A 56,066-nucleotide genomic window follows, 5' to 3' on the forward strand; every position below is an offset into this window, starting at 1 on the left:
GGCGTCCTCGTGGTGGTCCTCGCCGGTGGCGCCTACGGCGCCGGGCTTTTGATGAACCACTCGGACGTGCCCAAGGGCACCACCGTGCTCGGCGTCGACATCGGCGGCGGCACGCGTGACGAGGCGGTCAAGAAGCTCGACGACGCGTTCGGCAACCGTACGGACAAGGCGCTGAAGCTGTCGGTCGACGGCGCAACGGTCTCGCTCAAGCCCGACCAGGCCGGGCTCCAGTTCGACAGCACGGCAACGGTCGCCGCCGCCGCGAAGAGCGACTACAACCCGGTCTCGGTGATCGGCGCGCTGTTCGGCCAGGAGCGCGTCGTCGAACCTGACATGCCGGTCGACGAAGAGAAGCTCCAGGCGGCCCTGGAGAACGCCGCGGGCGGCTCCGGTTCGGTGAGCGACGGCACGGTCAAGTTCGTGGCGGGCAAGGCCGTCGCCGTGTACGGCAAGGCGGGCAAGGGCATCGACGTCGCCTCCTCGACGAAGGCCGTCGAGGACGCCTACCGGGCACAGGTGGAGACCGACACGATCACCCCGGTGAAGGTCGCCACCAAGACCCGTCAGCCGACGGTCTCGAACGCCGAGGTCGACCGGATGATGACGAAGTTCGCGAAGCCCGCGATGTCCGCGAACGTCACGGTCCGTACGGACGCCGTGCACACCATCTCCTTCAGCCCGCAGAACTCCATCTGGAAGTTCCTGAGCGTGCAGGCGGTGAACGGCAAGCTCGTCCAGCACTACGACCTCAACGTGCTCAAGCAGCTGTACGGCGGCGCCTTCGACGGAGTCACGATCACCAAGGGCGACGGCAGCAAGAAGCCGGTGAGCCCGCAGGACGTGGCCTCGGCCCTCGGCCAGGCCCTACTCGGCAAGACGCCCACGGACCGCATCGTGACCATCTCGACAAACCCGAACTAGCGGAGGAATCAGCCACTCCGAAAGATTCAGCCCCTCCGGCGTAGATTCAGCCCCTCCGGCGTTTGAGGAGCGGGGTCTGGGGCGGAGCCCCAGGTCGGGACGGGCAGGGGCGGAGGGGGCGAAAACCCGTTGCCCGTTGCCCCCCGTTGCCCGGGCGAAGGGGCGGGGCATGTGTCCTCGACGAAGCGAGGAACGGGGCGGGCGTTGGGCCGAGGGCGGCCGGCCGCCCGCGTGGCCCGCGCCGCGCCCCGCCGGGCGTGGCGCCGCCCCCCATGGCACGCCAAGTGATCCGCTGGCCCACGCCAAGTGATCCGCACCGTATGACATCTGTCATCCGCGACTGAGGACACACCGCACTGCCCTCGCCACCCCCTCCGCCGCCACGATGGATCACATGACAACGACTGCGGCGACCACCACCACGGTGGTCGGGTTCGAATCGGTGACCAAGAGCTACGGGAGCGTCCGGGCCGTGGACGGGCTGACGCTCGACCTGCACCCCGGCGAGACCGTCGCCCTGCTGGGTCCCAACGGCGCGGGCAAGTCGACCACGCTGGACCTGCTCCTCGGCCTCAAGCACGCCGACACCGGCACCGTCCGGGTCTTCGGCATGAGCCCCCGCGAGGCGATCACCGCCGGCCGGGTGGGCGCCATGCTGCAGAGCGGCGGCCTGATGGACGAGGTCACGGTCGGCGAGCTGGTGAAGCTGGCCTGCGCTCTGCACCCCAGGCCGTACCGCGCCACCGACGTGCTCGCCCGCGCCGGCATCTCCCAGATCGCCGACCGCAAGGTCAACAAGCTCTCCGGCGGCCAGGAACAGCGCGTCCGCTTCGCCCTCGCCACCGCCGGCGACAGCGACCTCATCGTCCTCGACGAGCCCACCACCGGCATGGACGTCTCCGCCCGCCAGGCCTTCTGGGCCACCATGCGCGAACGGGCCGACCAGGGGCGTACGGTCCTGTTCGCCACGCACTACCTCGAAGAGGCCGACGCCATAGCGGACCGGGTGCTCGTCCTGCACCGAGGACGATTGCTGGCCGACGGCACCGCCGCCGAGATCAAGGCGAAGGCCGGCGCCCGCCGCATCGCCTTCGACCTTCAGGGCCCGATCGACGAGGCCTCGCTGCGCGCCCTGCCATTCCTGACCTCGATCGACATATCGGGCCACACGATCCGCATCCAGTCCTCCGACGCCGACGCGACCGTGCACGCGCTGTACGGGCTCGGTGTCTGCCCCCGCAATCTCGAAGTGGCCGGGCTCGGGCTCGAGCAGGCCTTCGTCGCCATCACGGCCGCAGAGGAGGCGAAGCAGAAGTGAACAGCCTCATCAAGCTCGAGATCACCCGCGCCCTGCGCAACCGCAAGTTCCTGTTCTTCTCGGTGATCTACCCCTCGGCCCTGTTCCTGCTGATCGCCGGCAGCGCCGACAGTACGACGAAGGTGGACGGCACCGGGCTCACCCTCCCCACCTTCTTCATGGTCTCGATGGCCTCCTTCGGCGCCCTCACCGCCGTCCTGATGGGCAACAGCGAGCGCATCGCGAAGGAGCGGGAGAGCGGCTGGGTACGGCAGTTGCGGCTCACCACGCTGCCGGGCCGCGGCTATGTGTTCGCGAAGACGGCGAGCGCGGCCGTGATCAGCCTGCCGTCGATCGTGATCGTCTTCGTGGTCGCGGCGGCCGTGAAGAACGTACGGCTGGACGCCTGGCAGTGGCTCGCGCTCACCGGCGCGATCTGGGCCGGCAGCCTCGTCTTCGCCGCGCTCGGGGTGGCCATCGGCTATCTGGCCAGCGGCGACGCCGTCCGTCCGATCACGATGATCGTCTACTTCGGCCTGTCGATCCTCGGCGGCCTGTGGATGCCGACCACGACCTTCCCGGGCTGGCTGCAGAACATAGCGAAGTGGCTGCCCACGCACGCGTACGCTGCCCTGGGGCAGGCCATCGAACTGGGAAACGCCCCGCATGCGAAGGACCTCGCCATCCTCGCCGTCTCCTTTGCCCTCTTCGCGGGCGGCGCGGCATGGCTGTACCGGAAGGACACGCTGAAGGCGTGAGCAGCGTCGGCATCGGGCAGCGCCCGCAAAATCCCAAGCAGAAGATGGTCAAGGCCCTGTGGACGGGCATCTGGCTCGTCTATCTGAGCGCGCCCGTCAGCGACCTGGTGCACGGCGGGCACAGCACCGGTGTCGTCGTGCTCGGCTGGCTCGGCCTGGTGGCCTTCGTCGCCTGGTACGGCGTACTGCTCTTCCGCACGGGCCGCGGTGAGACCAACGCCCTGGTCCTCGGTTCGCTGGCGGTCCTCGCGACCCAGGCGGCCGTCCTCTCCCTCACCCTGGGAAGGGAATGGCTGGTCCTGTTCGTGTACGTCGCGATCGCGTCCGGCGCCGCGCTCCCGCTGCGGATGGCGCGCCTGACCATCCCGGCCGTGGCCGCCGTGCTGATCGCGATCGCCCTGGTCGTCTCGGGCGGCAAGGCGTATCTGGCGGGACTCCTCATCCCGGCGTTCCTCGGCGGGTTCGCGATGACCGGTGTACGCGAGCTGGTCCGGACGACCATCGCGCTGCGCGAGGCCCGCGCGACGGTCGCCCAACTCGCGGCGAACGAAGAGCGGCTGCGGCTGGCCAGGGACCTGCACGATCTCCTCGGCCACTCGCTCTCCCTGATCACGCTCAAGAGCGAGCTGGCCGGGCGGATGCTCCCCGACCATCCCGACAAGGCGGCCCAGCAGGTCGCCGACATCGAGCAGGTCAGCCGCCAGGCACTGGTCGACGTGCGCGAGGCGGTCACCGGTTATCGGCGGCCCCGGCTGGCCTGCGAACTCGCGGGCACGCAGGTCGCGTTGACCGCGGCGGGGGTCACCGCGGAGCTGCCGGCCGAACCGGACCTCAGTGACGTCCCCGAGGAGAGCGAGTCCGCGTTGGCCTGGGCGCTGCGCGAGGCGGTCACGAATGTCGTACGGCACAGCGGGGCGCGGCGCTGCGCGGTGGAGCTCGTCCGACGCCAGACGCTGGACGGGCCGGTGCTCGAACTGTCCGTGCAGGACGACGGCTCGGGCGGCTCCGGCGGCACCCCGGGCAATGGCCTGACCGGGCTGACCGAACGCCTGGAGAAGGCGGGCGGATCGCTGGAGGCCGGTCGCGTCCGGCGCGGATTCAGATTGGTCGCGCGAGTGCCTCTGACCGCCGCCGAGGCCCCTGTGGACGCCGCGGACGACGCCGTAGGATCCGGTGCATGAGCCGCATGATCAAGGTCCTGCTCGCCGAGGACCAGTCGATGGTCCGAGAGGCGCTGGCCGCCCTGCTGGGCCTGGAACCGGACATCGACGTCGTCGCCCAAGTGGCGCGCGGGGACGAGGTGCTGGCGGCGGCCCGCGCCCACGACGTCGACGTGGCGCTGCTCGACATAGAGATGCCCGGCAAGACCGGTATCGAGGCGGCGGCCGAGCTGCACCGGGAACTTCCCGGCATCAAGCTGCTCATTCTCACGACCTTCGGCCGACCCGGCTATCTGCGCAGCGCCATGGAGTCCGGGGCCGACGCCTTCCTGGTCAAGGACGCGCCGGCGGCCCAACTCGCCGAAGCGGTACGCAAGGTACTGGCCGGGGAGCGGGTCATCGACCCCACGCTCGCGGCCGCCGCGCTCGCCGGCGGCGCCAATCCCCTCACCGACCGCGAACGCGAGATCCTGCGCGCGGCGGCCGACGGCTCCACCAACGCGGAGCTGGCCAGGGCCCTCCACCTCTCCCAGGGCACCGTCCGCAACTACCTCTCCACGGCCATCCAAAAGCTGGCGGTCCGCAACCGCACGGAGGCGGTAAGAACGGCCCGCGAGAAGGGCTGGCTGTAGAAATTTCACCTCGCGGTCAGTTGAGCATCGCCCGTGCTGCGTGGGCCTGTTGGCGTACGCGGTCGGCGGCCGGTTCGTCGACGGCGGCCACCACGTCGGCGTACGCCTCGAGTTCGGCGGCGCCCGTGAGGAAGTCGCCGCGCTGCACGAGCAGTTGGGCACGCTCGTAGCGCAGCCGGGCCGGATGCGAGGGCAGCAGCAGGGACAGCTCCACGGCCCACAGGGACACGTCAGAGCGCTCCGGGCGGGCGGTCGCCCAGGCGCGGATGTTGTTCAGGACGCGCAGGACGACGTCGAGCGGGTCGGCGGGGGAGAGCATCGACGGGTCGAGCGGCGCGCCGGTCGCCCCCGCGACGAGCAGCTCCGCGTCGGAGCCGGTCAGGACGCGTCCGCCGTCGAAGGGATCGGCGAGTACCTGCTGCTGTGTCGTCCCGAAGCCGACGACGAAATGCCCCGGCAGGGCGACCCCGTACACATGCGCGCCGGCCCGCCGCGCGACCTCCATCCACACCACGGACAGCAGGATCGGCAGCCCGCGTCGCCGCCGCAGCACCTCGTGCAGCAGCGAGGACTCAAGCCGCTGGTAGTCGGCCGGCGAGCCACGGAAGCCGTAGCGCCCGCCGAGCAGTTCACCGAGCGCGGCCGCCCAGGACCGGGGGCCGCCGGGCCGGAAGGGCAGCCGGCCCGCCAGCCGGTCCAGCTCGATCTGCGCCGCGTCCATCCCGGCCTCGTCCAGCGTCCCGTCCGCCGTCGCCCCCACCAGCAGACACAGCAGCGCCAGATCGGGCCGCTCGGCCCGCGCCTCCTCCGCGAACCGCCGCCGCACCTCGGCGCTCCGCTCCGGCCCCGGTGACTGAGGAGAACACATATCCGCCTCGCACCCCTTCACACCACTCGCCCCGACACGACCCCACGCAAACCGCTCCCCACGTCACGGCCACCCCGCTCACCCGGCCGGGCGCGCCTTCTCCTTTGCGCACCCGCGCCCCACCCGTGCCCGCCCCGCAGCCCGCCGCAAGCGTCCGCGCCCTGTGCAATGGGCTCACCTTGCCGAAATTGCGAACCGGTGCGGAGGATCGACCGCGTGCCGCGCTCGCTCTGGCGGGGCTGCGCGCCGGGGCGGAGGTAGTCCCGCGCGTAGGCCCCTTGCGTGGTGGGCTCGCCGGGTCCGGGTTGCGCGCCGGTATGGCGGATCGGCCGCGTGCCGCGCCCACTCCGGCCGGTCCGCTCACCGAACCGGAGCCCGACCCGCGCGTCAGCGCCCTGTGTGCCGGGCGCATCCTGGCCGGCTTGCTCGCCGGCTCGGAGCCCGGCCTGCGCGTCCGCGCTCTCCGTGCCGGGCGCACGCTCGCCGCCCTGCTCGCCGGCCCGGAGCCCGGCCTGCGCGTCCGCGGCCTCCGTGCCGGGCGCATCCTGGCCGGCTTGCTCGCCGGCTCGGAGCTCGTTGGCCCGGAGCCCGGCCTCTGCGCCCGCGCTCTCCGTGCCGGGTGCACGCTCGCCACCCTGCTCGCCGGCCCGGAGCCCGGCCTGCGCGTCCGCGTCCCGTGTGCCGGGCTTGCCTTGCTCGGCCTGCGAACCGTCCCGGAGGCCGCCCCGCGTGCCGCCGCGCTCCGCGCCACCATGGCCGCGCCCGCGGCCGTGTGTGCCGCCCTCGGCGGACGCCCCGGCGGTGGTCTCCTCGGCGCCCCCGCCCGCCGCGTAGGCGTCCGGCGTCCGCCGGTAGTGGTGGTACGCGTGATGCTGGGTGAAGCCCATGCCGGTGTACAGCGCTCGTGCCGCTGTGTTGTCCGACTCCACCTGGAGCCAGGCTGCCGAGGCGCCCTCGTCCAGGGCGCGCTGGGCCAGGGCAGCTATGACGGTGCCGGCGAGGCCCTGGCGGCGGTGGGCCGGGGCGACCTCGACGGCGGCGAAACCGGCCCAGCGGCCGTCGATCGCGCACCGGCCGATCGCGGCCGGAGCCTCCCCCTCCACACCCGGCACCGTCGCGAACCACACCGAGGGCCCGCTGCCCAGGACCTCCAGCGCCACGTCGCTCAGCCCCTTGCGCTGATAACGGCCGAGCCACGCGTCGTCCGCCTCGCGGGAGAGCACCACCCCGGGCGCCTCCCGGTCCGCGAGGGGCGCGAGCGGGCCGACCCACAGGCCGGCCGTCACCTCACGCGTCCAGCCCCGCTCCTCCAGCTCCGCGCACAGCAGCTCCTGCGTGCCCTCGGCCCCGGTGGCGGTCTGGATGTACGCGGGCAGGCCACGGGCCGCGTACCAGTCCCGTACGCGGGTCAGCGCCTCGTCCAGCGGCACGCCGGGCTCGCCGAGCGGCAGCACGGAGTTGGCGCGCCGGGTGAACCCGGAGGCCGCCCGCAGCTCCCACTCCCCGAGCCGCTCGCTCTCCACCGGCCGCCAGGCCCGCGCGGCGACCCGCGCCAGCTCCTCGTACGAGGCCGCCGGGCCCCGCCGGCGTGCCGGAGCGGACGGCACGACCTTGCCCGCGACCAGCGTGGATTCCGCGATCCGGACACGCTCACCGGTCCGTCGTGTGATCAGCAGCACACCGTCGTCCCATGATGTGAGAACACCCACCGTGTCGGTGAACTTCTCCCCCGTGTCTCCATCGTCGCTCAAGCGACGCACAGAGACGCGTTTGCCCACGTCAGCAGTGGTGATACGGACCTCGAGGCGGCCGGAGGCAGAGATTTCCACAGGTCAGTTCACCCCTCCTGTTCGGATCGTGCCCAAGAACGGAGATACTAGAGGCGGGCATCGACGACGCCGCGCTCCCGCGCGCCAGGCGGCGGAGCCTACGGAGGCCCGCCAGCGCCCTATCGAGGAGGAACGACAGCGTGACCTACGTCATCGCGCAGCCTTGTGTCGACGTCAAGGACAAGGCGTGCATCGAGGAGTGCCCGGTCGACTGCATCTACGAGGGCTCCCGGTCCTTGTACATCCACCCGGACGAATGCGTCGACTGTGGAGCCTGTGAGCCGGTGTGCCCGGTCGAGGCGATCTTCTACGAGGACGACACTCCCGAAGAGTGGAAGGACTACTACAAGGCGAACGTCGAGTTCTTCGATGAGCTCGGCTCGCCCGGCGGCGCCAGCAAGCTCGGCCTGATCGAGCGCGACCACCCCTTCATCGCAGCGCTGCCGCCGCAGAACCAGTAAGCGGCCCGCACACGCGCCGCCTCGGTCCCGTACGGCCGGATCTCCTTGATCGCCGTACGGGACCGAGGCGTTTGCCGTATCGGCGAGTACCAGCGAGCCGTAGCGGCGAGTACCACAGAGACGTACTCCGTACGGGTCGTACGTACGAGAAAGTGAGCCCGATCCCGTGTCCGCAGTCTCCGACCGGCTTCCCACCTTCCCCTGGGACAAGCTGGAGCCCTACAAGGCGACGGCCGCCGCTCACCCGGGCGGCATCGTCGACCTGTCCGTCGGCACCCCGGTCGACCCGGTGCCCGAGCTGATCCAGAAAGCTCTGGTCGCCGCGGCGGACTCACCCGGCTATCCCACCGTGTGGGGCACGCCCGAGCTGCGGGACGCGCTCACGGGCTGGGTGCGGCGACGGCTCGGCGCACAGGAGGTCACCCACCACCACGTGCTGCCCATCGTCGGCTCCAAGGAGCTGGTGGCCTGGCTGCCGACGCAGCTGGGCCTCGGCCCCGGGGACAAGGTCGCCTACCCGCGCCTGGCGTACCCGACGTACGAGGTCGGCGCGCGCCTCGCCCGAGCGGAGCACGTGGTCTACGACGATCCCACGGACCTTGACCCCACGGGCGTGAAGCTCCTCTGGCTCAACTCGCCCTCGAACCCGACCGGCCGGGTCCTCTCCGCCGAGGAACTCACCCGGATCGTCGCCTGGGCCCGCGAGCACGGCATCCTGGTCTTCTCCGACGAGTGCTACATCGAGCTGGGCTGGGAGGCCGACCCGGTCTCGGTGCTGCATCCGGACGTCTGCGGGGGCTCGTACGAGGGGATCGTCTCGGTCCACTCGCTCTCCAAGCGCTCGAACCTGGCCGGCTACCGCGCCGCGTTCCTCGCCGGTGACCCCGCCGTCCTCGGTGATCTCCTTCAGATCCGCAAGCACGGCGGCATGATGACGTCCGCGCCGACCCAGGCCGCGGTGGTCGCCGCCCTGTCGGACGACGCCCACGTCCGCGAACAGCGCGAGCGCTACGCCGCCCGCCGCACCGCCCTGCGCGACGCCCTCCTGGGCCACGGCTTTCGCATCGAACACAGCGAGGCCAGCCTCTACCTCTGGGTCACCCGCGACGAGTCCTGCTGGGACACCGTGGCCCACCTGGCCGCCCTGGGCATCCTCGTCGCCCCCGGGGACTTCTACGGCGAGGCGGGCAAAGACTTCGTACGAGTCGCCCTGACAGCGACGGACGAACGCGTGTCAGCGGCAGTGGAACGCCTGGCCAGGTAGCTGACTGGTACGGCTGTGCCGGGCGCCGTGACATCAGGGCCCAGCTCCCGCAGGGGGCAAGCGAAACGGGGGTCCAGGGACAACTCCCTGGACCCCCGTCTCCGTACAGCCGGGCGGGCTAGCCGAGCGGCAGACCCTGAATCGGCAGCTGACCGGTCGGAAGCCCACCACCGGTCGCCGTCTTCGCGGTGTCACCGAGCAGGCCACCAGCCTGCCCCGCCGCGCCCCCGGCCGCCTTCTGCGCGGCCGGCGTCGCCGTCTTGGCGACCTTCCCACCGGTCTTGCCCGCGGCGGGCACAGTCTTCTTGACCGCCTTGCTGCCGGTGTCGCCCGCAAGCCCGGTGACCTTCTGAGCCGCTCCGTCGACGGTGCTGCCGACGTTCGCCCCGTCCAGGGCGGTCAGCCCACCGAGGTTGGGGGTGGCCGGCAGTTCGGCCGCCGCGCTGGCGGAGCCGGCCGCGCCGACCCCGGCTGCCGCTCCCGCTGCGACGAGCAGCGCGGCACGGGCGATCCGGCGGGTCAGGGGGAGGGACATGATGCTCCTTAGACGGGAGAGAACGTGGAAGTGTCCAACCGCGCCCGGCACCGGCCGACTGGCTGTCGACCGACCGAAGCTGATCGTTCCGGGCTCGGACGCAGTGACTACCGCTCGAAGCCCGCGAAAGTTGCGGTGGCCCGACGTAAAGAGTTGGCAATGCGTCGCATTATCGGCTGCGGATAAAAACGGGCAAACAACGCCCGGTCGGAAAGTGTGCCGAATCCTTACGGCCCTTTGTTTTCAAGGGATTCGGCGGACAGGAGAGTGAGCGGGCGAAAACCTGCGCACATCGTCGACGCGCCGCGATCAGGGCCCCCTGAATGGGTGAGGGTCCGAACTACTGCCCAGTGATGATTCGGACCTCGGCGGCGGACTTCCGCGCGGCCGGGCCCGTCTTCGACCCCGCGGTGCGCCACTGGCTGTCGGTGCTCCCGGCGGTCCACTCGCGGTCGGCGTACGACACCCGTTCGATATGCAGCGCGGCCGAGTTGGCCACGGCCCAGTGCGCCAGCTCCCAGCCGCGGCGGCGTGCACCGGTCCCGGCGGAGTCCTTGCGGACGGGCACGGTCACGGTCCGCCCGCCGTCGGTCGAGGAGACCGGGGCCGAGGCGGCGGCGGACGGCGAGGCGGAGGCGCCCGCGGCGGCGACGTCGGCGCCCGCCTCCTGCAGCACATCGCGCCCGAAGTCCCGTACGAGCGCGGCGCGCACCGAGTCCGCGCCGCCGACCGGGGTGGCGTCCGGTCGCCCCTCACAGGTCAGCGTGGCCGCCGCAACGCCGGTCAGGGCCCCGGCGAGCAGCGTGGCGTCCGACTCGTGCTTGGCGTACGCCTGCGGATAGCCGCTGCGCTGCACGCGCTGCGCGGCGACGGTGAGCGGCAGCCGCGCATAGTCCGGCACCTTGGCCAGGTGCTCGTAGAAGACACCCGCCGCGTACGTCGGGTCCATGATCTGCCTGGTCGTGCCCCAGCCCTGCGAGGGCCGCTGCTGGAACAGGCCAAGGGAGTCCCGGTCGCCGTGCTGGATGTTGCGCAGCCCCGACTCCTGGAGCGCCGTCGCGAGGGCGATGGTCACGGCGCGCTCGGGCATGCCCCGGGAGGTGCCGACCGCCGAGATCGTCGCCGCGTTCACCGCCTGCTCCGGTGTGAACTCGTACGACGCCCCGTCGCCCTTGCCCGAGACGACCTTGCATCTCGGTGCGCCCGTGCCTCCCGTGAGGTACTGCACGGTGAGATAGCCCGCGAGCGCGAGCAGGACCACGAGGGCCGCCCCGAAACGCAGGAGGCGGCCGCGGCGGACGGAAGTGGGGGACGGCTCTGGCACGACGTACAAGGTACTTGAGGCCTCTGTCGGTGCTCTGTGGGGCTGTGGACAACCGGAATCCGGACCGGGGCGACCGGCCTCGACCGGGCCGGGCGGCCCGGGACGCTAGGGTCGACGGCATGGCCGACACACCGCTTGACCTCACCTTGGACGCTGCCGAGCTCACCGCGCGGCTCATCGACTTCCCCTCCGAGAGCGGCAATGAGAAGCCGCTCGCGGACGCCGTCGAGGCCGCCCTGCGCGCCCTGCCGCATCTGACGGTCGACCGGTACGGCAACAACGTCGTGGCCCGTACGAACCTGGGCCGCGCCGAGCGCGTCATCCTCGCCGGCCACATCGACACGGTCCCCATCGCGGGCAACGTCCCCTCCCGCCTCGACGAGGACGGCGTGCTGTGGGGCTGCGGCACCTGCGACATGAAGTCGGGCGTCGCGGTCCAGCTCCGTGTCGCGGCCACGGTCCCCGCCCCCAACCGCGACCTCACTTTCGTCTTCTACGACAACGAAGAGGTCGCGGCACACCTGAACGGGCTGAAGCATGTGTCCGAGGCCCACCCAGAGTGGCTGGAGGGCGACTTCGCGGTCCTTCTGGAGCCCTCGGACGGGCAGGTCGAGGGCGGCTGCCAGGGCACGTTGCGGGTGCTGCTGAAGACGAAGGGCGAGCGCGCCCACTCCGCCCGCGGCTGGATGGGCTCGAACGCGATCCACGCGGCGGCCCCGATCCTGGCCAGGCTGGCCGAGTACAAGCCGCGCTACCCCGTCATCGACGGCCTTGAGTACCGCGAGGGCCTGAACGCGGTGGGCATCACGGGCGGTGTCGCCGGCAACGTCATCCCCGACGAGTGCGTCGTCGCCGTCAACTTCCGCTACGCGCCCGACCGCAGCGAGGAGGAGGCCGTCGCCCATGTCCGCGAGGTCTTCGCCGACTGCGGCGTTGAGGAGTTCGTCATCGACGACCACGGCGGTGCCGCGCTCCCCGGGCTCTCCCACCCGGCGGCCGCCGCCTTCATCGAGGCGGTCGGAGGCACCCCGCAGCCCAAGTACGGCTGGACGGACGTCTCCCGATTCAGCGGGCTCGGCATCCCGGCGGTCAACTACGGCCCCGGCAACCCCCACTTGGCGCACAAGCGTGACGAACGGGTCGAAACGGCCAAGATCCTCGCGGGTGAGGAGCGCCTGCGGGCCTGGCTGACCGCCTGAGCCGTACCCGATGGCGGTTCATGGCGGACACGCTCGCGTCCCCCCGCCGTAACCGGGGGAGATCTACGCTGGGGCGGAACGACCGCGAGCGGAGGGAGCGGACATGCCTACTGGCAACCCCGAGGGCAAGAAGCGGCCACCGGAGGAGCAGCGGCTGGGACCGGTGCTGCGCAGGCGGGGCCAGGTGCAGGCGAGCACCACGGATCAGCGGCTGCTGGACGCGGGCGGTCCTTCCGACTGGGTGCACACCGACCCCTGGCGGGTGCTGCGCATCCAGTCCGAGTTCATCGAAGGTTTCGGCACGCTGGCCGAACTCCCGCCCGCCATCAGCGTGTTCGGCTCCGCCCGTACGCCGGTGGACTCGCCCGAGTACGCGGCGGGAGTCGCCCTCGGCCGCGGCCTGGTCGAGGCCGGCTTCGCCGTGATCACCGGCGGTGGGCCCGGCGCCATGGAAGCCGCCAACAAGGGCGCCTGCGAGGCCAAGGGCATCTCCGTCGGCCTGGGCATCGAGCTGCCCTTCGAGCAGGGGCTCAACCCGTACGTCGACATCGGCCTCAACTTCCGGTACTTCTTCGTCCGCAAGATGATGTTCGTCAAGTACGCGCAGGGGTTCGTGGTCCTGCCCGGCGGCCTCGGCACCCTCGACGAACTCTTCGAGGCGTTGACCCTGGTCCAGACCCAGAAGGTCACCCGCTTCCCGATCGTGCTCTTCGGCACCGAGTACTGGGGCGGCCTCGTCGACTGGCTCAGGAACACCCTCATCGCCCAGGGCAAGGCCTCCGAGAAGGATCTGCTCCTCTTCCACCTGACGGACGAGGTGGAGGAGGCGGTGGCCCTGGTGTCCAAGGAGGCGGGCAGGTAGAAGGTGTTTCAGCCCGTCCGGCGTTTGAGGACGAGCGCGAAGCGCGATACGGGGGCCTGGGGGGCTCCGCCCCAGGGACGGGAAGGGTAGGGGCGGCGGGGGCGAAAACCGCCTTACGCCAGCCCCCGCCGGGCCACAGCCGGCGGACGGTGCCCGGCGATGGTGGCCACCATGTCCAGCACCTGCCGGGTCTCCGCGACCTCGTGGACGCGATACACCTGCGCCCCCAGCCACGCGGAGACCGCGGTCGTCGCCAGCGTCCCCACCACTCGCTCCTTCACCGGCTTGTCCAACGTCTCCCCGACAAAGTCCTTGTTCGAGAGGGAGACAAGCACCGGCCAGCCCGTCTCGACCATCTCCCCCAGCCGCCGAGTCGCCTCAAGACTGTGCCGGGTGTTCTTCCCGAAGTCGTGCCCGGGGTCGATCAACACGGACTCACGCGGGACGCCCAGCGACACCGCACGCTCCGCCAGGCCGACGGTCACGCTCAAAATGTCCGCCATGACATCGCCGTACGTGATCCGGTGCGGGCGCGTACGCGGCTCCGCCCCACCGGCATGGGTGCACACCAGCCCCACCCCGTACCGCGCCGCAACCTCCGCCAGCCGCGGATCGACCCCGCCCCACGCGTCGTTGAGCAGATCGGCGCCGGCCTCGCACACCTCCTCCCCGACATCGTGCCGCCAGGTGTCGACGCTGATGATCACGTCGGGGTGGCGGCGCCGCACCTCGGCGACGAAACCGACCGTCCGCCGCGCCTCCTCCTCGGCGGACACCTCTTCCCCCGGCCCGGCCTTGACCCCACCGATGTCGATGATGGCGGCACCCTCCGACACCGCCTGCTCCACGCGCGCGAGGGCCGGCTCGTCGCGGAAGGTGGCCCCCTGGTCGTAGAAGGAGTCCGGGGTCCGGTTCACGATCGCCATGATCACCGGCTCGTGCGGGTCGAATTCACGCCTGCCCAGCCTGAGCATCCCCTATGACCTCTCCCAGTAAGTCCCGCCGATAAGCCGCCTGCGACCTTAACTGTCAGACTCGCATGGCACGATCGGACCCTGACACTTTCAGCTTCAGCATTTCCGCGCCGGCGCACCGCGTCGGCACCAGAGCGTGGGGACCTCAGCGATGTTCATGTTCTTGTTCCTGGTCGTCGCGCTCGCCGTCGTGGTCGCCGCGGTGACACTGTCCGTGGTGGGCGGCGGCGAGAGCGCCCCCCTTCCCGAGGCCGGCCCCGAGCGGCTGGCGGACCCGCTGCCCTACGACCGGCCGGTGAACCGCGGTGACGTGGAGGCGTTGCGCTTCCCCGTCGCTCTACGCGGCTACCGCATGGCGGAGGTCGACGACGCCCTGGGCCGTCTCGGCGCCGAGATCTCCGAGCGGGACGCCCGGATCGCCGACCTGGAGTCCGCGCTCGTCGGCGCCCGCGCGAGCGCGGCCACCTCGCTGCGCAAGCACCCCGAGGGGGAGGATCACCAGTGACCGACGCACTCCTGGGCCCCGACGGCGCGCTGCGCTGTCCCTGGGCCCTGTCGAGCGAGGACTACGTGGCGTACCACGACGAGGAGTGGGGCCGCCCGGTCCACGGCGACGACGCGCTGTATGAGCGGCTGTGCCTTGAGGCCTTCCAGTCCGGCCTGTCCTGGATCACCATCCTGCGCCGCCGCCCCGGTTTCCGCGCCGCCTTCGCCGGCTTCGAGATCGCCAAGGTCGCGATCTACACGGACGCCGACAAGGAGCGTCTGCTCGCCGATCCGGGCATCATCCGCAACCGCGCCAAGATCGAGGCGACGGTGGCCAACGCGCGCGTGCTGGCCGACTGGGCGCCGGGCGAGCTGGACGACCTGATCTGGTCCTTCGCCCCGGACCCGGCCTCCCGCCCGGTCCCGAAGCGCCTCTCCGACGTCCCCGCCGTCACCGACGAGTCGACAGCCCTCTCCAAGGCGCTGAAAAAGCGTGGCATCCGCTTCGTGGGCCCGACAACGGCGTACGCCTTGATGCAGGCGTGCGGGTTGGTGGACGACCACTTGGCGGACTGCGTGGCCAGGAGCGCCCCGTAAGGCGCGCGGGGCTGTGACACCGTGCGGCTGCGCCGCGTGAGCGAGACCAGCCCCCACCGGCCCGCAGCGCTGTGACATCTTTCGGCTGCGCCGCGTTGGCGAGACCAGCCGCACCGGCCCGCGGCGCCCCGCGAACCGTCACCGCCCCAAGTACTTCGGCTTCTCCTTGTTCACAAACGCCTGCACAGCGATCGTGTGGTCCTCCGAGGCGCCGGCCCGGACCTGCAGCTCGTCCTCCTTCTCCAGGGACTCGTCCAGCGAGTGGGAGAGGGCGTAGGCGAGCGACTCCTTCAGCGCGGCGTACGCCAAGGTCGGCCCCCCGGCCAAGGCGCGGGCCACCTTCTCCGCCTCGCCGCGCAGCTCGGCGGCCGGCACGACACGGTTCGCGATCCCCAGCTCGTACGCCTCCTGGGCGGAAACACTGCGAGGAAAGAGCAGCAGATCGGCGGCGCGACCGGGCCCGACGACCCGGGGCAGCGTCCAGGAGATCCCGGAGTCGGCGGTGAGCGCGACCCCGGCGAACGACGTGTTGAAGGCGGCCGTGTCGGCGACGAGACGGTAATCGGCGGCGAGGGCGAAACCGAAGCCGGCCCCGGCCGCGACGCCGTTCACCGCGGCGACCACGGGCTTCGCGGCGCCCGTCAGGGCCCGCACGATGGGGTTGTAGTGCTCGCGCACGGTGCTCATGGTCTGCCCCGAACCCGACTTCTTGTCGGCGGCCAGCAGCCCGATGTGCTCCTTGAGGTCCTGCCCGACGCAGAAGGCCCGGTCTCCGGCGGCCGTCAGCAGGATCGCCCGTACGCCCTCGTCCGCCGCGGCCGCCAGCGCCGCGTCACGGAAGGCGACCTTGGTCTCGATGTTCATCGCGTTCATCGCCTCGGGGCGGTTCAGCGTGATCGTCGCGAGTCCGTCACTCACCTCGTAGAGCACGGTGTCGGCCATGGTGGTCCCCTCCGGTGTCGCGGCTCCGTCGTACCGGTCGGTACGGGCTGTGTCCGATGACAGCATGGCGGAGATCACCGGCGGTGGCGCGGACCGGACATGTGACCTGCGTCAAAGAATTCCGAGCCGTGGAAGTCCATGCGGCGGCGCAGTATCGCAGTCACATCGCCGAATTGAGTGGTTTTGCTCAAGCGCGTTGCCCAAGCGATGCCGACTGATGTTGGTCATCGGGTCCTGAGATGCGGGATAATGGCCTGGAAGCAATGTGTTCGATGCCGGTGACGTGTGTCCTATGAGAGGACGTGCGTGCCCTCCAAGGGGCCGTCGGCGACGATGAGCTGGTTTCAGGAAGGGGAACGAGCATGGCGGCCATGAAGCCGCGGACGGGCGATGGCCCGCTCGAGGTGACCAAGGAGGGGCGGGGCATCGTCATGCGCGTTCCGCTCGAAGGCGGCGGTCGGCTCGTCGTCGAGCTGACCCCTGACGAGGCCGACGCGCTCGGCGATGCCCTCAAGAAGGTCGTCGGCTGACGCGGAACGCGACTAGACCCTTTTCAGCTGCCCTGGCATCGTACGCGGTGCCGGGGCAGCTGGTTTTCAGCGGCGAACGTCGCTATAACACCTGGTCAGCGAGGTGGTCCGATGACCTGGCTCACCGCTTGACCGCGCACAGCAGCCCGTCGCCCACCGGCAGCAGCGAGGGCACCAGATCCTGGCTCTCGCGCACCGCGCGCAGCAGCTCACGCAGCCGGCCGACCTCGGCGGGCTGCGGTCCCGAGTCCACTGTGCGGCCGTCCGCGAAGACGCCCTCGAAGGCGACGAGCCCGCCCGGCCGCAGCAGGCGCAACGATTCAGCGAGATAGTCCAGGCACTCCAGACGATCGCCGTCGCAGAAGACGAGGTCGTAGCCGGAGTCCGCGAGCCGGGGCAGCACATCGAGGGCGCGGCCGGGGATGAACCGGGCCCGGTTGCTGGCGAATCCGGCGGCCCGGAAGGCCTGGCGGGCGAACTGCTGGCGCTCCGGCTCCGGGTCCACGGTGGTCAGTACCCCGTCCGGCCGCATGCCGTGCAGCAGATGAATTCCGGATACGCCGGTCCCGGTCCCGATCTCCGCCACCGCTTTCGCCTCCACGGTGGCGGCGAGCAACCGCAGCGCCGCGCCCGTGCCGGGCGACACCGAGCGCAGGCCTGCCTCACGGGCCCGGTCCCGGGCCCAGCGCAGCGCCTCGTCCTCGGCGACAAAGGCGTCGGCGAACGCCCAGCTCGTCTGCCGGTTGCCGGTAATGACCCTCTCCTGTCCCCGTGGTTGCCTGGGCGTGACTGTATCCGTTGGTGCCGGGAACCCGCAGATGGGACCGGGCGTTTAGAGGGGTGGGGAAACGGACCGGGGGAAAGCTGATGGATCAGTACGTGGAGCAGGGCGCGGTGCGGGATGCCGGGCAGGTGCTGACGCAGCCATATGAGCACGTATCAAATTCTCGTAAAACCGCTTATCCGGAGCTAACGGGCGAGGTGGCTATGGTAGGGGCTCCACTGGACACCACCAGAGCCGACAGGGGAGGTGCGGCTGCGCCTGTGGATCGAGGAGGGGTGCTGCGGCGCCTGCTCAGATCGGCGGGTGAGCCGAAATCCGTGACTGACATCGCTGACAAGTTCCACGCTGCCGCTCCCGCGCAGACCGCGACGTTCACCACCGACGCGGAGTCGCAGGCGTGGACTCCGCCCACCTGGGAGGAGGTCGTCAGCACGCACAGCGGCCGGGTCTACCGTCTCGCCTATCGCCTGACGGGCAACCAGCACGACGCAGAGGACCTCACACAGGAAGTCTTCGTCCGCGTCTTCCGCTCGTTGTCCACGTACACGCCCGGCACCTTCGAGGGCTGGCTGCACCGCATCACGACGAACCTCTTCCTGGACATGGTGCGCCGCAAGCAGCGCATCCGCTTCGACGCCCTCGGCGACGACGCGGCCGAGCGCCTGCCCAGCCGCGAGCCGTCCCCGCAGCAGGTCTTCAACGACGCACACTTCGACGCGGACGTCCAGCAGGCGCTGGACACCCTCGCGCCCGAGTTCCGCGCCGCCGTCGTCCTGTGCGACATCGAAGGACTGTCGTACGAGGAGATCGCCGCGACCCTCGGTGTCAAGCTCGGCACGGTCCGCTCCCGGATCCACCGCGGCCGCTCCCAGCTGCGCAAGGCCCTTGCCCACCGGTCTCCCGAGGCCCGCGCCGAGCGCCGCTCGTTCGTGCCCCGTGTGCCCGTGCTGGGAGGAGGGGGCGCGACCGCGTGAGTGGATCCCGTCCTACGCCCGCTGAGCAGCACCTCGGCGACCGACTCTCCGCCCTGGTGGACGGAGAGCTCGGTCATGAGTCGCGCGAGCGCGTCCTGGCCCACCTTGCCACCTGTGCGAAGTGCAAGGCCGAGGCGGACGCCCAGCGCCGGCTGAAGAACGTATTCGCGAAAGCGGCCCCTCCGCCGCCCTCCGAGAGCTTCCTGGCCCGTCTCCAGGGGCTGCCCGGGGGAGGTGACTCCGACGGCGGTGGCTCGCCGCTCGGCGGGGGAGGATTCGGCGGAAGACTTCCCGGGGCGGACCGGACCTCCGGCGTCGCCGGGATTTTCGGTGTGAGGGGTGAGCCCTTCGGTTACGTCCCCACCGGACCGCACGGCGATGTGCTGCCCGCCTCCTCGGGGCGGGGCTTCCGCATCCATGACGTCAGCCGTCACGAGGCCGAGCGGTCGGCCTCCCGCGGGCTGCGGTTCGCCTTCGCCGCCGCCGGTGCGGTGTCGCTGGCCGCGGTCGCGCTCGGCGGGGTGTCGACCGGCGTGCCGGCTGACACGGCGGACGCGCGCGGGGGTTCCGGCGCCGGAAGCAATGTGACGCCGATGCGTTCGCCCGGCACGGGGGCCTCGACGGCTCCCGAGTCGGGGCGTCGCCGGTCCGTCGGGCCACTGCTCGCGCAGGGGCAGCCGGCGCTGGGTGAGAACCGCGTGGCGCCGACCGAGGCGTCCGCGCCGCTGCTGCCCGGAGTCCCCGCTCCGGCGGACGGCGGCCAGGACGTCATGCACACGCTGACGACACCCGTGGTGGCCGGTGCCGCCGCGATGTCCCCGCTCATACGCCAGCTCACCGATTCCGAGCCGGTCACGCTGACCTCGTGGTCCAGGGCCCCAGACGTCACGACGCCGGGTCTGCTCGCCGCCCCCGCCGCCACCCCGTCCCCGTCTTCCTCCCTGTCCCCCACCTCCCGTACCGTCCGCTGACCCGGCCTCTGCGCAGCGGCCCGTGAACCTGGTTGAATCCAGGGTGGGCCGCGTCCGAGGGAGGGATCCCGGACGCGGAGTCGACAAATCCGCGGTGACCGTAGGCGAGTTGTGCCGCGGGCCCGGTGTGGGGAGAGCATGAACGAGGGGAAGCCCACGAAGCCGAAGTGGTGGAGCCGGCCCCGGCTCCAGGGCGCGGCGCCAGACACCACCACGGATCACCTCCCGGTGGGGGCCGCGGCCGATCCGGGGACGCCGAAGGCGGGTCCCGCTGACGCGGGGCCGTCTCTCGAGGGCCACGACGGCGATCCCGGCGGCGATGACGAGCTGCACCGTCCCGCGCGGAGCGGCGCTCCGCGCGGTGACATCGGCTCCGACACCGACGCGCGCCTCGTCCGTGATGGCGAGGGTGACTTCGAGCTGGGCCGTCCTGGGGGGAGCGGTGACCCGGCGGTTGGCGGCGACGGGCGCCTCGTCCGTGATGGCCAGGGTGACTTCGAGCTGGGCCGTCCCGGTGGGAGCGGCTCCGGCATCGGCGCGTACGTCGAGCGCGATGACCCTGACAGCGACGGTGACTTCGAGCTGGAACGCCCCGCTTCCGTCCAGCGGGAGGCTGAGGCGGACGGTAGCTCTTTCGGCGCGGTCCACCCGGTCACCGGGTCCACGCCTGTTGCCGAGGCGGCGTCTGGCGGGGCTTTGGATGATCGGGTTTCGGTACTCGGCGTGGTCCAGCCGGTGGCTGGTCACGTTCCTGTTGCCGAGGCGGCGTCTGGCGGGGCTTTGGATGATCGGGTTCCGGCACCCGGCGTGGTCCAGCCGGTGACCGGGTCCATGACTGTTGCCGAGGCGGCATCCGGTGCGGCCATGGAGGATCGGGTTCCGGCACCCTCCGCCGACCAGACAGAGCGAGCCAAGCCCTTGCACGACCCCGACCCCTACGGCACCCCGCCCTACGGGCAGCCCGGACCCTGGGCGCCCGCCCCGCCGGTCCAGCACCCGGCGACGACGTCCACACGCGAGGCGCACGCCGCAGCGGGGACACCCGCCTATGAGGCGCACGCCCCGGCGGGGACACCGGCCCAAGGGACGCGCGTCCCGGCCGGGACAGCGGTCCACGAGGCGCACGCCGCGACGGGGGCGCCGGCTCACGGTACGCAGCTCCCGCCGGGCGTACCCGCCCACGCCCCCTCCGCGCCCCTGACGTCCGCCGACCCCGGCACGGCTTCGGCGCACGCTCGCGCCCCCGTTCCCCCCGCTCAAGACGACCAGATACCCCCGGCCCCGCCCGGCGGCAGCCCCGCCCCGGCCCCGTACGCGGGAGGCGCCCACAACGCCCCCGTACCGAACCCACGGGCCGCCACCCCCTGGCAGAACTACGACCCCTGGGCCGCCCCCGGCCCGCTCCAGCAGAACGGCGCCGCCGTGGTGAGCGTCGTCCAGCGGCGCAAGCGGGCGAAGAAGACGCTGGTGCTCGGGGCTGTGGTGCTCGCGCTTGTCTCCGGGGGCCTGGGCGGTGCTGTGGGGGCGTATCTGCAACGAAACGGGGGGATGGGGGACGTCGAGCTGCCGCAGGCGGCGAAGGAGGCGCCGGGGCGGGCTCCGGCCAGCGTGGCCGGGATCGCCGCGCACGCGCTGCCCAGCGTCGTCACCCTGCACGTGCGCGGCTCGGGAGAGGAGGGCACAGGTACCGGCTTCGTGCTCGACCGCCAGGGCCACATCCTCACCAACAACCATGTGATCGAACCGGCCGGCAGCGGCGGCGAGATATCCGTGACGTTCAGCGGCGGCCAGAGCGCCGACGCCGAGGTCGTCGGGCACGACAGCGGGTACGACCTCGCCGTGGTCAAGGTCTCCGGCGTCAGCGGGCTCGACCCCATGCCGCTCGGCAACTCCGACAACGTCCAGGTCGGCGACCCCGTCGTCGCCATCGGCGCGCCCTTCGACCTGGCCAACACGGTCACCTCCGGCATCATCAGCGCCAAGGAGCGACCCATCACGGCGGGCGGGGACAAGGGCGACGGAAGCGACGTCTCCTACGTCGACGCCCTGCAGACCGACGCGCCCATCAACCCCGGCAACTCCGGCGGCCCCCTCCTCGACTCCAAGGCCCGCGTCATCGGCGTCAACAGCGCCATCCGTTCCGCCGACAGCGGCTCGGACCTGGAGAGTGGTCAGGCCGGTTCCATCGGGCTCGGCTTCGCCATTCCCATCAACCAGGGCAAGCGCGTCGCCGAGGAGCTCATCAACACCGGCAAGGCCACCCACCCCGTGATCGGTGTCACGCTCGACATGAACTACACGGGCGACGGCGCCCGCGTCGGCACGAAGAGCAACGGCGGCGGTCCCCCGGTCACCGCGGGCGGCCCCGGCGCCGAAGCGGGCGTCAAGGCGGGCGACATCATCACCGAGGTCGACGGCCGGCGTGTCCACTCCGGCGAGGAACTCATCGTGAAGACCCGCGCCCACCGCCCCGGCGACCGCCTTCGGCTGACCCTCACGCGGGGCGGCACGGAGAAGAAGGTCATCCTGGTCCTCGGCTCCGCCGACGGCGACTGAGGCCGCCGACCGGGACCGAGCCCGTCGACCGACCGGGACCGAGCCCGTCGACCGACCGGGACCGAGCCAGCCTGTCGGCCGACCGAGAGCGAGCCAGCCTGTCGGCCGACCGAGAGCGAGCCTGTCGACAGCACCCGGCGGCGACTGGCATGAACTTCACAGCTGGGCGCAATGTGCCAGCTCCGCACGGCAAACATCGCGGAAAACCGGCCGTGTACATGAACTCGCAAGCCCCGGGACAGTTCCGGACGGACAGGATGGACGGGTACCGTGGACCCGGCCCGGACCACGGACGACCTGCCGAGGGCCGAGGACCGCGGACATCGCAAGGAGCATCAGGTGTTCAATGACATAGGACCGCTGGAGCTGGTGACGCTCGTCGTCCTTGCCGTGCTCGTCTTCGGTCCGGAGAAGCTCCCGAAGATGATCCAGGACGTCACGCGCACCATTCGTAAGATCCGTGAGTTCTCGGAGAGCGCCAAGGCGGACATTCGCGAGGAACTCGGCCCGGAGTTCAAGGACTTCGAGTTCGAGGACCTCAACCCCAAGACGTTCATCCGCAAGCAGCTGGACAACGACGAGCTGGGCCTCAAGGAGATCCGTAACGGATTCGACGTGAAGAAGGAGATGGCCGAGGTCACGGACGCGGTTCACAGCCGCGAGTCCGACACCTCGTCGTCCTCCTCCACCGGCGGGTCCGGCGGGTCCGTCGACATGACGAAGAAGCGCGAGAAGCTCGACCCGGACGAGCGCCCGCCCTACGATGCCGACGCCACCTGAGCGGTAGGCCCCCGTATGGCGTGGCGGACGTCCACCTGAGCGGTAGGCCGCACGGTGGCGTGGCGGACGTCCACCTGAGCGGTAGCCCCCGGTATCCCGTGGCGGACGTCCACCTGAGCCGTTGGCCCCGGTATGCCGTGGCGGACGTCACCTGATCCGTCCCGACGCCCGCGTACCCGCACTTCAGACGTACGCCGCGCGGCCTGAATCCGGCGCGCGCACGACCCACGCGCCGGGCGGTTTCCCTGCTGCTCGGAGTGGTGTGGCTATGCTGCCCAGTTGTTGTGCGGACCGATAAGGACGCCCGAGGGGGGCGGGCCGCCCGGTTCGACGAGAGCTAGGAGGCGTCCGGCAGATGGAGACGACAAGTCGGGTAGGCGCGCAGGCGCCGGCCGCGGAGGGCGGACGACAGGTCCCCTCCGCCCGGGGCACGGTCGACGGCTACCTGCTGGCGCCCTTCCCGTGGTACGGCCTCGACGAGGCCTTCACGGGACCGCGCTGGCTGATGCAGGTCGGTACCTCGGCGGACGGTGCCGTCGAGCACGGTTCGATCGGACACGGCGACGAACCGACGGTGCGCAGTGAGTCGACCGAGGACAAGGAGCGGTTCGCGGTCGTGGTCACCGTCGCCGCCAGCCCCGTACGCCGCAGCGCGGACGGCACGGGGCTCCTGGAGGCCACCTCGGTGTCCTCCGCGGCCTGGCTGGCCGGTGTGGGGCTGCTGTCCTTCACCTGGCCCGGCCAGATGGACCACACCCTGCGCGACGACTGGCTGGACCAGCAGACCGAGACCGCGTGGGTGCTGGCCGACGATCTGGACGGCCCCGACTGGTCCACGCTGTCCCTTCCCGTGGACGGCGTGCCCACGTCCTTCCACTACCGCGAGTCCGAGTTCGGCTGGGTTCTCGCCGGGTCCACCCAGGAGGGCGTCCACGTGGGCGCGTACGGGCGGGGGATGAGTGCGTATGGGCTGGGGTTCGCCATGATCAAGGACATCGGCGCGTACGCCTAGCCGGCGGGGTGTACGGGGAAGGGGGCGCCGTCTTGCTCGACGGCGCCCCCTTCCCCGTATGGGATCCGGGGTGTTGCGGACCGCTTGTGGCTGCGGGGCCGCTGTGGTTGCTCGCGCAGTTCCCCGCGCCCCTGACGGGCACGGGGAACTGCCCCAGGAATCTAGAACTTGTTGCGCGGGGTGATGCCGAGGGACATCCCGGACAGGCCCCGTGCGCGGCCGCCCAGCTTGCCCGCGATGGCGCGGAGGGCCGAGCCTGCCGGGGAGTCCGGGTCGGTGAGGACGACCGGCTTGCCCTCGTCGCCGCCCTCGCGGAGGCGGACGTCGATGGGGATGGAGCCGAGGACCGGGACGGTGGCGCCCGTCGTGCGGGTCAGGCCGTCGGCGACCGTCTGGCCGCCGCCCGTGCCGAAGATGTCGACCATCTCGCCGCAGTGCGGGCAGGGAAGACCCGACATGTTCTCCACCACGCCGACGATCTTCTGGTGGGTCTGGACCGCGATCGAGCCCGCGCGCTCGGCGACCTCCGCCGCTGCCTGCTGTGGGGTGGTGACCACCAGGATCTCCGCGTTCGGGACCAGCTGCGCCACCGAGATCGCGATGTCGCCCGTGCCGGGGGGCAAATCAAGCAGCAAGACATCCAGGTCGCCCCAGAACACGTCCGCCAGGAACTGCTGGAGGGCGCGGTGGAGCATCGGGCCACGCCAGACCACCGGCGCGTTGCCCGGGGTGAACATGCCGATCGAGATGACCTTCACGCCGTTCGCGGACGGCGGCATGATCATGTTCTCGACCTGGGTCGGACGGCCGTCCGCGCCGAGCATGCGGGGCACCGAGTGGCCGTAGATGTCGGCGTCGACGACACCGACCTTGAGGCCGTCGGCCGCCATCGCCGCCGCCAGGTTCACCGTCACCGATGATTTGCCGACGCCGCCCTTGCCGGAGGCGACCGCATATACCCGGGTCAGGGAGCCCGGCTTGGCGAAGGGGATCTCGCGCTCGGCCTGGCCGCCGCGCAGTGCGGACGCCAGTTCCTTGCGCTGCTCGTCGCTCATCACGTCCAGGGTCACGTCGACGCGGGTGACGCCCTCGACTGCCGAGACCGCCTCCGTCACGTTCTTCGTGATGGTCTCGCGCATCGGGCAGCCGGAGACGGTGAGATACACGGTGACCGCGACCGCGCCATCCGCACCGATCTCCACCGATTTGACCATCCCCAGCTCGGTGATGGGTCGCTGGATCTCGGGGTCGTTCACCGTCGCCAGTGCTTCGCGCACCGCGTCATCCGTAGCCATAAGGACGATGGTACGGCGACAGGCCGGGGGGCCGGAAAGCCCCGTCACCGGTCGTCTACGTCACGTCCGTGCGATCGTTCCGCCGGGAATACGACATGGCCGCCGACGCGCCGCTCCTCCAGCTCCTTGATCACGTCCTGAAGTTCGGAGCGGATCCAGTCCCGGGTGGCGACCTCGCCGAGGCCCATGCGCAGCGAGGCGATCTCCCGGGTGAGGTACTCGGTGTCCGCGATGGACCGCTCGTTCTGCTTGCGGTCCTGTTCGAGGTTGACCCGGTCGCGGTCGTCCTGCCGGTTCTGCGCGAGCAGGATCAGCGGGGCGGCATAGGAGGCCTGCAGCGACAGCATCAGGGTCAGGAAGATGAAGGGATAGCTGTCCCAGCGCAGGTCACGCGGCGCGAAGACGTTCCACAGCACCCACGCGATGATGACGACCGTCATCCAGACGATGAACCGCCCGGTGCCCAGGAACCGCGCGATCCGCTCCGACAGCCGTCCGAACGCCTCCGGGTCCCACTCGGGCACCAGTCGCCGCCGCGGCGGCATCGGCTGGTCGAGCCGGGTGCGCGGCCGGGAGGTGGCGGTGGCCCCGGAGGCCACCCGATCGCGGCTCTCGCGCTCAGGTGCCATGGGGCGCCCCCTCTTCGAGGTGGAACTCCGTCTCGCGCCAGTCCTCGGGCAGCATGTGATCCAGTACGTCGTCCACGGTGACCGCGCCGAGCAGGGAGCCGCTCTCGTCGACGACGGGCGCCGCGACCATGTCGTACGTCGCGAAGAACCCGGCCACGACGGGCAGTGGGGCCTCCGGGTCCAGCGGCTGGAGGTCGTCGTCGACGAGCGAGCCGACCAGTGTGAAGGGCGGGTCGCGAAGCAGGCGCTGGAAGTGCACCGCGCCGAGGTACTTGCCGGTCGGTGTCTCGTCCGGCGGGCGGCAGACGTACACCTGGGCGGCGAGCGCGGGGGAGAGGTCCGGGTTGCGGACCCGGGCGAGCGCGTCGGCGACCGTGGCGTCGGGCCGCAGCACGATGGGCTCCGTCGTCATCAGACCGCCCGCGGTCCGCTCCGCGTACGCCATCAGCCGCCGCACGTCCGCCGCGTCGCTGGGCCGCATCAGCCTCAGCAGCCGCTCCACGTCCTCGGCGGGCAGTTCGGCGAGCAGGTCGGCCGCGTCATCCGGGTCCATCGCCTCCAGGACGTCGGCCGCGCGCTCCTCCTTGAGCTTGCCGAGGATCTCGATCTGGTCGTCCTCGGGAAGCTCTTCGAGGACGTCGGCGAGGCGGTCGTCGTCCAGCGCGGCGGCCACCTCCCCGCGCCGTTTCGGTGACAGGTGGTGCAGGACGTTCGCGAGGTCGGCCGGGCGCAGCTGCTCGAAGGTGGCGAGCAGGCTCTCGGCGCCCTGTCCGTGCTCCTCCAGGGAGAACCCGGTGACGGCGGACCACTCGACGGTCAGCGTCTCGCCCTTGGTGCGCCGGAAGGCCCCGCTGCGGCCCTTGCGCACGAAGACGCGGTCGATCTCCCAGTCCCGCCGGGCCGGCAGTTGCTGGATCGACACGTCGAGCACGGTCACCTCCTCGCCGGTCTCCCCGAGGCGTACGCGCCGGTCGAGCAGCTCGCCGAAGACGAGCCGTTCGGTGGGCCGTTGTTCGAAGCGCCGCACGTTGAGGACGCCGGTGGTGATGACCTGGCCGGACTCGATGCCCGTCACCCGGGTCATGGGCAGGAAGATACGGCGGCGGGTGGACAGTTCGACGACGAGGCCGAGCAGCCGGGGCGGCCGCCGTCCGACGCGGAGCATGGCGACGAGATCCCGCACGCGGCCCACCTGATCGCCGTTCGGATCGAAGACGGCGACACCTGCGAGATGCGAGACGAAGATCCGCGGGGCGCCTGCGGCCATGCCCGCGCCTCCTTCTTTTTCTCTCCCTACGACTGCGACTCCGTACGACTGCCACTGTCGGGAGTCCGTACGCGCGTTCTGTCCTGCCCTGTCCGCTCAGGTGGGCTTCAGGCTAGCCCGTCCCGGTCGGATACGCCCTGGTGGGCGGTCCGGACGGACTGCCTCCGGCGGGCGCCCGCGGCACCGGTACGCTGCCGTACGCCGCCCGGACCTCCGCACGAAAGGCGCCCCAGCTGTGACTGCAATTCCCCAGGGCCGTACTCGCAGGGCCGCACTGGTGAGCGCGATGTGCGTACTGGTCGTGACGGGGACGGGTCTGACGGGGTGCGGCAGTGAGGATCCGGACGCGGGCACGAACGGGGTGGGCAAGCTGCCCGCCGCCACGATCCAGGCGAAGACGAGGAAGGCGGCCGGGGCCGCGGACACCGTACGGCTCTCCGGAACCGTCGTGTCCAACGGGACCACGTACACGCTCGACATGCGCCTGAAGTCCGACGGCGGCACCGGCTCGGTCACCTCCAAGGGGGCGACCTTCCGGCTGCTGCGGGTCGGCGATCACCTCTTCCTGAAGGCCGACGCCGAGTTCTGGAGCCAGCAGGGCGGCAAGGCCTCGGGCGACACGTCCGCGGCCAGGAAGCTCGACGGCATGTATGTGAAGGTCCCGGCCGGCGACCCCGCCTACAAGCGCTTCAGCGGCTTCACCGACAAGGACGTCCTCCTCGACGGGCTGCTCACCCTGCACGGCACCCTCGCCACCGACGGCCACCACGAGCAGTCCGGCGTCCGCACCATCCGCATCACCGGCGACAAGGGTTCCGGCGGCTCCCTCGACGTCTCCCTGAAGGGGACCCCGTACCCGCTCAGCCTGGTCCGCGCGGGCAATGCCGGCACCCTCCGCCTGACCGACTGGGGCAAGGACTTCGCCCTGGAGGAACCCTCCAAGAAGGAAACGGTGGACTACGGGCAGCAACTGCCCACGTCCTAGCGGCGCTTGCGCCTCTTCAGCAGGAGGCGGGGCAGGGCCGCCGGGATCGGCCGGCGGGTGGTCGCCGGGGTCGGCAGCGGCGGCTGGGCGAGAGAGCCGTCGGGCAGCTCGGCGGTGGTGCCGGACGGCTCCAGGCGCAGCACCCGGCACTCGCGGGCCCAGCGCTGCGGCATGGCCTCACCGTCGGGGGCGTTCAGCCGCTTGCCCTTGAGCTCGCCGACGGCCGCCTCCCACTCCGGGGAGGTGGGGGTCAGCTCGACGACCTTCGCGGACCAGGAGATCAGGCGTCCGCCCTTGTCCTTGCTGCGTACGGTGACGACCGCGTCGCCTCCGTCGGCCAGGCCCGGCAGCGGCTGCTCGCCCGGCCCGTCGCCGACCAGACAGGCCGCGCCGTCGTGCCACACGTGCCACAGGGCGCGGGAGGGCGCCCCGTGTCCAGGGGCGTCGAGCGCCGGCACGCCGCCGCCCCGCACCCAGATCAGCCCGGACTTCTTGGTGGCCTCCTCGACGAGGGCCTGGTCGAGCAGCTCTTCGGTCATGGGGCCAAGACTATCCAGCTCGCTTCTACAGCCAGCCGTTGCGCTTCAGGGTGCGGTGGATGCCGAGGCAGAGGACGACCGTGATGCCCATGATCACCGGGTATCCGTATCGCCAGTGCAGCTCGGGCATATGCTTGAAGTTCATGCCGTACACGCCACAGACCATCGTCGGTACGGCGATGATCGCGGCCCAGGACGTGATCTTGCGCATGTCCTCGTTCTGCGCGACGGAGGCCTGGGCCAGGTTGGCCTGGAGGATCGAGTTGAGCAGCTCGTCGAAGCCGAGGACCTGCTCCTGCACCCGGGCGAGGTGGTCGGCGACGTCCCGGAAGTACTTCTGGATGTCGGGGTCGATCAGCCGCATGGGCCGCTCGCTCAGCAGCTGCATGGGGCGCAGCAGCGGCGACACCGCGCGCTTGAACTCCAGTACCTCGCGCTTGAGTTGGTAGATCTGCCCGGCGTCCGTACCGCGCGGAGTGCCCTTGCGGCCCGGCGAGAACACCTCGGTCTCGACCTCGTCGATGTCGTCCTGCACGGCGTCCGCGACCGCGATGTAGCCGTCGACGACATGGTCGGCGATCGCGTGCAGCACGGCGGAGGGCCCCTTGGAGAGCAGCTCGGGGTCGTCCTGGAGGCGGTGCCGCAGTGCCCGCAGCGAGCCCTGGCCGCCGTGCCGGACGGTGATGAAGAAGTCCCGTCCGGTGAAGCACATGACCTCGCCGGTCTCGACGATCTCGCTGGTGGCCGTCAGCCGGTCGTGCTCGACGTAGTGGATGGTCTTGAAGACGGTGAAGAGGGAATCGTCGTAGCGCTCCAGCTTGGGGCGCTGGTGGGCCTGGACGGCGTCCTCGACGGCCAGCGGGTGCAGCCCGAACTCGCGGGCGATACCGGCGAATTCGGCCTCGGTCGGCTCGTGCAGGCCGATCCACACGAAGCCACCGTCGCGGTGCACCTGGCGCATCGCCTCGTGCGGGGTGAGCGGTTCGCGGGTCTCGACACGGGCACCGTCGCGGTAGACGGCGCAGTCGACCACGGCGGACGGGGTGCCGGGGTCGCGGGTGGTGTCGTACGAGCCGCTGTCCTTGCGCAGCGAGGGGCGGGGACGGACCGCGGCACGCAGGTCACGGATCATCGACATGGCAGGCTCCTTTTCGCAACGGAGGCCGCCGACGACGGTTGAAACTACCCGGAATGGGGACGTCCTGACTGCGGATGTTTGGCACGTCCACAAAGCGGGGAGCACCGCACCGTCGCGGTGGCAGCTTCGCTACTGATTCAGATCAGACAGATCAGGCGGAAACGAAGCGCTCTTCCGTGGTGCACCGGGCAACGCTGACACATATGCACACGTTTGCGGGAGGCAGCAGCCAGCAGAGCTGGAAACCCAGCGGAACCAGCTACGGAACTCAGCGACCGGAAGAGCGGGTGGTACTGCACGGTCGACTTCGATCCATTGCAGCCCCACCTCCTCCGGTCGGTCCCCCGTGAGGGACGAGCCATCCCCCGAAGGGGAGTCCAACTCCCTCCATAGGGGAGCCGGATCAGTCTCAGTGCGTCGGAACTCGAGAGCGACGCTTCTGCGTGCTGCCCCGACCAGCGGCCAAGACTATCAGCGCACCGAAGCGTCAAGGCGCCGCTTTGCCCGTTGTTGACTGCGGGGTCCGGCGCGCTCCCCGGGAATTGACGCGGCCTATGCTCGGCGCATGGCTGATGTTCTTCCTCTGGTCGAGGCGAGGTTGCGTTCCGTGCTGGGCGAACCCGACGCGCGGGCCGCGGTCACCTTCCTCGGCACCGACCGCATCGAAGTGCTGCGCTTCACCGAGGGCGACATCGTCCGCTACGCGACGCTCGGCATGTCCGCCCAGCCGATGGCGGACCCGACGGCGGTCCTCGCCGACCAGGTCAAGGGCCCGCGCGCCGAGCTGATCCTCTCGGTGCGCCCGGCCGGCGCCGACACCGACAAGGTGCTCCGCCCGCTCGCCGTGCTCGCCGCCTCCCCGCAGGTCGAGGGGCTGGTCGTGGCCCCCGGCGCCTCGCTCGACGTGGGGGAGCCCCTGTGGCCCGGCGCGCCGTTCAGCTCGGTCCTGGTCGCGGAGTCCGGTGGCCTGGTGGAGGACCTGGAACTGGACGCGCCCGCCGATCCCGTACGGTTCCTGCCGCTGCTCCCGATGACGCCGAACGAGGCCGCGTGGAAGCGCGTGCACGGCGCGGGCGCCCTCCAGGAGCGCTGGCTGAACGGCGGAACGGACCTGCGCGATCCGCTGCGCAAGTCCGTTCCTCTCGACTGAGGCCGGGTCATTCCCCGGCTGCAAACAGTCAGTTGGCGAAAACGGCGACACTGTCCTCGGTGGCGTGCTTCGGCTGAAGCTCCTCGGCTTCGTGCGTGAGTGCGTTGCGCCGTACGAACACCACCAGGGCGCCCAGTGCCGCCGTGACCGCCGCGACCACGAACGGGATGTGGATGTCGCTCCACTCCTCGATCTTCGGCGCGAAGTACGGGGCGGCCGCGGCGGCGAACCACCGCACGAAGTTGTAGCCCGCGCTCGCCACCGGCCGCGGCGCGTCCGACACGCCCAGCGCCAGCTCGGTGTAGACCGTGTTGTTCACGCCGATGAAGGCGCCGGACAGGATCGTGCAGACCACGGCGGTGGTGTGGTCGCCGTAGCCGAGGACGAGCACGTCGACGGCGAGCAGCACCAGTGAGCCGCCCAGCACCTTCAACGAGCCGAAGCGCGCCTGCATGCGTGGGGCCACGACGACCGAGAAGACGGCGAGGAGCACGCCCCAGCAGAAGAACACCGCGCCTGACTTGTACGGGGTCATGTTCAGCACGAACGGAGTGAAGGCCAGCACGGTGAAGAACGTGTAGTTGTAGAAGAACGCCGAGACGGCCGCGGAGGCGAGACCGCCGTGGCCGAGCGCCTTGATCGGGTCGAGCAGGGACGTCTTGCGCGCGGGCTTCGGCTGCTCCTTGAGGAACGCCGTGATGCACAGGAAGCCGACGGCCATCAGGAACGCGGTGCCGAAGAAGGGGTAGCGCCAGCTGGCGTTGCCGAGCAGTGCGCCCAGCAGGGGTCCGCAGGCCATGCCGAGGCCGAGCGCGGACTCGTACAGCAGGATGGCCGCGGCGCTGCCGCCGGCCGCCGCGCCGACGATGACGGCGAGGGCCGTGGAGACGAACAGGGCGTTGCCCAGGCCCCAGCCGGCCCGGAACCCGACCAGTTCGCCGACCGATCCGGACGTGCCGGCGAGGCCCGCGAAGACCACGACGAGCGCGAGGCCGAGCAGCAGGGTCTTCTTGCCGCCGATGCGGCTGGAGACGAAGCCGGTCACCAGCATCGCGACGGCGGTGATCAGGAAGTACGAGGTGAACAGGAGTGACACCTGGCTCGGCGTGGCGTCCAGGCCCTTGGCGATGGACGGCAGGATCGGGTCGACGAGCCCGATGCCCATGAAGGCGACGACCGACGCCCCCGCGGTCGCCCAGACGGCCTTCGGCTGGCGCAGGATGCCGCCCGCGCCCGCGTCGAGTGTGTCCCCTTCGGCGGGGCCTCCCGTGCTGCTGATCATGCCCGCTCCCTCACTGCGTACCGACTGATCGTTGTCGTATGCACATAATAAGTTAGTCGGGCTAACTAGTGCAAGATACACCTAATTTTTCGACGTGACAGGCACACGCCGGACGGGTGATCGTCCTTGACGCGGCGCAGGACGGGGAGGACCGTTGGGCCCTATGAGGGGCGAACCCAGTTGCCCGAAGTGTGGTGGCCGGGTCAGGGCTCCCGGCCTCTTTGCCGACTCCTGGCAGTGCGATGTGCACGGCACCGTGCATCCGCTGCAGCCCGTGATCCCGCCCAGCGTCGAGGCCCTCGGCGTGGTCGTGCACCACGCCCGGGTACCGGTGTGGATGCCCTGGCCGCTGCCGGTCGGCTGGCTGTTCACCGGTGCGACCTTCGCCGGTGACGACCGCAGCGGGGGCCGGGCGACCGCCGTCGCCTGCTCGGGTCCCGGGCCGCTCGGCGGCATCGGGGAGCTGCTGCTCGTCGCGGAGGAACTCGGCGTCGGCCTCGGCGCCCGGTACGCGGGCATCGACGGGCCCGATCCCGGCCCCTACATGAGCGTCGAGAAACCACCCCAGGCGAAAGTCCTCGCGGCGGGGCGGCCGACCCCGCTGTGGCACGTGTCAGGCGCCCCCGACGACCGCGCCGTCTTCGCGGGCGAGGCGCGCGGCCTGTGGCTGTGGGCCGTCGTGTGGCCCGAGCAGTCCGGGCTGCTGATGTACGACGAGCTGGTGCTGACGGATCTGCGGGACGCGGGCGCGGAGATGGATCTGCTGCCGTGCGGGGCGCTGTCGCCGAGGATTCTCGAGTCGTAGCGGGCCGTCGAGAGCTTGTAGGGGGCACTCGGCGGTTGAGGGTGTGACCGGGGGAGCTCGGGATTCCCGTTATCCTTGGGTGTCCCCTTCCGCCCCGTCACCGCCTGGAGTCCGCGTAGTGCGCATCGATCTGCACACCCACTCCACCGCATCCGACGGTACGGACACCCCCGCCGAGCTGGTACGGAACGCTGCCGCCGCCGGTCTGGACGTCCTCGCGCTGACCGACCACGACAGCACGCGCGGGTACGCCGAGGCGATCGCCGCGCTGCCCGAGGGGCTCACCCTCGTCACCGGCGCCGAGCTCTCCTGCCGTATCGACGGCATCAGCATGCACATGCTGGCCTACCTCTTCGACCCCGAGGAGCCCGAGCTGCTCGCCGAGCGCGAGCTGGTGCGGGACGACCGGGTGCCGCGCGCCCAGGGCATGATCGCCAAGCTCCAGGAGCTCGGCGTGCCGATCACCTGGGAGCAGGTGGCGCGCATCGCGGGCGACGGATCCGTGGGCCGACCGCACGTCGCGTCCGCGCTGGTCGAGCTGGGCGTCGTGGACAGCGTCTCCGACGCCTTCACGGAGCAGTGGCTGGCCGATGGCGGCCGCGCCTACGTCCCCAAGCACGAGACCGACCCGTACGAGGCGATCCGGCTGGTCAAGGGAGCGGGCGGCGTCACGGTCTTCGCGCACCCGGCCGCCGCCAAGCGGGGCCGCACGGTCCCGGAGTCCGCGATAGCGGAACTCACCGCCGCAGGGCTCGACGGCATAGAGGTCGACCACATGGACCACGAACCGGCGACCCGGGCGCGGCTGCGAGGGCTCGCGGCCGACCTGGGACTGCTGGTCACGGGGTCCTCGGACTATCACGGCAGCCGCAAGACCTGCGTACTCGGGGAGTTCACGACCGACCCCGAGGTGTACGGCGAGATCATCCGGCGAGCCACAGGGGCGTTCCCCGTACCGGGGACCGGCGGAGTCCTGGACGCCTAGTGCTCCTCCGGCGGCTCGGGCCGGCTTCCCCGGAAGCGGCGCCTGACAGGCACGGCTGAGCGGGTCCGACAGGCGCGGGCGAGCGGGTCCGATACCGGTGAGCCGGGTCTGATGTGCGAGCCGGACCCCGCGCTCCCGACCTGGTCCACCGGACAGCCCCGGCGTCCTGGCCTCCTTCGCCCCCCCGCACGGCGCCCGCACAGGAGCCGTGCCCCGCGTTCCGCCTTCCGCGGCCGTCTGCTGCTCGCGCGGTTCTCCGCCGCGCCGGCGGCTGGCTTCTGCCACGTTCCACCGCGGTGGCGTTCTGCCGCGCGGAACTCCTGCCCACAGCGGTCACCACCGCGTTCACCACCTTCCGCAAGGCCAAATCACCGTGTTCGACGTCGCCGTCTTCGGCTCCCTGTTCCTCACCCTCTTCGTCATCATGGATCCCCCCGGGATCACCCCGATCTTCCTCGCACTCACCGCCGGACGCCCCGCCAAGGTGCAGCGGCGGATGGCCTTCCAGGCCGTCTGTGTGGCCGGCGGCGTGATCGCGGTCTTCGGGCTGCTCGGGCACCAGATCCTGAACTACCTGCACGTCTCCGTGCCCGCGCTGATGATCGCGGGCGGACTGCTGCTCCTGCTGATCGCCCTCGACCTGCTGACCGGCAAGACGGACGAGCCGAAGCAGACCAAGGACGTCAACGTGGCCCTCGTACCGCTGGGCATGCCGTTGCTCGCCGGGCCGGGCGCGATCGTCTCCGTGATTCTCGCTGTGCAGAAGGCCGACAGTGTCGCCACGCAGGTGTCGGTGTGGACCGCGATCCTCGCGATCCATGTGGTGCTGTGGGTCGTGATGCGGTACTCGCTGCTGATCATCCGCGTCATCAAGGACGGCGGTGTCGTGCTGGTGACCCGCCTCGCGGGCATGATGCTCTCCGCGATCGCCGTGCAGCAGATCATCAACGGGGTCACCCAGGTGATCCAGGGCGGCTGAGCGCCCCGGGAACACGCAGAGCCCCGTACGGCATCGGTGCCGTACGGGGCTCTGAAGTCTGAAAAGTGTCCGCGGTGTCAGCGCGTCGGTCGCGTTATGAGGCGGAAATCGAATCGGCCGGACGGATCCACAGTCGCTGCCCGATGGCGGCGGCCTGCTGAACGATCCGGTTGACGGAGGCGGCGTCCACAACGGTGCTGTCCACGGGCGTGCCGTCGACGTCGTCGAGTCGCATGATTTCGAAGCGCATGGGCTTCTCCCTTCGTCTGGTCATCCTCCTGAGGAGAACTACTCGTGAGTGGTGCGCGAGGCGTCGGTGCCCCCGCTTCCGTACGTATTCAACGGGGTGCGTGTTACAAACATTCCCTACGCTAAGGAAATTTTTCGAGAACCTAACTACTGAGCGGTAAGTGGCATGGCGGAGACTGACCGGGGCCAGTTGTGTTCGCAGCGTGACCGCCGGGACAATAGAGGCGATGAACGACGACCTCGCGGCGCTCGGCGCCCGCATCGACCGCACGAACGAGCTGCTCCAGCGCATGCTCGCCGAGGTGGCGAAGACGCCCTCGACCCACGCGATCTTCGTCGACGCCGGGTATCTGTACGCGGCCGCGGGGCGGCTCGTCGCCGGGACGGAGGACCGCCGCTCCTTCGACCTGGACACCGAAGGCCTCATCGAGGCGCTCATCGACCGGGCCCGCACGATCTTCGCGGACAGCAGGCTGTTGCGCGTCTACTGGTACGACGGCGCGCGGCGCCGCATCCACACCGCCGAACAACAGGCGATCGCCGAACTGCCCGACGTAAAGGTCAGGTTGGGCAACCTCAACGCCAACAACCAGCAAAAAGGCGTCGATTCCCTCATCAGATCCGACCTCGAGTCCCTCGCGCGACATCGCGCCATCAGCGACGCCGCGCTGCTCGGCGGCGACGAGGACCTGGTCTCGGCGGTCGAGGCCGCGCAGGGGTACGGGGCGCGGGTCCACCTGTGGGGGATCGAGGCGCCGGAGGGCCGCAATCAGGCCGAGCCGCTGCTCTGGGAGGTCGACAGCCAGCGCACCTTCGACCTCGACTTCTTCAAGCCGTACGTGGCTCGGCGCACCGCCCTCTCGTACGACGCGACGGCGGCGAGCCGCCCCAGCCGCGAGGACGTACGCTTCGTGGGCGCGCAGGTCGCCGCGAAGTGGCTGGCCGCGCGGGGCCGGGAGTCGCTCGTGGAACTGCTGCCCGGGCACCCGTACCTCCCCGGCTCGGTCGACCAGGACCTGCTGGTCGAGGCCGAAGGGCTGCTGCAGTACTCCCTGCGGGGCCAGGCGGACCTGCGCCGCGCGCTCCGGGACGGCTTCTGGGAGCATCTGCAGGCGCAGTACTAGGGCCTGTCGGCCTCGGCTGTGCTGTCCCAGAAGTCGGCGAGGGCGCGGGCCGTCTCCAGGGGCTGATCCGTGTTGGGGGAGTGCTCCGCTCCGGGTACGACCGTGCGCCGGGCTCCCAGCCGTACGGCCATCTCGTCCAGCAGGGACACCGGCCAGGTGTCGTCGAGTGCGCCGGACAGCACGTGCTTTGCCAGCGGGACGGCGGCCAGTTCGGCGACGCGGTCGGGCTCGGTGCACAGTTGGCGGCCCGTCGCGATGAGCTGGGCCGGGCTGTTGGCCAGCCAGCGGCGGCGCAGGTCGGCGCGGTCGTCGAGGCCCGAGTCGAGGGTGCCGGTGTCGGTCTCCTCGGGCGGCTCCATCGCCTGGATCGCCTCCCACACCTCCGCCATGTCCATCACCGCGAGCGCGTCCCGCAGCAGCTTGACGCGCTGCTGCTGCGACACGGAGATCTGGGCCGGGCCTGAGGCCATGAGCGTCAATGAGACGAAGGGGGACGGTTCCATGAGTACCGCGGCGCGGGAGATCTGGCCGCCGAGGGAGTGACCCACGAGGTGTACGGGGGTGCCGACGGCGGCGGCCTGCGCGAGCACATCCCTCGCCAACTCGCCCTGCTCATAGGCCGTTTCGTCGTCCTTCGGCCCCTCGGTCTCGAACTGACCGCGTCCGTCCACGGCGACTGTCCGATACCCCCGCGCCGCCAACGGCTCGTGCAGCGCGATGAAGTCCTCCTTGCTGCCGGTGAATCCCGGCAGCAGGAGCGCGGTTCCCTTGTGCCGGCCGTGCGGCGCCGCGTCGAGCACGGCGAACTCACCACGCACGGTGACCAGCCGACTGGCACGGACTCCGGAGGGCGGGACGAAGCTGGGGGGCCTACTCATGCCCCTGAGGCTATCGCGGGAAGGTTTTAGCCCGTCCGGCGTTCGAGGACGAGCGCGTTAGCGCGGTATGGGGGCCCGGGGGCGGAGCCCCCAGGTAGGGGACGGATAGGGGCGGAGGGGGCGAAAAAAACCGATGGCCCGGCCCCACCGGAGTGGGACCGGGCCATCGGACAGGGGATCAGCTCTCCGCAGGCTCCGCGGCCTTGCGCGTCCGCCGACGGACCGGCTTGGCCTCGGCGTCCGTGACCTCGCCGGCCGGCTGGGCCGGAATCTCGGCGTCAACGGCCTTACGCGTACGCCGACGCACCGGCTTGGCCTCCACGGCCTCGGCCGTGTCCACGGCGACGGCGGCCTTGGCCCGCGTCCGCCGCGGCTTGGCCTCGGCGACTTCGGTCACCTCGACCGCAGGCTCGGCTGCCTTGCGCGTCCGCCGACGGACCGGCTTGGCCTCGGCGTCCGTGAGCTCGCCGGCCGGCTGGGCCGGAATCTCGGCGTCAACGGCCTTGCGCGTACGCCGACGCACCGGCTTGGCCTCCACGGCCTCGGCCGTGTCCACGGCGACGGCGGCCTTGGCCCGCGTCCGCCGCGGCTTGGCCTCGGCGACCTCAGGAGCAGCCTCAGACACAGCCTCGACCGTGTCGACGACGGCCTCCGCGGCCTTGCTGGTCCGCCGACGCGCGGGCACGACCGGAGCCTCAGCGGCGTCCACACCCGCCTCAGCCGTGACGGGCGTCTCCGCGGCCTCGGCGACCTTGCGGGTCCGCCGACGTACGGCCTTGACCGGAGCCTCAGCGGCGTCCACAGCCTCAGTCGCGAGGGGCGTCTCCGCGGTCTCCGCGGCCTTGCGGGTCCGCCGACGTACGGTCTTGACCGGAGCCTCAGCGGCGTCCACAGCCTCAGTCGCGAGGGGCGTCTCCGCGGTCTCCGCGGCCTTGCGGGTCCGCCGACGTACGGCCTTGACCGGAGCCTCGGCGACGTCCGCGGCGCTCTCGGCCACGGTCTCAGCCGTCACCGGCGCCTCCACGGCGTCCACCGTCTCCGCGGCCTTGCGGGTGCGCCGACGGCGCGGCTTGGCCGACTCGTCGACGACATCCTCGGACGGCGCCATGGCGGCCACCGCGGCCTCGGTCACCGACGGCTCCACGGCTGCCGTGGCCGCGACCGGCGCGGCCCCGTTCCGGGTGCGCCGACGGCGGCGCGGGGTACGAGGGTCGGTGGCCTCGACAGCGGCGGACTCGGTGGGCGTCTGCGCGGCCGGAGTCCCGGCCGTCTCCTCCATCGCCGAACCACCGCGCGTACGACGGCGACGACGCGGCGTACGCTCCGAGCGGTCGCGCTCGGCGGACGGCGCCGGGGAGCGCTCACCACGCTCAGCACGGTCGCCGCGGCCACCGCGACCGCGCGGCCCACGGCCACCGGTCTCACCGAGATCCTCGACCGCCTCGGCGGCGAGCCCGGCGCGAGTGCGCTCGGAACGCGGCAGGACACCCTTGGTGCCGGCCGGAATGCCCAGCTCCTCGAAGAGGTGCGGGGACGTGGAGTACGTCTCCGGCGGGTCGTTGAAACCGAGGTCCAGCGCCTTGTTGATCAGCTGCCAGCGCGGGATGTCGTCCCAGTCCACGAGGGTGATCGCGATGCCCTTGGCGCCCGCGCGGCCCGTACGGCCGATGCGGTGCAGGTACGTCTTCTCGTCCTCGGGGGACTGGTAGTTGATGACGTGGGTGACACCCTCGACGTCGATGCCGCGGGCGGCGACGTCGGTGCAGACGAGGACGTCGACCTTGCCGTTGCGGAAGGCGCGCAGCGCCTGCTCGCGGGCGCCCTGGCCGAGGTCGCCGTGGACCGCGCCGGAGGCGAAACCGCGCTGCTGCAGCTGGTCGGCGAGGTCCGCCGCCGTCCGCTTGGTGCGGCAGAACACCATCGCGAGCCCGCGGCCGTCGGCCTGCAGTATGCGCGCGACGAGCTCGGGCTTGTCCATGTTGTGCGCGCGGTAGATGAACTGCGCGGTGTTCGCGACCGTCGCGCCCTCGTCGTCCGGCGCGGTGGCGCGGATGTGCGTGGGCTGCGACATGTAGCGGCGCGCGAGGCCGATGACCGCGCCCGGCATGGTCGCCGAGAACAACATCGTCTGACGGCGGGCCGGCAGCATGTTCATGATCTTCTCGACGTCGGGCAGGAAGCCCAGGTCGAGCATCTCGTCGGCCTCGTCCAGGACGAGGGCCTTGATGTGCTTGAGGTTGAGCTTCTTCTGGCCCGCGAGGTCCAGCAGACGCCCGGGGGTGCCGACGATGACGTCGACGCCCTTCTTGAGGGCCTCGACCTGCGGCTCGTACGCCCGGCCGCCGTAAATGGCGAGAACGCGTACGTTGCGGACCTTGCCCGCGGTCAGCAGGTCGTTCGTCACCTGGGTGCACAGCTCGCGCGTCGGGACGACGACGAGGGCCTGCGGGGCGTCGGTGAGCTGCTCGGGCTGGGCCCGGCCCGCCTCGACGTCCGCGGGGACGGTGACGCGCTCCAGGAGCGGGAGGCCGAAGCCCAGCGTCTTGCCGGTGCCGGTCTTGGCCTGGCCGATGACGTCGCTGCCGGACAGGGCAACGGGGAGCGTCATCTCCTGGATGGGGAAGGGGTTGATGATGCCGACGGCCTCAAGGGCCTCGGCCGTCTCGGGAAGGATTCCGAGCTCTCGGAAAGTCGTAGTCAGGGTGCTGCCTCTTCTGTGTACGCGGTGCGAGGCGAGCGCGGGGGTCGTGTCGGGACCGTGCCGGGGACGTCGGCCGCTCTTGACGGGCGGGCCGAGTGGCATGGGACCACTGCCGACGCTCGAGCTCTCGTACCACTGAGGGTTCCCTCCGGGTGTCGTACGCGATGTGCCGTACCGACGTGGAGGGCTGTCGGGTCGGAGCCGATCGGGCCACCGACCGGGCATCCTCATTCATGCGGCCCGTCGGATACTCGGCGGGCGCATTACCACCATACCCTGGAATCGCGCATGTGCGATGGCCGATTTGGTCACGTAGTGGTCGTCACACTGATTGACCAGGGACTTCCCTGTTGCGGTGAGCGGGCTATTGTGCGCTTCATGACGACGCCTGACAACGCCGCTGACACACCCGCCGAGGCCGCCACCGGGGACACCGCTCCCGCGGCCACCTCAGTCGCCGCCCAGAACTGGGACACGGCCTCCACCGAGCCCCAGTACCGCGCCGCCGTCGTCGACCTGCTCGGAGCGCTCGCGTACGGCGAACTCGCGGCGTTCGAGCGGCTCGCCGAGGACGCGAAGCTGGCGCCCACGCTCAGCGACAAGGCCGAGCTGGCGAAGATGGCGTCTGCCGAGTTCCACCACTTCGAGCAGCTGCGCGACCGGCTCTCGGCGATCGGCGCGGAGCCGACGCAGGCGATGGAGCCGTTCGTCGCCGCGCTCGACGGATTCCACCGGCAGACGGCTCCCTCGGACTGGCTGGAGGGGCTCGTCAAGGCGTACGTCGGCGACTCGATCGCCAGCGACTTCTACCGCGAGGTCGCGGCGCGGCTCGACTCGGACACGCGCGGCCTCGTCCTCGCCGTCCTCGATGACACAGGACACGCCGGCTTCGCCATCGAGAAGGTGCGCGCCGCGATCGACGCCGACCCGCGCGTGGGCGGTCGGCTCGCACTGTGGGCGCGACGGCTGATGGGCGAGGCCCTGTCCCAGTCGCAGCGCGTGGTCGCCGACCGCGACGCCCTGTCGACCATGCTCGTGGGCGGTGTCGCGGACGGCTTCGACCTCGCGGAGGTCGGCCGGATGTTCTCGCGGATCACCGAGGCGCACACGAAGCGGATGGCGGCGCTGGGGCTGGCCGCCTAACCGCGGCGCCTGTGGAAGGGGCGTCCGCGGAAGGGGTTACGCCGTCGCGGAGCGGCGGCGAAATCCCTCCTCCGGGCGGAGCAGCAGCGAGAGCGACGCCGCGGAGACGGCCGCCGCGCCGACGAGGATCAGCAGGAAGTGGCCGGCGCCCAGCGCGGTGTGCGTCAGGAAGGCGCCGAACAGGGCGCCGACCACGCCGGTCGAGAGCACCAGGGTGCGGGCCGGCAGCCGGTGCGGCAGGCGATACGCGGCCGCCCACGCCAACGCGAGACCGAGCATCGCGGAGCCGAGCACTTCCAAGAACATGGTGGGGGTCCCTCCCGCACGGCCGGTGCAAATCGGTCGTAGCCGGTCTTACCCCTGGCGTGCGGAACGCAATCCTCCTCTGTGGGCCGTCTGTGTGCCGTCCGGGCAAGCGAAAGGGCCCATCGGAGCAAGGACAAGGGGCCTGGACCGGGAAGGCGAAAGGGCCGCGTCGGGGCAAGAGAAGGGGCCTGGACCGGGAAGGCGAGAGAGCCGTGTCGGGGCAAGCAGGCGAAGGGGCCCGGTGACACAGTCACCGGACCCCTTTCCGCTTGCCTGAGCTCGCTCGCCCGAACTACAGCGCGCTGAATCCGACCTTGCGCTGAGTCGGCTCGCCGAGCTCCACGTAGGCCAGGCGGTCGGCCGGAACCAGGACCTTACGGCCGTGGTCGTCCACGAGGCTGAGCAGCTGCGACTTGCCGGCCAGCGCCTCGGACACCGCGCGCTCGACCTCTTCCGGGGTCTGACCGCTCTCCAGAACGATCTCGCGGGGCGCGTGCTGCACGCCGATCTTGACCTCCACGGCTATGTCCCTCCGACGGTCAGTGATGTGCGCGTTCGTACGCGCCGTACGCAGCACACATTAGCCCGGTGAGGGGACGTACACGCTCCGCCCAAGAACGCCAGGAGCGAACAATGGGCGGGAACAAATGACCGGTCAGTGGTGATCGGTGCCGTGCAGCGGGAAGCCCGCGATGCCCCGCCAGGCCAGCGAGGTCAGCAGCTGGACCGCCTGGTCGCGCGGCACGCTGCGGTCGCTGTGCAGCCAGGAGCGCGCCACCACCTGGGCCAGGCCGCCCAGACCGGAGGCGAGGAGCATCGACTCGGCGCGGGAGAGGCCGGTGTCCTCCGCGATGACCTCGCAGATCGCCTCGGCGCACTGGTACGTCACCTTGTCGACGCGCTCGCGGACCGCGGGCTCGTTGGTCAGGTCCGACTCGAACACCAGCCGGAAGGCGCCGCCGTCGTCCTCGACGTACGCGAAGTAGGCGTCCATCGTCGCGCGGACGCGCAGGCTGTTGTCCGTGGTGGACGCGAGTGCGGTCCGTACCGCGTGCAGCAGGGACTCGCAGTGCTGGTCCAGCAGGGCGAGATACAGATCGAGCTTGCCCGGGAAGTGCTGGTAGAGAACCGGCTTGCTGACTCCCGCGCGCTCGGCGATGTCGTCCATGGCGGCCGAGTGGTACCCCTGCGCAACGAACACTTCCTGGGCGGCGCCGAGGAGCTGGTTGCGTCGGGCACGGCGCGGCAGGCGAGTGCCCCGCGGGCGTGCCGCCTCTGTCTGCTCGATGGCTGTCACGCCGCCTCCCAAAATTGTCCACATGCGGTGTGCGCCGCGCGGCCATCGTACTTTTCGGTAACCGTGGTGTGCGCGCTGCGAGCGCAGAATTTCACGGACCGGACGCGGGCGAAAGTGGCGCGAAGTATGCCGAACGGGGCGAGCTGGGCGCTTCGCCGGTCCCGACTGCCCCCGACTGCCCTGATCAGCGATGTCCCGTCACGGGTGGTTGACCTCTTTCATGGAGCGGTGCTCGTCCTCTTTCATGGACGGTGCTCGTTCCCTTGGACGGACGGTGCTCGTCCTCGTCGCTCACCTGTAGTCGTCCTCGTTGAGTTCCACGACCCGGGCCTGCTCGGCGATGTCCGCCTCGTTGGCGTTGTCGGGATCGCCGACCGGTTCCGGATCGTCGTCCGAGGGGTTCAGCTCGGTGTGCTGCTCGGCGGCGTCGGCCTCCGGGGCTTCCGCGTCGTCGACTTCCCGGAACTGGTCGTCGAAGGTCCCGGGGTCTGTCGGGTCGACTGTCATGGTTCCTCTTCCCGAACGGTGCGAGTGCGCTCCTGTGTGCCTACGAGTGCCCTCGTCTGAAGCGTAGGAGACACCCGATCGAGACGCTATGCGATCCGCACGCGATCTGTGATGGCGAACACATGAGCCAGTGCGTGATCGTCTCGTAACATTGCCGCATGTCTTCGACCGAGCTGCCGTCCCTGCCGGCCACCACTGTCACGCCGAAGGTCGGTCCCGTCAGGGTCGCGGAGGGCGAGCGGCTGCGATCGGTCGGGCTGCCGGGGATCACGCTGACGGTGCGGTCGAGACCGCCGGCGCGTGAGGGACTGCCGGCCGCGTTGTACGTGCACGGCCTGGGCGGTTCCTCGCAGAACTGGTCGGCGCTGATGCCGCTGCTCGACGGGCTCCTGGACAACGAGGCCCTCGATCTGCCCGGTTTCGGGGACTCCCCGCCGCCGGACGACGGGGACTACTCGATCACCGGGCACGCGCGCGCGGTCATCCGGTATCTCGACGCGGCCGGGCGCGGGCCCGTGCATCTCTTCGGGAACTCGCTCGGCGGGGCCGTTTCGACGCGCGTCGCGGCCGTACGGCCCGATCTGGTCCGCACGCTCACACTGATCTCGCCCGCCCTCCCGGAACTGCGCGCACAGCGCACCGCGTGGCCGACCGCGCTGCTCGCGCTGCCCGGCGTGGCGGGGCTGTTCACCCGGCTCACCAAGGACTGGAGCGCCGAGCAGCGCGTACGAGGGGTCATGGCCCTTTGTTACGGCGATCCCAGCATCGTGACTCCCGACGGGTTCCGCGAGGCGGTGGACGAGATGGAGCGGCGGCTCGCCCTCCCCTATTTCTGGGACGCCCTCGCTCGCTCGGCGCGCGGTCTCGTGAACGCGTACACGCTGGGCGGCCAGCAGGGGCTGTGGCGCCAGGCCGAGCGGGTGCTCGCGCCGACACTCCTCGTCTACGGCGGCCGCGACCAGCTCGTCGGCTACCGCATGGCCCAGCGCGCGGCTCGCGCCTTTCGCGACTCCCGGCTGCTGTCCCTGCCGGACGCGGGGCATGTCGCGATGATGGAGCACCCGCAGACGGTGGCCACGGCGTTCCGTGAACTCCTCACGGACAGAGGCGAGTCCAGCTGCGACTCCGTCTCGGTCTCCGCGTCCGCGTCCGCTTCCGGTGCGGGGAGCTGAGCGGGGCGTGGGACGTCACAGCCGCCGCGGGCGCGCGGACAAGGCGGATACCTCGGAGTGGCCCGCGGGTTCGGCGCCGGAAGCCGTTGCGGCCCGGGGTGCGGTGCCGGGGCAGATACCCGGTGCCCCTCGCCGTGCGGCGGCTCCGCCGCCAGGGGCGATGGGGCAGCGGCCCGCGATGGACGGGACTCCGGCTCGGGGAGTACCGCGGCTTCCCGATGGGACTCCGGCGCACGGTGTGCCCCGCTTTCCGGATGGGACCCCGGTGCACGGTGTGCCTCGGTTCCCCGATGGGACCCCGGTGCACGGTGTGCCCCGCTTTCCCGATGGGACTCCGGCCGGCGGCGTCCCGCGTATGGCCGATGGCACGGCCACCCACGGCGTCCCCCGAGTGCGTGGCGGTCACCCGGAGCAGCGTGAACAGGGCGGCGGCTGGGGCGACTTCGGAGGCGGCCCGCAGAGCGCGCCGCCCGGCGCCCCCCACGGTGTGCCGTCCGGCTCTCCCGGGCCCCGCATCCCCCGCCAGCGCCAGGAGTCCGGGCGTGGCCCCCGGCAGGCGTACGTCGACGCCTTCGACCGCGACGAGGACGACGACGTCTTCGTGCCCCGCCCCGCGACGGGCCACCGCACCGACCCGTACGGTTCCGTCACCGACTGGGACCCGGAGGCGGACGAGAAGCCGCTGCCCGAGGCCGAGGAGCCGGCCAAGGGCAAGGGCGGCAAGGGGCGGGCGTTCACCGGGATCGCGGCGGCCGCGGTGACCACCGTGCTGGCCGTCGTCGTGGCCGGGCAGGTCGCCACCGGGCAGCAGGACTCCGGGGCCCGCGCGCAGTCCGCCGATGGCGGTGACCGCGAGACCCACGGCTCCGCCTCGCGCGGGGACGACCGGCCGACCCAGTCGGGGACGCCGGGCGCGGCGACGCTGACGTACGACCAGAAGATGGCCAAGACGTACGCGCTCGGCGCCACGCTCAAGGGATCGGGGAAGTTCGACGCGGTCCCCGGGTTCGACAAGGCTCCGGGCAAGGGCCGCAAGTACACCTACCGCGTCGACGTGGAGCAGGGGCTCGGACTCGACGCCGCGCTCTTCGCCGAGGCCGTGCAGAAAACCCTGAACGACGACCGGAGTTGGGCCCACAACGGCGGCCGTACCTTCGAGCGGATCTCCTCCGGGAAGCCCGACTTCGTGATCACGCTCGCGAGTCCGGGCACCACCGCCAAGTGGTGCGCCAAGTCAGGGCTCGACACCGCGGAGGACAACGTGTCGTGCGACTCGGCGTCGACCGAGCGCGTCATGATCAACGCGTACCGCTGGGCCCAGGGCTCCAAGACCTACGGTGACAAGATTCACGCCTACCGGCAGATGCTCGTCAACCACGAGGTCGGCCACCGGCTCGGATACGGGCACGTCACCTGCGACAAGGACGGCGAACTCGCCCCGGTCATGCAGCAGCAGACCAAGTTCCTCGACCACGACGGGATCCACTGCCGGGCCAACCCGTGGCCCTATCCCGGGAGTTGACAGGAGCCCCACGACTCACGTTGACATGCGCCGAAAGTTCGTTCATATTTCTCCGCATGTCGCCTCGTCACATCTCCGCCCGCGCCGCCATTGAGCTGGCGCTGATCGGTGTGACCGCGATCTGCGTGGCCGACATTCACTGTCGCTGACGCCCGCCCCTGGCGAGTGCGTCGCTTTTCCCTCGTTTCGTTTCCGTGCGCCCGTGCCTCTTTCCGGTCCGGTCGGATTTCGACGCCTGACGCCTTGGGCGAGCTGCGCTCTCCTCCGTCTCACTCCGCGTCAATCCGTCTCACCATTCGAGAGGTCGTCTTCCGATGCGTCATCAGTCCGTCATAGCGCGCCGCGTGGCCGCGACATCCGTCAGCCTGGTCTTGGCAGCGGGCGCCGCCGCATGCGGGCCGAAGGACAACGATGCCAAGAGCTCCGGTGGCGACTCCAAGCCGCAGAAGGGCGGCACGCTCACCGTCCTGAACTCCGAGCCGCAGACGGATTTCGACCCCGCGCGGCTCTACACCTCCGGCGGGGGCAACGTCCCCTCCCTCGTCTTCCGTACGCTCACCACGCGCAACCGTGAGAGCGGCGCCGCCGGCGCCAAGGTCGTCCCCGACCTCGCCACGGACACCGGCCGCCCGAACAAGAACGCGACCGTGTGGACGTACACCCTGAAGAAGGGCCTCAAGTACGAGGACGGCACGCCGATCACCTCCGCCGACATCAAGTACGGCATCGAGCGCTCCTTCGCCGCCGAACTCTCCGGCGGTGCGCCCTACTTGCGGGACTGGCTGATCGGCGGGGCCGACTACCAGGGCCCCTACAAGGACAAGAAGGGGCTCGGCTCGATCGAGACCCCGGACGACCTGACCATCGTCTTCCACCTCGACAAGCCCGAGGGCGAGTTCCCCTACCTCGCCACGCAGACCCAGTTCACGCCCGTCCCGAAGGCCAAGGACAAGGGCACGAAGTACGAGGAGCACCCGGTTTCCTCGGGCCCGTACAAGGTCGTCAAGAACGAGAACGACGGCGAGCGGCTCACTCTGGCGCGCAACACGTACTGGTCGGCTTCGACGGACGCCGAGCGCAAGGCGTACCCGGACACGATCGACGTACGGTCGGGTCTGGACTCGTCCGTGATCAACCAGCGGCTGTCCTCGTCCCAGAGTGCGGACGCCACCGCCGTCACCACGGACACCAACCTCGGCCCGGCCGAGCTCGCCAAGGTGACGGGTGACAAGGAGCTGGCCTCGCGCGTCGGCACCGGGCACTTCGGCTACACCAACTACCTCGCCTTCAACCCCAAGGTGAAGCCGTTCGACAACCCGAAGGTGCGCCAGGCGATCTCGTACGCCATCGACCGCAGCTCGGTGATCAACGCGGCGGGCGGCTCATCGCTCGCCGAACCCGCGACGACGTACCTGCCCAACCAGAAGTCCTTCGGCTACACGCCGTACGACCTCTTCCCGGCGGGCAAGTCCGGCAACCCGGCCAAGGCCAAGGAGCTGCTGAAGGAGGCCGGTTACGCGAACGGGCTCACCATCACGCTCACGCACTCCAACGAGAAGGACTTCGAGACCAGCCCGGAGATCGCGACCGCGATCCAGGACGCGCTCAAGAAGGCCGGCATCACCGTCAAGCTCCAGGGGCTGGAGATCAACGACTACAAGGACAAGATCCACAGCGTCAAGACCGAGCCCGGCTTGTTCCTCGCCCACTGGGGTGCCGACTGGCCCTCGGGTGGTCCCTTCCTGGCCCCGATCTTCGACGGCCGGCAGATCGTCAAGGACGGCGCGAACTTCAACACCGGCTTCCTCAATGACAAGTCGGTCAATGACGAGATTGACGCGATCAACAAGTTGACCGATCTTGACGAGGCCGCCAAGCGCTGGGGCGCACTGGACAAGAAGATCGGTGAGCAGGCGCTGACCGTGCCGCTGTTCCACCCCGTCTACAAGCGGCTGTACGGCAAGGGCGTCAAGAACATCGTGATCAGCGACTGGACCGGCGTTCTGGACATCTCCCAGGTCGCGGTGAAGTAGCACCGTGAGCGAGGCACTTCTCGCCTCTCAGGCGCCCGGGACGGACCCGTCCGTCCCGGGCGCCTCGGGGGCCCGTCAGTTCTGGCGGCGGCTGCGCACGCAGCGGGCCGCTCTCGTCGCGGCGTGCGTCGTCGCGCTGCTCGTCCTGGTCGCCCTCGCCGCACCGCTGCTCACGGCGATCGAGGGCCAGGACCCGACCACGTACCATCCTTCGCTGATCGACTCGGCGCGCGGCGGCGTGCCCGTCGGACCGCTCGGCGGCGTCAGCGGCGAGCACTGGCTCGGCATCGAGCCGCAGACGGGCCGTGACCTCTTCGCCCGACTGGTGTACGGCGCCCGCGTCTCCCTCGGTGTCGCGCTCGCGGCGACGCTGGTCCAGGTCTTCATCGGGATCGTGGTCGGTGTCGCGGCCGGCCTGGGCAATCAATGGGTTGATCAACTGTTGAGCCGGGTCACGGACATCATCGTCGCCATGCCACTGATGATCATGTCCCTCGCCCTGCTCGCGATCGTGCCCAGCGGCTTCCCGCGGCCCCTCCTGGTCGCGCTCATCATCGGCCTGGTGGCCTGGGGCTCCACCGCGAAGATCGTGCGGGCCCATACGCTCACGCTCAAAGAGCTCGACTACGTGGCCGCCGCCCGGCTCAGCGGCTGGGGCTCCTGGCGGGTCGCCCGCCGCGAACTGCTGCCCGCGCTGGCCGCGCCCGTCATCACGTACGCCGCCCTGCTCGTCCCCCTGAACATCACCGTCGAGGCGGCACTCAGCTTCCTCGGCGTCGGTGTGAAGCCGCCGACGCCGTCCTGGGGGCAGATGCTCACTGCGGCCGACGTCTGGTACCAGGCGGCGCCGCAGTATCTGCTGCTGCCGGCGGGCGCGCTGTTCATCACCGTGCTCGCGCTGACCGTGCTGGGCGACGGCGTACGGACCGCACTCGACCCGCGCGCGGCCTCGCGGCTGCGCGTCGGCACGGGACGCAAGCGGGAGGCCAAGGCATGAGCGGCCTCCCCGGACCGAGCGGTTTCACGGGATTCGTCGTACGGCGCCTGATCGGTGCCGTCGTCACCCTGCTCGCGATCTCCGTGATCATCTACCTCGTCTTCTATGTCGCCCCCGGCAACGTCGCGCAGATCACCTGCGGACCGCGCTGCTCGCCCGCGCAAGTGCACCAGGTGGCCGAGCAGCTGAAACTCGGCGATCCGCTGTACCTGCGCTACTGGCACTTCATCGAGGGCATCTTCGTCGGCCAGGACTACTCGACGGGCACGTCGGTGCAGCACTGCGGAGCGCCCTGCCTCGGCCTGTCGTACCAGGGCGACCAGCAGGTCACCCAGCTGATCTGGGCGAAGCTCCCGGTCACCCTGTCGCTGGTGTTCGGCGCGATGGTGCTGTGGCTGGTCATCGGGGTCGGCACCGGCGTGCTGTCCGCGTGGCGGCGCGGCAGGGTCACCGAGCGGGTGCTGACCGCCGTCACCCTCGCCGGCACGGCCACGCCCGTCTTCGTCATCGGCCTGCTGCTGATGATCGTCGTCTGCGGACAGTTGCAGTGGCTCCCCTTCCCGCAGTACGTGCCCTTCACCGAGGACCCCGAGCAGTGGGCGTGGAACCTGCTGCTCCCGTGGCTCGCACTCGCGCTGATCGAGTCCGCCAAGTACGCCCGGCTGACCCGCGCCTCGATGCTGGAGACGCTCGCCGAGGACCATGTGCGCACGTTCCGCGCGTACGGCGTGGGGGAGCGCGCGATCATCGGGCGGCACGCCCTGCGGGGTGCCGTCGCGCCGGTCATCGCGCTGAACGCGAATGACTTCGGAGGGGCGATCGGCGGTGCCGTGCTCACCGAGTCCATGTTCGGCCTGCCGGGGCTCGGGCGCGAACTCGTGCATGCGGTGCAGGTCGTCGACCTGCCGGTGGTCGTCGGCGTGGTGCTGGTGACCGGCTTCTTCGTGGTCCTGGCCAGCGCCGTCGCGGACGTTCTGTACGCGGTGGCCGACCGACGGGTGGTGCTTACGTGAGTCTCGTGGAAGCCGGCGGCAGCCTGGTCGAGGTCAGCGACCTCTCGGTCGAGTTCGGGGACCTGCGCGCCGTCGACGGGCTCTCCTTCCGGCTGGAGAAGGGCGCCGCGCTCGGTCTGGTCGGCGAGTCCGGTTCCGGCAAGTCCACCGTGGCGTCCGCCCTGCTGGCGCTGCACCGGGGCACGGGAGCGCGGGTCGGCGGGGCGGTGCGCGTGGCGGGCGTGGACGTGCAGCGGGCCTCCGACGAGGAGCTGCGGCGGCTGCGCGGCGGAAAGGCCGCCATGGTCTTCCAGGACCCGCTGTCGTCCCTCGACCCGTACTACGCGGTCGGCGACCAGATCGCCGAGGTGTACCGGGTGCACGTGAAGGCGTCCCGACGCGCCGCACGCGCGCGTGCCGTCGAGGTGCTCGACCGCGTCGGCATACCGGACGCGGCCCGGCGCGCCCGCTCGCGCCCGCACGAGTTCAGCGGCGGCATGCGCCAACGCGCCCTCATCGCCATGGCCCTGGCCTGCGAACCCGACCTGCTGATAGCCGATGAGCCGACCACAGCCCTCGACGTGACCGTCCAGGCCCAGATCCTCGACCTCCTGCACACCCTGCGCGAGGAGACCGGGCTGGGCCTGCTGCTGGTCACCCACGATGTCGGCGTCGCCGCCGAGAGCGTGGACGAGATCCTCGTCATGCGGCACGGGCGCGCGGTCGAGCGCGGGACGGTCGGAGCGGTCCTCGGGGCGCCCCGGGAGACGTACACGCGGGAGCTGCTGGGCGCGGTGCCGCGCGTGGACGCGCCGCGTGTCTCGGACGGTGGCATGTCGGACGAGATCGTTCTCGAAGCGGTGGAGCTGCGGCGCGCATTCGGGCGGGGAAAGCGGCAGTTCGCGGCGGTCGGCGACGTCTCCTTGGCGATCCACCGGGGCGAGACCCTCGGCATCGTCGGCGAGAGCGGCAGCGGTAAGACGACCCTGGGGCGGATGCTGGTGGGGCTGCTGGAGCCCACGAGCGGCGTGGTGCGTTACGAGGGGCGCGAACAGTCCGGCGTGAGCCCCTCGGTGCAGATGGTCTTCCAGGATCCGGTGTCCTCCCTCAACCCGCGCCGGAGCGTGGGCGAGTCCATCGCCGACCCGCTGCGGGCGCGCGGCGAGCGGGACGAGGGGCGCATCCGGGGGCGCGTGAGGGAACTGCTGGAGCGCGTGGGACTCGAGGCGGCGCACTACGACCGCTACCCGCACGAGTTCAGCGGCGGACAGCGCCAGCGCGTCGGCATCGCGCGGGCGCTCGCCGCCGAACCTCGCGCCATCGTGTGCGACGAGCCGGTCTCCGCGCTCGACGTCACCACGCAAGCCCAAGTGGTCGCCCTGCTGGGAGAGTTGCAGCGGGAGCTCGGGCTCGCGCTGGTGTTCGTGGCGCACGACCTCGCGGTGGTACGCCAGGTCAGCGACCGGGTGGCGGTCATGCGGAGCGGCCGGATCGTCGAGTACGGGCCCGCCGACGAGGTGTACGAGTCCCCGCGGGACCCCTATACGAAGCAACTGCTGGCCGCCGTACCAGCGCTCGATCCCGGGGTCGCGGCACAGCGCCGCACCGCCCGCAGGGAGCTGACCGCGGTGTGAGGGGAGGGCCGGCCGAGCACAACGAAACGTAACTGCTTGATCCCTTAGCGCGACGGAACGCGGTCCGCATGGGAAAGTTACGACCGTTCACCCCTTTTGGTGGCGCGATGGACAACCGTCCGTCGCGCCACCGTCATGTCCGCATACGTTCGTCCCGCTGCGAGCCGCCGGGTCAACGGCGGCTCCCCATACGGGAGATCGGGGGTGCACTCGTGCGCATCGGACTGCTTACGGAGGGTGGCTATCCGTATGTGAGCGGTGACGCCAGGCTCTGGTGCGACCGGCTCGTGCGCGGGCTTGGGCAGCACGAGTTCGACATCTACGCGCTCAGTCGCAGCGAGCGGCAGGAGGGCGAGGGCTGGATCCAGCTGCCGCCCCAGGTCAGCCGCGTACGGACGGCGCCGCTGTGGAAGGCCGAGGACGACGGGGTGGCATACGGACGCCGGGCGCGACGGCGGTTCGCGGACGCGTACGGGGAGCTGGCCGCGGCGGTGTGCGGGGCGCCGGTGGCCGGGTCTGCCGACTCGGCGGAGTTCGCCGGCGGTTCGGGGGCTCTCGGTGGCCCGGTGGCTGCCGACGGCGTTGAGGCGGACCGTTTCGCCAGCGCTCTGTACGGGCTCGCCGAACTCGCCCGGGAGGAGCGTGGCCTGGTCGGCGCGCTGCGGTCCGAGGTCGCCGTGCGCGCGCTGGAGCGCGCGTGTCGCGCGCCCGGCGCACTGGGCACCGCGCGCGCCGCGCGCGTGCCGGATCTCCTCTCCGTCGCCGCGCACATCGAACGCGCGCTGCGCTCCCTGTCCCTTGACTGGTATGAGGGCGACGGACTCGACTCGGTCGACCTGTGCCACGCCACGGCCGGCGGCGCGGCGGCGCTGCCCGGCCTCCTCGCCCGGCACTTCTCCGGAGTACCCCTGCTGGTCACGGAGTACGGCGTACCGCTGCGGGCGCACTACCTCGCCGCCGCCACCGTCGAGGAGGTCCCCGCCGTACGGGCGCTGCTCGCCGCGTTCCACGGCCGGCTCGCCGCCGAGGTCTACCGCGCCGCCGCGCTCATCACGCCCGGCAACACACACGCCCGCCGCTGGCAGGAGCGCTGCGGTGCCGACCGCGCGAAATTACGCACGGTCTATCCCGGCATGGAGGCGTCGCGCTTCGCGGAGGTGGGGGAGAGCGCGGAAGGCGGCAGATGCGTCGACGCCGACACGCTGGTGTGGGTCGGCCGCATCGAACCGGCCAAGGACCTGATCTCGCTGCTGCACTCGTTCGCCGAGATCCGCAAGGAGCAACCGAAGACCCGGCTGCGGATCGTCGGCGCCCCCGCCGACGTGCCGGACGGCGCGGCCTATCTCGCCCACTGCAAGGCACTGGCCGCGCAGCTCTTCCCCGACGAGGCGGAGGGCGTGCACGCGGTCGGCGACAACCCCGTGTCGTTCGAGGAGATCGGCGCCCCGGAGGTTCCGAGTCTGGCGGAGGCATACGCCTCCGGAGCGGTGATCGTGCTCTCCAGCGTCGTCGAGGGCTTCCCGATCAGCCTCGTCGAGGCCATGTTCTGCGGCCGCGCCACGGTCTCCACGGACGTGGGCGCGGTCGTCGAAGTCATCGGAGGTACGGGCCTCGTCGTGCCGCCACGCAATCCGCGGGCGCTCGCAGAGGCGTGCGTGGCGCTGCTGCGCGACCCCGAGCGCCGTGAGCGCCTGGGCGCGGCCGCCCGCGCACGCGCCCTCGAACTCTTCACCGTCGAGCAGAACATCGCGGCATTTCACGGCATTTACCTCGAGATCGTTTCGCACTCCCCGGTACGACGGGTGGTCGTGGACGACGAGGGGGAGCCGTTGCCCTTCGGGGTCCCCGCGGAGGCTCACGTACCCGGCCGCTGGGCCGAGACCCGCCTCATGACCGCCGGACGACCCCGCTGGGCGGCGGGGGCGCCGGTACGGGCCACGGTTCCCGTCCCGGCGGGGGAGGGGGCGTGATGAGCGAACCCGGCGGTGCGGGTGGCCCGAGCGGGCTGGGCGAACTGGGCGAACTTGACCGGCCCGGGACCCGGGACGAGCGGTCGGAGGAGTGGCTTGTGGGGGGCGGGGAGATGGACGTGACTGTTGGGGGGCCTGGCACGGTTTCCGGCTCCGCGAGCGCTGGGCGGTCCACTGCGGGCTCCGTGAGCCTTGGGGAGTCTGCTGCGGGGTCCGCTGCCGCGGGGGCCGGGAAGCTCGCCGGTCCGGCGGGCGCGCCTTGTGGGGACGAGGGGGACGCGGGGGCCGACGTGGCGCCCGGCGGTTCGAGCGGCGCGCCCGGACTCCCGGGCGCCGCCCGCAAGCCCGCCGCGCGCCGGGGCGCAGTAGACCCCGTGAAGGCCCTGATGCACCGGCATCGCGAGCTCTGCGAACGTGCCGTGGACCCGTTGGAGATCGCGGCGGGGCTGGAGGCACACGGCGTGACCGACCGGACCGCCGCGCGCTTCCGGCACCGGGACGTGTTCTCGCTCGCCGAGGAGATGTACGCGCGCGTCCCGCGCGACGGAGAGCCCGCGCACCGCGCGATGCCTTCGAAAAGCCCCGGCGCGCGCGCCGACTGGGCAGCGCTCGCCCTGCTGCCCGGCGCCCTCTGTGCGGCAACCGTGGTCGGGCTGCGCGGCACCGACGGGCAGCCGCGCCTCGCTGTCGCGGCCGTCGGCGCCCTCGCCGTGGCGCTCGGCCTGCGGGGGGCCCTCCGCCGCGGCCCCCTGAGCACCAGTCACCGCACGACGAGCGCCACGCGCGCGTGGACATGCTGGCTCATCGCGTACGCCCTCCTCGGCGACGGACTGCTGAGCGCAGGCCTCGAAGGCGGCCCCGAGGGTCCCTGGCCCCTGGCCACCGCACCCCTGCTGGCCCTCGCCCTCGCCTGCGCCCCGGGGGCCTGGTGCGCCCATCTCTTCGCCGTACGTGCCCGCCGCAGGCTGACCGCCAGCCGTGGCCTCGAGGAGTTCGCCGCCTCCGTACAGCCCCTGCTCCTCGGGGCGTTCGGCCTGTTCCTGTGCGCCCTGGTCGGGTTGCTCGCGCTGTCCGCGGCGGCGCTGGACGAGCCACCCGCGTCCGCAGGAGCCGGTGCCCTCGGCGCGCTGCTGCTGCTCGCCCGGCTGCTGACAGCACGCGGCTTCACGCACGCCCCCGCCTTCGTTCTCGCCGTCGCGGGCACGGCCGAGGCGGCCGCCCTCGCCACCGTCTTCGCGAGCCGACTCCCCGGCTGCTCGTTCCTGGCAACCCCCGTCGAGACCGTCGCCGGCGCCTGGGGACCGAGTGCCGTACCGGCTCTGACGTGCGGCGCGGCCGCCCTGGTCCTCCTCATCCACTCCACCCGCACCCTGACCAGGGCCTCGGCCCACGCGACACCGTCGGGCGAGCCGCTGTGACGGGCCACGGCAGCGCAGGCGTGCGCCGGTCCGCAGCGGCCGCAAGCCACCACGCGCCCGCAGTCGCCGTACCGGCGCAAGGGGCCGTGCCGGTACGGCGCACGCCCGTCGCCCACCCCAGCCAAGTTCAGCACGACGCAAGCGCCGGCACTGCGACCGGCGGATGTACCGGCACGGCCCCGCCCCCCACCGACCGCGGGCGCTCGGCGACCACCGCGAAGACGCACGACGGCTCGAATCACCCCCGACGCAACGCGCAAGCCGCCTCCCTGCCAGAGGCACCCCGCGGGGCCGACACCGCGGGCCCTCTCCCGACCCATGGCATCACCTCGAAGGAGAACGTCAGATGATCACCTCCCGAACCGGAAAGCCCGCCCCGGGAGCCGCCCGATGAGGGTCCTGCTGATCGGAGCCAACGGATACCTCGGCCGATTCGTCGCCGACAGGCTGCTCGCCGACCCGGCCGTGCAGCTCACCGCGCTCGGCCGGGGCGACGACGCCGACGTACGGTTCGACCTCGCCTCGGGCAGCCCCGGCGCACTCACCCGCTTCCTGGACGCGGTGCACCCCGGAGTCGTCATCAACTGCGCGGGCGCCACCCGCGGCGGCGCCCGCGAACTGACCCGGCACAACACCATCGCCGTCGCCACCGTCTGCGAGGCCCTGCGCCGCAGCGGCTGCGGGGCGCGGCTCGTGCAGATCGGCTGCGGCGCCGAGTACGGGCCCAGCCAGCCCGGCTCCTCCACCGCGGAGGACGCCGTCCCGCGCCCAGGTGGCCCCTACGGGGTGAGCAAGCTCGCCGCCACCGAACTGGTCCTCGGCTCGGGCCTCGACGCCGTCGTACTCCGCGTCTTCTCGCCCGCCGGGCCCGGCACGCCCGCTGGATCCCCGCTCGGCCGCCTCGCCGAAGCTCTGCGCCGCGCCATGCAGTCCGGCGACGGCGAACTCAAACTCGGCGGCCTCGGCGTCCAACGCGACTTCATCGACGTACGCGATGTCGCCCGCGCCGTGCACGCCGCCTCGCTCTCCGCCGCACAGGGCGTGATCAACATCGGCTCGGGCCGTGCCGTACGCCTGCGCGACGCCGCCGCCGTCCTCGCCCGGGTGGCCGGCTACGGCGGCGCCCTGCACGAACTCGACGGCCCGCCCGGACCCCTCAGGTCGACCATCGGCCACCCCCGCCCCGAACCGGATCACGCGGCTCCGGCCGCGTATCCCTACCCGGACGGCTGCGGCAGTTGGCAGCAGGCCGATGTGCGCACCGCACGCGACCGGCTCGGCTGGCGGCCCCGGATCAACCTCGAGGAATCCCTCGCCGACATCTGGATGGAGGCGGCATGCCGTATCTGACCA

At 71.2% G+C, this 56,066-nt stretch carries 54 protein-coding genes and 1 pseudogene (2 of these 55 running past the window's edge); 35 read left to right on the plus strand and 20 right to left on the minus strand.

The genetic code is table 11. The features are described from left to right. The 5 genes from AB0D27_RS10150 to AB0D27_RS10170 form a co-directional block, all read left to right on the plus strand. Nucleotides 1-921, plus strand: the 3' end of a protein-coding gene (locus AB0D27_RS10150; RefSeq protein ID WP_362504854.1) for a hypothetical protein. It extends 1,410 nt beyond the left edge of the window; 921 of the gene's 2,331 nt are visible here — the last part of the coding sequence; its start codon lies off the left edge, out of view; its stop codon occupies nt 919-921. Nucleotides 922-1,315: 394 nt separating this feature from the next. Further along, entirely contained in the window at nt 1,316-2,239 is a 924-nt protein-coding gene (locus AB0D27_RS10155) for an ABC transporter ATP-binding protein (protein WP_362504857.1), read from the plus strand. Next, complete coding sequence (locus AB0D27_RS10160) at nt 2,236-2,976, plus strand: ABC transporter permease (RefSeq protein WP_362504860.1); 741 nt, start codon at nt 2,236-2,238, stop codon at nt 2,974-2,976. Before AB0D27_RS10155 ends, AB0D27_RS10160 begins: the two co-directional genes overlap by 4 nt. Continuing rightward, nucleotides 2,973-4,157 (plus strand): histidine kinase, encoded by a 1,185-nt coding sequence (locus AB0D27_RS10165; RefSeq protein ID WP_362504863.1) that lies wholly within the window; start codon nt 2,973-2,975, stop codon nt 4,155-4,157. The genes AB0D27_RS10160 and AB0D27_RS10165 overlap by 4 nt, the downstream gene beginning before the upstream one ends. Beyond that, entirely contained in the window at nt 4,154-4,768 is a 615-nt protein-coding gene (locus tag AB0D27_RS10170; RefSeq protein WP_362504866.1) for a response regulator transcription factor, read from the plus strand. Before AB0D27_RS10165 ends, AB0D27_RS10170 begins: the two co-directional genes overlap by 4 nt. A 16-nt stretch (nt 4,769-4,784) precedes the next feature. On the opposite strand, the gene AB0D27_RS10175 is transcribed toward AB0D27_RS10170, so the two are convergent. Both AB0D27_RS10175 and AB0D27_RS10180 read right to left on the minus strand, forming a co-directional pair. Next, nucleotides 4,785-5,636 carry a transglutaminase-like domain-containing protein gene (locus AB0D27_RS10175; protein WP_362504869.1) on the minus strand — a complete coding sequence of 284 codons (852 nt, stop codon included), beginning with the start codon at nt 5,634-5,636 and terminating at the stop codon, nt 4,785-4,787. An 848-nt stretch (nt 5,637-6,484) separates the two neighbouring features. Continuing rightward, nucleotides 6,485-7,465: pseudogene (locus AB0D27_RS10180) on the minus strand (GNAT family N-acetyltransferase); the annotation flags it as partial. 140 nt (nt 7,466-7,605) lie between these two features. Between AB0D27_RS10180 and fdxA the strand changes: the two are divergent. Both fdxA and AB0D27_RS10190 read left to right on the plus strand, forming a co-directional pair. Then, a complete protein-coding gene (fdxA, locus tag AB0D27_RS10185) occupies nt 7,606-7,926 on the plus strand; it encodes a ferredoxin (protein ID WP_018089397.1) in 321 nt (106 codons plus the stop codon). A gap of 166 nt (nt 7,927-8,092) precedes the next feature. Beyond that, complete coding sequence (locus AB0D27_RS10190) at nt 8,093-9,190, plus strand: bifunctional succinyldiaminopimelate transaminase/glutamate-prephenate aminotransferase (RefSeq protein WP_362504873.1); 1,098 nt, start codon at nt 8,093-8,095, stop codon at nt 9,188-9,190. 118 nt (nt 9,191-9,308) lie between these two features. On the opposite strand, the gene AB0D27_RS10195 is transcribed toward AB0D27_RS10190, so the two are convergent. After that, a complete protein-coding gene (locus AB0D27_RS10195; RefSeq protein WP_362504875.1) occupies nt 9,309-9,725 on the minus strand; it encodes an ATP-binding protein in 417 nt (138 codons plus the stop codon). A 340-nt stretch (nt 9,726-10,065) separates the two neighbouring features. Beyond that, the gene (locus tag AB0D27_RS10200) at nt 10,066-11,049 is read right to left on the minus strand and encodes a heavy metal transporter (RefSeq protein WP_362504878.1); all 984 of its coding nucleotides are present in this window, start codon (nt 11,047-11,049) and stop codon (nt 10,066-10,068) included. 119 nt (nt 11,050-11,168) lie between these two features. On the opposite strand from AB0D27_RS10200, the gene dapE reads away from it, so the two are divergent. Next, on the plus strand, nt 11,169-12,248 hold the full coding sequence (dapE, locus tag AB0D27_RS10205) for a succinyl-diaminopimelate desuccinylase (protein ID WP_362504881.1): 1,080 nt from the start codon (nt 11,169-11,171) through the stop codon (nt 12,246-12,248). 103 nt (nt 12,249-12,351) lie between these two features. Beyond that, a complete protein-coding gene (locus AB0D27_RS10210) occupies nt 12,352-13,110 on the plus strand; it encodes a TIGR00730 family Rossman fold protein (protein ID WP_362504884.1) in 759 nt (252 codons plus the stop codon). A gap of 113 nt (nt 13,111-13,223) precedes the next feature. Here AB0D27_RS10210 and folP read toward each other — a convergent pair whose 3' ends face one another. After that, on the minus strand, nt 13,224-14,084 hold the full coding sequence (gene folP, locus AB0D27_RS10215) for a dihydropteroate synthase (RefSeq protein ID WP_362504887.1): 861 nt from the start codon (nt 14,082-14,084) through the stop codon (nt 13,224-13,226). Nucleotides 14,085-14,235: 151 nt separating this feature from the next. On the opposite strand from folP, the gene AB0D27_RS10220 reads away from it, so the two are divergent. Both AB0D27_RS10220 and AB0D27_RS10225 read left to right on the plus strand, forming a co-directional pair. Then, nucleotides 14,236-14,589, plus strand: a complete 354-nt coding sequence (locus tag AB0D27_RS10220; protein ID WP_362504890.1) for a DivIVA domain-containing protein — start codon at nt 14,236-14,238, stop codon at nt 14,587-14,589. Beyond that, nucleotides 14,586-15,167: a DNA-3-methyladenine glycosylase I gene (locus AB0D27_RS10225; RefSeq protein ID WP_362504893.1), complete on the plus strand. Its 582-nt coding sequence runs from the start codon at nt 14,586-14,588 to the stop codon at nt 15,165-15,167. Before AB0D27_RS10220 ends, AB0D27_RS10225 begins: the two co-directional genes overlap by 4 nt. A 138-nt stretch (nt 15,168-15,305) precedes the next feature. Here the strand turns inward: AB0D27_RS10225 and AB0D27_RS10230 are convergent, their stop codons facing one another. Continuing rightward, nucleotides 15,306-16,109, minus strand: a complete 804-nt coding sequence (locus AB0D27_RS10230; protein ID WP_362504895.1) for an enoyl-CoA hydratase-related protein — start codon at nt 16,107-16,109, stop codon at nt 15,306-15,308. A gap of 362 nt (nt 16,110-16,471) precedes the next feature. Between AB0D27_RS10230 and AB0D27_RS10235 the strand changes: the two genes are divergently transcribed. Further along, nucleotides 16,472-16,639, plus strand: coding sequence for a DUF3117 domain-containing protein (locus AB0D27_RS10235; RefSeq protein ID WP_003966491.1), 168 nt, complete (start codon nt 16,472-16,474; stop codon nt 16,637-16,639). Between the two features lie 121 nt (nt 16,640-16,760). On the opposite strand, the gene AB0D27_RS10240 is transcribed toward AB0D27_RS10235, so the two are convergent. Continuing rightward, nucleotides 16,761-17,459, minus strand: a complete 699-nt coding sequence (locus AB0D27_RS10240) for an O-methyltransferase (RefSeq protein WP_362505054.1) — start codon at nt 17,457-17,459, stop codon at nt 16,761-16,763. Between the two features lie 239 nt (nt 17,460-17,698). On the opposite strand from AB0D27_RS10240, the gene sigE reads away from it, so the two are divergent. The 5 genes from sigE (at nt 17,699) to AB0D27_RS10265 (ending at nt 23,716) form a co-directional block, all read left to right on the plus strand. Next, nucleotides 17,699-18,397: an RNA polymerase sigma factor SigE gene (gene sigE / locus AB0D27_RS10245; RefSeq protein ID WP_362504898.1), complete on the plus strand. Its 699-nt coding sequence runs from the start codon at nt 17,699-17,701 to the stop codon at nt 18,395-18,397. Continuing rightward, nucleotides 18,394-19,368 (plus strand): anti-sigma factor, encoded by a 975-nt coding sequence (locus AB0D27_RS10250; protein WP_362504901.1) that lies wholly within the window; start codon nt 18,394-18,396, stop codon nt 19,366-19,368. Before sigE ends, AB0D27_RS10250 begins: the two co-directional genes overlap by 4 nt. A gap of 138 nt (nt 19,369-19,506) precedes the next feature. Then, entirely contained in the window at nt 19,507-21,924 is a 2,418-nt protein-coding gene (locus AB0D27_RS10255) for a trypsin-like peptidase domain-containing protein (protein ID WP_362504904.1), read from the plus strand. Between the two features lie 339 nt (nt 21,925-22,263). Continuing rightward, nucleotides 22,264-22,704: a sec-independent translocase gene (locus AB0D27_RS10260; protein ID WP_362504907.1), complete on the plus strand. Its 441-nt coding sequence runs from the start codon at nt 22,264-22,266 to the stop codon at nt 22,702-22,704. Between the two features lie 355 nt (nt 22,705-23,059). Beyond that, nucleotides 23,060-23,716 (plus strand): hypothetical protein, encoded by a 657-nt coding sequence (locus tag AB0D27_RS10265; RefSeq protein WP_362504910.1) that lies wholly within the window; start codon nt 23,060-23,062, stop codon nt 23,714-23,716. Nucleotides 23,717-23,877: 161 nt separating this feature from the next. Here the strand turns inward: AB0D27_RS10265 and AB0D27_RS10270 are convergent, their stop codons facing one another. From AB0D27_RS10270 to AB0D27_RS10280, 3 genes are read right to left on the minus strand one after another with little or no spacing between them, the layout of a single operon-like run. Further along, nucleotides 23,878-25,011, minus strand: a complete 1,134-nt coding sequence (locus AB0D27_RS10270) for an Mrp/NBP35 family ATP-binding protein (RefSeq protein ID WP_362504913.1) — start codon at nt 25,009-25,011, stop codon at nt 23,878-23,880. 44 nt (nt 25,012-25,055) lie between these two features. Continuing rightward, nucleotides 25,056-25,640 carry a DUF1003 domain-containing protein gene (locus AB0D27_RS10275; protein WP_362504915.1) on the minus strand — a complete coding sequence of 195 codons (585 nt, stop codon included), beginning with the start codon at nt 25,638-25,640 and terminating at the stop codon, nt 25,056-25,058. Continuing rightward, nucleotides 25,630-26,907, minus strand: coding sequence for a CBS domain-containing protein (locus AB0D27_RS10280; protein WP_362504918.1), 1,278 nt, complete (start codon nt 26,905-26,907; stop codon nt 25,630-25,632). Before AB0D27_RS10280 ends, AB0D27_RS10275 begins: the two co-directional genes overlap by 11 nt. 235 nt (nt 26,908-27,142) lie before the next feature. Here AB0D27_RS10280 and AB0D27_RS10285 point away from each other — a divergent pair, with 235 nt between their 5' ends. After that, nucleotides 27,143-27,892 carry a hypothetical protein gene (locus tag AB0D27_RS10285; RefSeq protein ID WP_362504921.1) on the plus strand — a complete coding sequence of 250 codons (750 nt, stop codon included), beginning with the start codon at nt 27,143-27,145 and terminating at the stop codon, nt 27,890-27,892. Here the strand turns inward: AB0D27_RS10285 and AB0D27_RS10290 are convergent. Both AB0D27_RS10290 and AB0D27_RS10295 read right to left on the minus strand, forming a co-directional pair. Further along, nucleotides 27,889-28,431, minus strand: a complete 543-nt coding sequence (locus tag AB0D27_RS10290) for a hypothetical protein (RefSeq protein WP_362504924.1) — start codon at nt 28,429-28,431, stop codon at nt 27,889-27,891. The two genes, AB0D27_RS10285 and AB0D27_RS10290, sit on opposite strands and share 4 nt — an antisense overlap. Before the next feature lie 25 nt (nt 28,432-28,456). Next, nucleotides 28,457-29,569: a magnesium and cobalt transport protein CorA gene (locus tag AB0D27_RS10295; RefSeq protein ID WP_362504927.1), complete on the minus strand. Its 1,113-nt coding sequence runs from the start codon at nt 29,567-29,569 to the stop codon at nt 28,457-28,459. A 565-nt stretch (nt 29,570-30,134) separates the two neighbouring features. Here AB0D27_RS10295 and AB0D27_RS10300 point away from each other — a divergent pair. After that, entirely contained in the window at nt 30,135-30,719 is a 585-nt protein-coding gene (locus AB0D27_RS10300; protein WP_362504930.1) for a suppressor of fused domain protein, read from the plus strand. 28 nt (nt 30,720-30,747) lie between these two features. Here the strand turns inward: AB0D27_RS10300 and AB0D27_RS10305 are convergent, their stop codons facing one another. Beyond that, the gene (locus tag AB0D27_RS10305) at nt 30,748-32,001 is read right to left on the minus strand and encodes an MFS transporter (protein WP_362504933.1); all 1,254 of its coding nucleotides are present in this window, start codon (nt 31,999-32,001) and stop codon (nt 30,748-30,750) included. Nucleotides 32,002-32,164: 163 nt separating this feature from the next. Here AB0D27_RS10305 and AB0D27_RS10310 point away from each other — a divergent pair, with 163 nt between their 5' ends. The 3 genes from AB0D27_RS10310 to AB0D27_RS10320 all read left to right on the plus strand — a co-directional run bounded on the left by AB0D27_RS10310 (nt 32,165) and on the right by AB0D27_RS10320 (nt 34,770). Continuing rightward, entirely contained in the window at nt 32,165-32,806 is a 642-nt protein-coding gene (locus AB0D27_RS10310) for a DUF6758 family protein (RefSeq protein WP_362504936.1), read from the plus strand. 118 nt (nt 32,807-32,924) lie between these two features. Then, nucleotides 32,925-33,791 carry a PHP domain-containing protein gene (locus AB0D27_RS10315; protein WP_362504938.1) on the plus strand — a complete coding sequence of 289 codons (867 nt, stop codon included), beginning with the start codon at nt 32,925-32,927 and terminating at the stop codon, nt 33,789-33,791. 373 nt (nt 33,792-34,164) lie between these two features. Then, nucleotides 34,165-34,770: a MarC family protein gene (locus tag AB0D27_RS10320; protein WP_362504941.1), complete on the plus strand. Its 606-nt coding sequence runs from the start codon at nt 34,165-34,167 to the stop codon at nt 34,768-34,770. Between the two features lie 94 nt (nt 34,771-34,864). Here AB0D27_RS10320 and AB0D27_RS10325 read toward each other — a convergent pair whose 3' ends face one another. Beyond that, complete coding sequence (locus AB0D27_RS10325) at nt 34,865-35,020, minus strand: hypothetical protein (protein WP_362504944.1); 156 nt, start codon at nt 35,018-35,020, stop codon at nt 34,865-34,867. A gap of 226 nt (nt 35,021-35,246) precedes the next feature. Between AB0D27_RS10325 and AB0D27_RS10330 the strand changes: the two genes are divergently transcribed. Further along, nucleotides 35,247-36,143, plus strand: a complete 897-nt coding sequence (locus AB0D27_RS10330) for an NYN domain-containing protein (RefSeq protein ID WP_362504947.1) — start codon at nt 35,247-35,249, stop codon at nt 36,141-36,143. On the opposite strand, the gene AB0D27_RS10335 is transcribed toward AB0D27_RS10330, so the two are convergent. Further along, nucleotides 36,140-37,021, minus strand: a complete 882-nt coding sequence (locus AB0D27_RS10335; protein WP_362504950.1) for an alpha/beta hydrolase — start codon at nt 37,019-37,021, stop codon at nt 36,140-36,142. The genes AB0D27_RS10330 and AB0D27_RS10335 overlap by 4 nt on opposite strands. A gap of 178 nt (nt 37,022-37,199) precedes the next feature. Further along, nucleotides 37,200-39,824, minus strand: a complete 2,625-nt coding sequence (locus tag AB0D27_RS10340; RefSeq protein WP_362504953.1) for a DEAD/DEAH box helicase — start codon at nt 39,822-39,824, stop codon at nt 37,200-37,202. Nucleotides 39,825-40,091: 267 nt separating this feature from the next. Between AB0D27_RS10340 and AB0D27_RS10345 the strand changes: the two genes are divergently transcribed. Then, nucleotides 40,092-40,865: a ferritin-like fold-containing protein gene (locus AB0D27_RS10345; RefSeq protein WP_362504956.1), complete on the plus strand. Its 774-nt coding sequence runs from the start codon at nt 40,092-40,094 to the stop codon at nt 40,863-40,865. Nucleotides 40,866-40,901: 36 nt separating this feature from the next. Here the strand turns inward: AB0D27_RS10345 and AB0D27_RS10350 are convergent, their stop codons facing one another. The 4 genes from AB0D27_RS10350 to AB0D27_RS10365 all read right to left on the minus strand — a co-directional run bounded on the left by AB0D27_RS10350 (nt 40,902) and on the right by AB0D27_RS10365 (nt 42,975). Continuing rightward, on the minus strand, nt 40,902-41,171 hold the full coding sequence (locus AB0D27_RS10350; protein ID WP_362504959.1) for a hypothetical protein: 270 nt from the start codon (nt 41,169-41,171) through the stop codon (nt 40,902-40,904). Between the two features lie 292 nt (nt 41,172-41,463). Beyond that, nucleotides 41,464-41,691, minus strand: a complete 228-nt coding sequence (locus tag AB0D27_RS10355) for a DUF3107 domain-containing protein (protein WP_028801993.1) — start codon at nt 41,689-41,691, stop codon at nt 41,464-41,466. 135 nt (nt 41,692-41,826) lie between these two features. Then, nucleotides 41,827-42,468 carry a TetR/AcrR family transcriptional regulator gene (locus AB0D27_RS10360; RefSeq protein WP_362504962.1) on the minus strand — a complete coding sequence of 214 codons (642 nt, stop codon included), beginning with the start codon at nt 42,466-42,468 and terminating at the stop codon, nt 41,827-41,829. Between the two features lie 291 nt (nt 42,469-42,759). Continuing rightward, nucleotides 42,760-42,975 (minus strand): hypothetical protein, encoded by a 216-nt coding sequence (locus AB0D27_RS10365; RefSeq protein ID WP_362504965.1) that lies wholly within the window; start codon nt 42,973-42,975, stop codon nt 42,760-42,762. Nucleotides 42,976-43,133: 158 nt separating this feature from the next. Here AB0D27_RS10365 and AB0D27_RS10370 point away from each other — a divergent pair, with 158 nt between their 5' ends. The 11 genes from AB0D27_RS10370 to AB0D27_RS10420 all read left to right on the plus strand — a co-directional run. Next, entirely contained in the window at nt 43,134-44,147 is a 1,014-nt protein-coding gene (locus AB0D27_RS10370; protein WP_362504968.1) for an alpha/beta hydrolase, read from the plus strand. 7 nt (nt 44,148-44,154) lie between these two features. Then, on the plus strand, nt 44,155-45,669 hold the full coding sequence (locus AB0D27_RS10375) for a DUF3152 domain-containing protein (RefSeq protein ID WP_362504971.1): 1,515 nt from the start codon (nt 44,155-44,157) through the stop codon (nt 45,667-45,669). A gap of 56 nt (nt 45,670-45,725) precedes the next feature. After that, the gene (locus tag AB0D27_RS10380) at nt 45,726-45,818 is read left to right on the plus strand and encodes an Ms4533A family Cys-rich leader peptide (RefSeq protein ID WP_362504973.1); all 93 of its coding nucleotides are present in this window, start codon (nt 45,726-45,728) and stop codon (nt 45,816-45,818) included. A 165-nt stretch (nt 45,819-45,983) separates the two neighbouring features. Continuing rightward, nucleotides 45,984-47,702, plus strand: coding sequence for an ABC transporter substrate-binding protein (locus tag AB0D27_RS10385; protein ID WP_362504976.1), 1,719 nt, complete (start codon nt 45,984-45,986; stop codon nt 47,700-47,702). 4 nt (nt 47,703-47,706) lie between these two features. After that, the gene (locus AB0D27_RS10390) at nt 47,707-48,699 is read left to right on the plus strand and encodes an ABC transporter permease (RefSeq protein WP_362504979.1); all 993 of its coding nucleotides are present in this window, start codon (nt 47,707-47,709) and stop codon (nt 48,697-48,699) included. After that, on the plus strand, nt 48,696-49,712 hold the full coding sequence (locus AB0D27_RS10395; protein ID WP_362504983.1) for an ABC transporter permease: 1,017 nt from the start codon (nt 48,696-48,698) through the stop codon (nt 49,710-49,712). Before AB0D27_RS10390 ends, AB0D27_RS10395 begins: the two co-directional genes overlap by 4 nt. After that, nucleotides 49,709-51,325 (plus strand): ABC transporter ATP-binding protein, encoded by a 1,617-nt coding sequence (locus AB0D27_RS10400; RefSeq protein ID WP_362504986.1) that lies wholly within the window; start codon nt 49,709-49,711, stop codon nt 51,323-51,325. The genes AB0D27_RS10395 and AB0D27_RS10400 overlap by 4 nt, the downstream gene beginning before the upstream one ends. A gap of 212 nt (nt 51,326-51,537) precedes the next feature. Continuing rightward, on the plus strand, nt 51,538-53,295 hold the full coding sequence (locus AB0D27_RS10405) for a DUF3492 domain-containing protein (protein WP_362504989.1): 1,758 nt from the start codon (nt 51,538-51,540) through the stop codon (nt 53,293-53,295). Between the two features lie 185 nt (nt 53,296-53,480). Then, complete coding sequence (locus tag AB0D27_RS10410) at nt 53,481-54,713, plus strand: hypothetical protein (protein WP_362504991.1); 1,233 nt, start codon at nt 53,481-53,483, stop codon at nt 54,711-54,713. 390 nt (nt 54,714-55,103) lie between these two features. Continuing rightward, on the plus strand, nt 55,104-56,063 hold the full coding sequence (locus AB0D27_RS10415; protein WP_362504994.1) for an NAD-dependent epimerase/dehydratase: 960 nt from the start codon (nt 55,104-55,106) through the stop codon (nt 56,061-56,063). Further along, nucleotides 56,051-56,066 carry the 5' portion of a spherulation-specific family 4 protein gene (locus tag AB0D27_RS10420; protein WP_362504997.1) on the plus strand. The gene runs 734 nt beyond the window's last position, so the window shows 16 of its 750 coding nt (coding positions 1-16); its start codon is at nt 56,051-56,053; its stop codon lies off the right edge, out of view. The genes AB0D27_RS10415 and AB0D27_RS10420 overlap by 13 nt, the downstream gene beginning before the upstream one ends.

The sequence above is a fragment of the Streptomyces sp. NPDC048415 genome (genome assembly GCF_040651675.1).
Classification (GTDB): Bacteria; Actinomycetota; Actinomycetes; order Streptomycetales; family Streptomycetaceae; genus Streptomyces.

What these genes read in the sequence shown, in the direction of transcription:
- AB0D27_RS10210 (WP_362504884.1), top strand. Translation starts at nt 12,352, where the DNA reads ATGCCTACTGGCAACCCCGAGGGCAAGAAGCGGCCACCGGAGGAGCAG.
- dapE (WP_362504881.1), top strand. Translation starts at nt 11,169, where the DNA reads ATGGCCGACACACCGCTTGACCTCACCTTGGACGCTGCCGAGCTCACC.
- AB0D27_RS10195 (WP_362504875.1), bottom strand. Translation starts at nt 9,725, where the DNA reads ATGTCCCTCCCCCTGACCCGCCGGATCGCCCGTGCCGCGCTGCTCGTC.
- AB0D27_RS10235 (WP_003966491.1), top strand. Translation starts at nt 16,472, where the DNA reads ATGGCGGCCATGAAGCCGCGGACGGGCGATGGCCCGCTCGAGGTGACC.
- AB0D27_RS10335 (WP_362504950.1), bottom strand. Translation starts at nt 37,021, where the DNA reads ATGAGTAGGCCCCCCAGCTTCGTCCCGCCCTCCGGAGTCCGTGCCAGT.
- AB0D27_RS10395 (WP_362504983.1), top strand. Translation starts at nt 48,696, where the DNA reads ATGAGCGGCCTCCCCGGACCGAGCGGTTTCACGGGATTCGTCGTACGG.
- folP (WP_362504887.1), bottom strand. Translation starts at nt 14,084, where the DNA reads ATGCTCAGGCTGGGCAGGCGTGAATTCGACCCGCACGAGCCGGTGATC.
- AB0D27_RS10330 (WP_362504947.1), top strand. Translation starts at nt 35,247, where the DNA reads ATGAACGACGACCTCGCGGCGCTCGGCGCCCGCATCGACCGCACGAAC.
- AB0D27_RS10370 (WP_362504968.1), top strand. Translation starts at nt 43,134, where the DNA reads ATGTCTTCGACCGAGCTGCCGTCCCTGCCGGCCACCACTGTCACGCCG.
- AB0D27_RS10305 (WP_362504933.1), bottom strand. Translation starts at nt 32,001, where the DNA reads ATGATCAGCAGCACGGGAGGCCCCGCCGAAGGGGACACACTCGACGCG.
- AB0D27_RS10385 (WP_362504976.1), top strand. Translation starts at nt 45,984, where the DNA reads ATGCGTCATCAGTCCGTCATAGCGCGCCGCGTGGCCGCGACATCCGTC.
- AB0D27_RS10255 (WP_362504904.1), top strand. Translation starts at nt 19,507, where the DNA reads ATGAACGAGGGGAAGCCCACGAAGCCGAAGTGGTGGAGCCGGCCCCGG.
- AB0D27_RS10300 (WP_362504930.1), top strand. Translation starts at nt 30,135, where the DNA reads ATGGCTGATGTTCTTCCTCTGGTCGAGGCGAGGTTGCGTTCCGTGCTG.
- AB0D27_RS10380 (WP_362504973.1), top strand. Translation starts at nt 45,726, where the DNA reads ATGTCGCCTCGTCACATCTCCGCCCGCGCCGCCATTGAGCTGGCGCTG.
- AB0D27_RS10265 (WP_362504910.1), top strand. Translation starts at nt 23,060, where the DNA reads ATGGAGACGACAAGTCGGGTAGGCGCGCAGGCGCCGGCCGCGGAGGGC.
- AB0D27_RS10155 (WP_362504857.1), top strand. Translation starts at nt 1,316, where the DNA reads ATGACAACGACTGCGGCGACCACCACCACGGTGGTCGGGTTCGAATCG.
- AB0D27_RS10415 (WP_362504994.1), top strand. Translation starts at nt 55,104, where the DNA reads ATGAGGGTCCTGCTGATCGGAGCCAACGGATACCTCGGCCGATTCGTC.
- AB0D27_RS10340 (WP_362504953.1), bottom strand. Translation starts at nt 39,824, where the DNA reads ATGCCACTCGGCCCGCCCGTCAAGAGCGGCCGACGTCCCCGGCACGGT.
- AB0D27_RS10295 (WP_362504927.1), bottom strand. Translation starts at nt 29,569, where the DNA reads ATGTCGATGATCCGTGACCTGCGTGCCGCGGTCCGTCCCCGCCCCTCG.
- AB0D27_RS10290 (WP_362504924.1), bottom strand. Translation starts at nt 28,431, where the DNA reads ATGACCGAAGAGCTGCTCGACCAGGCCCTCGTCGAGGAGGCCACCAAG.
- AB0D27_RS10220 (WP_362504890.1), top strand. Translation starts at nt 14,236, where the DNA reads ATGTTCATGTTCTTGTTCCTGGTCGTCGCGCTCGCCGTCGTGGTCGCC.
- AB0D27_RS10230 (WP_362504895.1), bottom strand. Translation starts at nt 16,109, where the DNA reads ATGGCCGACACCGTGCTCTACGAGGTGAGTGACGGACTCGCGACGATC.
- AB0D27_RS10350 (WP_362504959.1), bottom strand. Translation starts at nt 41,171, where the DNA reads ATGTTCTTGGAAGTGCTCGGCTCCGCGATGCTCGGTCTCGCGTTGGCG.
- AB0D27_RS10175 (WP_362504869.1), bottom strand. Translation starts at nt 5,636, where the DNA reads ATGTGTTCTCCTCAGTCACCGGGGCCGGAGCGGAGCGCCGAGGTGCGG.
- AB0D27_RS10170 (WP_362504866.1), top strand. Translation starts at nt 4,154, where the DNA reads ATGAGCCGCATGATCAAGGTCCTGCTCGCCGAGGACCAGTCGATGGTC.
- AB0D27_RS10325 (WP_362504944.1), bottom strand. Translation starts at nt 35,020, where the DNA reads ATGCGCTTCGAAATCATGCGACTCGACGACGTCGACGGCACGCCCGTG.
- AB0D27_RS10275 (WP_362504915.1), bottom strand. Translation starts at nt 25,640, where the DNA reads ATGGCACCTGAGCGCGAGAGCCGCGATCGGGTGGCCTCCGGGGCCACC.
- AB0D27_RS10365 (WP_362504965.1), bottom strand. Translation starts at nt 42,975, where the DNA reads ATGACAGTCGACCCGACAGACCCCGGGACCTTCGACGACCAGTTCCGG.
- AB0D27_RS10310 (WP_362504936.1), top strand. Translation starts at nt 32,165, where the DNA reads ATGAGGGGCGAACCCAGTTGCCCGAAGTGTGGTGGCCGGGTCAGGGCT.
- AB0D27_RS10270 (WP_362504913.1), bottom strand. Translation starts at nt 25,011, where the DNA reads ATGGCTACGGATGACGCGGTGCGCGAAGCACTGGCGACGGTGAACGAC.
- AB0D27_RS10280 (WP_362504918.1), bottom strand. Translation starts at nt 26,907, where the DNA reads ATGGCCGCAGGCGCCCCGCGGATCTTCGTCTCGCATCTCGCAGGTGTC.